At 70.4% G+C, this 41,419-nt stretch carries 37 protein-coding genes and 1 tRNA gene; 21 read left to right on the top strand and 17 right to left on the bottom strand.

All coding sequences use genetic code 11. The features are described from left to right. A partial coding sequence (locus D7W82_RS16460) for an ATP-binding protein (protein WP_120619264.1) occupies positions 1-1,971 on the top strand: 1,971 nt, incomplete at its 5' end. On the opposite strand, the gene D7W82_RS16455 is transcribed toward D7W82_RS16460, so the two are convergent. Then, positions 1,972-2,766 (bottom strand): radical SAM protein, encoded by a 795-nt coding sequence (locus tag D7W82_RS16455; protein WP_120619263.1) that lies wholly within the window; start codon positions 2,764-2,766, stop codon positions 1,972-1,974. An 82-nt stretch (positions 2,767-2,848) separates the two neighbouring features. On the opposite strand from D7W82_RS16455, the gene D7W82_RS16450 reads away from it, so the two are divergent. Then, the gene (locus D7W82_RS16450) at positions 2,849-4,435 is read left to right on the top strand and encodes a S8 family serine peptidase (RefSeq protein ID WP_120619262.1); all 1,587 of its coding nucleotides are present in this window, start codon (positions 2,849-2,851) and stop codon (positions 4,433-4,435) included. Here D7W82_RS16450 and D7W82_RS16445 read toward each other — a convergent pair. Then, positions 4,432-6,360: an ATP-dependent DNA helicase RecQ gene (locus tag D7W82_RS16445; RefSeq protein WP_120619261.1), complete on the bottom strand. Its 1,929-nt coding sequence runs from the start codon at positions 6,358-6,360 to the stop codon at positions 4,432-4,434. The two genes, D7W82_RS16450 and D7W82_RS16445, sit on opposite strands and share 4 nt — an antisense overlap. 94 nt (positions 6,361-6,454) lie before the next feature. Between D7W82_RS16445 and D7W82_RS16440 the strand changes: the two genes are divergently transcribed. The 6 genes from D7W82_RS16440 to D7W82_RS16415 all read left to right on the top strand — a co-directional run bounded on the left by D7W82_RS16440 (position 6,455) and on the right by D7W82_RS16415 (position 12,891). Continuing rightward, positions 6,455-7,954: an asparagine synthase C-terminal domain-containing protein gene (locus tag D7W82_RS16440; RefSeq protein WP_158617678.1), complete on the top strand. Its 1,500-nt coding sequence runs from the start codon at positions 6,455-6,457 to the stop codon at positions 7,952-7,954. After that, a complete protein-coding gene (locus D7W82_RS16435) occupies positions 7,955-9,148 on the top strand; it encodes a nucleotide disphospho-sugar-binding domain-containing protein (protein ID WP_120619259.1) in 1,194 nt (397 codons plus the stop codon). It abuts the gene before it with no gap. Between the two features lie 71 nt (positions 9,149-9,219). Continuing rightward, complete coding sequence (locus D7W82_RS16430) at positions 9,220-10,002, top strand: ROK family protein (RefSeq protein ID WP_233587649.1); 783 nt, start codon at positions 9,220-9,222, stop codon at positions 10,000-10,002. Positions 10,003-10,026: 24 nt separating this feature from the next. Beyond that, entirely contained in the window at positions 10,027-10,956 is a 930-nt protein-coding gene (locus D7W82_RS16425) for an HNH endonuclease (RefSeq protein WP_120619257.1), read from the top strand. A 117-nt stretch (positions 10,957-11,073) separates the two neighbouring features. After that, entirely contained in the window at positions 11,074-11,964 is an 891-nt protein-coding gene (locus D7W82_RS16420) for a S1C family serine protease (protein WP_120619256.1), read from the top strand. 12 nt (positions 11,965-11,976) lie between these two features. Further along, a complete protein-coding gene (locus tag D7W82_RS16415; RefSeq protein ID WP_120619255.1) occupies positions 11,977-12,891 on the top strand; it encodes a S1C family serine protease in 915 nt (304 codons plus the stop codon). A gap of 15 nt (positions 12,892-12,906) precedes the next feature. Here D7W82_RS16415 and D7W82_RS16410 read toward each other — a convergent pair whose 3' ends face one another. Then, the gene (locus D7W82_RS16410; protein WP_120619254.1) at positions 12,907-13,521 is read right to left on the bottom strand and encodes a hypothetical protein; all 615 of its coding nucleotides are present in this window, start codon (positions 13,519-13,521) and stop codon (positions 12,907-12,909) included. 126 nt (positions 13,522-13,647) lie between these two features. After that, positions 13,648-13,884, bottom strand: a complete 237-nt coding sequence (locus D7W82_RS16405; RefSeq protein ID WP_120558114.1) for a hypothetical protein — start codon at positions 13,882-13,884, stop codon at positions 13,648-13,650. A 165-nt stretch (positions 13,885-14,049) separates the two neighbouring features. Between D7W82_RS16405 and D7W82_RS16400 the strand changes: the two genes are divergently transcribed. Continuing rightward, complete coding sequence (locus tag D7W82_RS16400; RefSeq protein WP_120619253.1) at positions 14,050-15,018, top strand: oxygenase MpaB family protein; 969 nt, start codon at positions 14,050-14,052, stop codon at positions 15,016-15,018. Positions 15,019-15,076: 58 nt separating this feature from the next. Here the strand turns inward: D7W82_RS16400 and D7W82_RS16395 are convergent, their stop codons facing one another. The 4 genes from D7W82_RS16395 to D7W82_RS40540 all read right to left on the bottom strand — a co-directional run bounded on the left by D7W82_RS16395 (position 15,077) and on the right by D7W82_RS40540 (position 20,204). After that, positions 15,077-15,664, bottom strand: coding sequence for a redoxin domain-containing protein (locus tag D7W82_RS16395; RefSeq protein WP_120619252.1), 588 nt, complete (start codon positions 15,662-15,664; stop codon positions 15,077-15,079). A 64-nt stretch (positions 15,665-15,728) separates the two neighbouring features. Continuing rightward, positions 15,729-18,053 carry a protein-disulfide reductase DsbD gene (locus D7W82_RS16390; protein WP_120619251.1) on the bottom strand — a complete coding sequence of 775 codons (2,325 nt, stop codon included), beginning with the start codon at positions 18,051-18,053 and terminating at the stop codon, positions 15,729-15,731. Positions 18,054-18,218: 165 nt separating this feature from the next. Then, a complete protein-coding gene (locus tag D7W82_RS16385) occupies positions 18,219-19,565 on the bottom strand; it encodes a VWA domain-containing protein (protein WP_120619266.1) in 1,347 nt (448 codons plus the stop codon). Between the two features lie 477 nt (positions 19,566-20,042). Next, on the bottom strand, positions 20,043-20,204 hold the full coding sequence (locus tag D7W82_RS40540) for a hypothetical protein (protein WP_158617677.1): 162 nt from the start codon (positions 20,202-20,204) through the stop codon (positions 20,043-20,045). A 450-nt stretch (positions 20,205-20,654) separates the two neighbouring features. Between D7W82_RS40540 and D7W82_RS16380 the strand changes: the two genes are divergently transcribed. After that, complete coding sequence (locus D7W82_RS16380) at positions 20,655-22,865, top strand: (Fe-S)-binding protein (protein ID WP_120619250.1); 2,211 nt, start codon at positions 20,655-20,657, stop codon at positions 22,863-22,865. Positions 22,866-22,951: 86 nt separating this feature from the next. On the opposite strand, the gene D7W82_RS16375 is transcribed toward D7W82_RS16380, so the two are convergent. Beyond that, positions 22,952-23,452 (bottom strand): ankyrin repeat domain-containing protein, encoded by a 501-nt coding sequence (locus D7W82_RS16375; protein WP_120619249.1) that lies wholly within the window; start codon positions 23,450-23,452, stop codon positions 22,952-22,954. 155 nt (positions 23,453-23,607) lie between these two features. On the opposite strand from D7W82_RS16375, the gene D7W82_RS16370 reads away from it, so the two are divergent. The 3 genes from D7W82_RS16370 to D7W82_RS16360 are packed head-to-tail and all read left to right on the top strand — an operon-like array spanning position 23,608 to position 25,142. Beyond that, positions 23,608-24,066: a DUF3592 domain-containing protein gene (locus tag D7W82_RS16370; RefSeq protein WP_120619248.1), complete on the top strand. Its 459-nt coding sequence runs from the start codon at positions 23,608-23,610 to the stop codon at positions 24,064-24,066. 13 nt (positions 24,067-24,079) lie between these two features. Further along, a complete protein-coding gene (locus D7W82_RS16365) occupies positions 24,080-24,610 on the top strand; it encodes a DUF3592 domain-containing protein (RefSeq protein ID WP_158617676.1) in 531 nt (176 codons plus the stop codon). 31 nt (positions 24,611-24,641) lie between these two features. Further along, positions 24,642-25,142, top strand: coding sequence for a DUF3592 domain-containing protein (locus D7W82_RS16360; RefSeq protein WP_120619246.1), 501 nt, complete (start codon positions 24,642-24,644; stop codon positions 25,140-25,142). Here the strand turns inward: D7W82_RS16360 and D7W82_RS16355 are convergent. The 5 genes from D7W82_RS16355 to D7W82_RS16335 all read right to left on the bottom strand — a co-directional run bounded on the left by D7W82_RS16355 (position 25,139) and on the right by D7W82_RS16335 (position 28,611). Further along, positions 25,139-26,092, bottom strand: coding sequence for a TolB family protein (locus D7W82_RS16355; protein ID WP_370451010.1), 954 nt, complete (start codon positions 26,090-26,092; stop codon positions 25,139-25,141). The two genes, D7W82_RS16360 and D7W82_RS16355, sit on opposite strands and share 4 nt — an antisense overlap. A 140-nt stretch (positions 26,093-26,232) precedes the next feature. Continuing rightward, positions 26,233-26,763, bottom strand: coding sequence for a non-proteolytic archaemetzincin-like protein (locus tag D7W82_RS16350; RefSeq protein WP_120619244.1), 531 nt, complete (start codon positions 26,761-26,763; stop codon positions 26,233-26,235). A gap of 57 nt (positions 26,764-26,820) precedes the next feature. Then, positions 26,821-26,894 (bottom strand) — tRNA-Gln (locus D7W82_RS16345). A gap of 158 nt (positions 26,895-27,052) precedes the next feature. Continuing rightward, positions 27,053-28,210: an RtcB family protein gene (locus tag D7W82_RS16340; protein WP_120619243.1), complete on the bottom strand. Its 1,158-nt coding sequence runs from the start codon at positions 28,208-28,210 to the stop codon at positions 27,053-27,055. After that, positions 28,207-28,611 carry a ribosome-binding factor A gene (locus tag D7W82_RS16335; protein ID WP_120619242.1) on the bottom strand — a complete coding sequence of 135 codons (405 nt, stop codon included), beginning with the start codon at positions 28,609-28,611 and terminating at the stop codon, positions 28,207-28,209. Before D7W82_RS16335 ends, D7W82_RS16340 begins: the two co-directional genes overlap by 4 nt. A 436-nt stretch (positions 28,612-29,047) precedes the next feature. Between D7W82_RS16335 and D7W82_RS16330 the strand changes: the two genes are divergently transcribed. The 8 genes from D7W82_RS16330 to D7W82_RS16295 all read left to right on the top strand — a co-directional run bounded on the left by D7W82_RS16330 (position 29,048) and on the right by D7W82_RS16295 (position 38,745). Then, positions 29,048-30,439, top strand: coding sequence for an NAD(P)/FAD-dependent oxidoreductase (locus D7W82_RS16330; RefSeq protein WP_120619241.1), 1,392 nt, complete (start codon positions 29,048-29,050; stop codon positions 30,437-30,439). A gap of 58 nt (positions 30,440-30,497) precedes the next feature. After that, positions 30,498-31,715, top strand: a complete 1,218-nt coding sequence (locus D7W82_RS16325; protein WP_233587648.1) for a glycosyltransferase family 87 protein — start codon at positions 30,498-30,500, stop codon at positions 31,713-31,715. A gap of 82 nt (positions 31,716-31,797) precedes the next feature. Beyond that, positions 31,798-32,574, top strand: a complete 777-nt coding sequence (locus D7W82_RS16320) for an energy transducer TonB (protein WP_120619240.1) — start codon at positions 31,798-31,800, stop codon at positions 32,572-32,574. 31 nt (positions 32,575-32,605) lie between these two features. Then, on the top strand, positions 32,606-33,361 hold the full coding sequence (locus D7W82_RS16315; RefSeq protein ID WP_120565357.1) for a MotA/TolQ/ExbB proton channel family protein: 756 nt from the start codon (positions 32,606-32,608) through the stop codon (positions 33,359-33,361). Then, the gene (locus tag D7W82_RS16310; protein WP_120619239.1) at positions 33,345-33,755 is read left to right on the top strand and encodes a biopolymer transporter ExbD; all 411 of its coding nucleotides are present in this window, start codon (positions 33,345-33,347) and stop codon (positions 33,753-33,755) included. Before D7W82_RS16315 ends, D7W82_RS16310 begins: the two co-directional genes overlap by 17 nt. A 16-nt stretch (positions 33,756-33,771) precedes the next feature. Beyond that, the gene (locus D7W82_RS16305) at positions 33,772-34,203 is read left to right on the top strand and encodes a biopolymer transporter ExbD (protein ID WP_120565359.1); all 432 of its coding nucleotides are present in this window, start codon (positions 33,772-33,774) and stop codon (positions 34,201-34,203) included. Positions 34,204-34,348: 145 nt separating this feature from the next. Continuing rightward, a complete protein-coding gene (locus D7W82_RS16300; protein ID WP_120619238.1) occupies positions 34,349-37,333 on the top strand; it encodes a TonB-dependent receptor domain-containing protein in 2,985 nt (994 codons plus the stop codon). Between the two features lie 32 nt (positions 37,334-37,365). Further along, positions 37,366-38,745: a hypothetical protein gene (locus tag D7W82_RS16295; protein ID WP_120619237.1), complete on the top strand. Its 1,380-nt coding sequence runs from the start codon at positions 37,366-37,368 to the stop codon at positions 38,743-38,745. Positions 38,746-38,810: 65 nt separating this feature from the next. Here D7W82_RS16295 and D7W82_RS16290 read toward each other — a convergent pair whose 3' ends face one another. The 3 genes from D7W82_RS16290 to D7W82_RS16280 all read right to left on the bottom strand — a co-directional run bounded on the left by D7W82_RS16290 (position 38,811) and on the right by D7W82_RS16280 (position 41,250). After that, complete coding sequence (locus D7W82_RS16290; protein ID WP_120619236.1) at positions 38,811-39,383, bottom strand: hypothetical protein; 573 nt, start codon at positions 39,381-39,383, stop codon at positions 38,811-38,813. Continuing rightward, on the bottom strand, positions 39,380-39,994 hold the full coding sequence (locus D7W82_RS16285) for an AAA family ATPase (RefSeq protein WP_370451008.1): 615 nt from the start codon (positions 39,992-39,994) through the stop codon (positions 39,380-39,382). The genes D7W82_RS16290 and D7W82_RS16285 overlap by 4 nt, the downstream gene beginning before the upstream one ends. Positions 39,995-40,755: 761 nt before the next feature. Next, positions 40,756-41,250: a hypothetical protein gene (locus D7W82_RS16280; RefSeq protein WP_120619234.1), complete on the bottom strand. Its 495-nt coding sequence runs from the start codon at positions 41,248-41,250 to the stop codon at positions 40,756-40,758. Positions 41,251-41,419: the final 169 nt, after the last annotated feature.

Below are 41,419 nucleotides of genomic sequence, written 5' to 3'. Positions count from 1 at the left end.
GCCCCGTTCCTGGCCTTCTTCGCCGCCGTCGCGTTCGCGGGCTGGCGGGGAGGCTGGGGGCCGGGGCTGGTGGCGACGGCGCTCTCGCTGGTGACGGTGGACTACTTCTTCCTGTCACCGCTAGGAGACTGGGTCACCCACCCCGGCAACCTCATCGCGCTGGTCTTCTTCTTCGCCCTGTCGCTGTTCGTGACGTTGCTCAACGTGCGCCTGCGCCGGGCCAACGCGGAGCGCGCGGACCTGCTGGAGCGCGAGCGCGCCTCCCGCGCCGCCGCCGAGTACGAACGCGCGCGCCTGCATGAGCTGTTCATGCACGCGCCCGCGCACCTGGTCATCTTCCGCGGGCCCCAGCACGTCTTCGAGCTGTCCAACCCCCTCAACTCCGCGATGCTGGGCAACCCTCCTCATCTGCTGGGCCTGCCCGCGCGCGACGTGGGACCGAAGGAGGAGGCCGAACGCGTGGCACGCATCCTCGACCACGTCTACGCGACGGGAGAGCCCTTCGTGGGCCGGGAGGTGTCCCTCAAGCTGCCCCAGCTGGATGGCACCCTCCGGGAGTTCATCTTCGACGTCACGTACACGCCCACGCACGACACGCACGGGCAGGTGGACGGCATCGCGGGCTTCGGCTTCGACGTGACGGACGTGGTGCGCGCCCGCTCCCGGGCGGAGCGGCTGGCGCGCGAGCTGTCGCACAACGAGGAGCACCTGCGGCTGCTGGCGGGGGCCAGCTCCTTCCTGGCCACGTCGCTGGACGACAAGGCCACGCTGCGCAACGTGGTGCGCCTGGCGGTCCCCACGCTGGCGGACTGGTGCCTCATCGACAGCGCACTGGAGGACGGCACGTTCCAGCGCATGGAGGTGGAGCACGCGGCCACGGAGCCGGAGTCGCTCGCGGAGCCGCTGCGGTCCCGCACGACGTACGTGTCGGGCCTCCCCAAGCTGGCCGGCACCGAGCCGCGTCACTACGGGCAGCCCTTGTTCATCGAGGACTTCACCGACGACGTCCTCCCGCTGTTCACGGATGACCCGCAGCGCATCGCGCTGTTGAAAGAGCTGCGCGTCCGCTCGCTGGTGGTGGTGCCGCTGGTGGCCGGTGAGCGTTCGCTGGGGTTGCTCAGCTTCGTCACCACGCACCGCTCCGGGAGACGCTACACCTCCGCGGATCTGCCCTTCCTCCAGGAGCTGGCCAACCGCGCCGCGCTCTCCATGGAGAACGCGAGGCTGTACCGCGAGGCGCGCGAAGCGGTGCGCCTGCGCGACGAGTTCCTGTCCATCGCGAGCCACGAGATGAAGACGCCGCTCACGCCGCTCAACCTCAAGCTCCAGGCGCTGCGGCGCGACATGGAGCGCCACCCGGGCCCCGTGCCGCGCGAGCTGGTGGAGCGCTACCTGGACGTGGGCACGCGGCAGCTGAAGAAGCTGGCGGAGCTGGTGAACGACCTGCTGGACGTGTCGCGCATCGCGGCGGGACGGCTGTCGCTGGAGTGCGTGCCCATGGACCTGGCGGAGCTGGTGCGCGACGTGGTGACCGCCTACGAGGGCCCCGCCGCGCGCTCCGGCTCCGTGCTCCAGCTGGAGTGCGCGGACGCCACGATGATGGGCGTGTGGGACCGGCCGCGCCTGGAGCAGGTGGTGGTGAACCTGGTGGACAACGCCATCAAGTACGGCCAGGGGCGGCCCATCCAGGTCCGGCTGGAGACGCGCGACGGAAAGGCGGCGCTGACGGTGCGGGACCAGGGCATCGGCATCTCGGAAGAGTCCCTGCCGCGCCTCTTCGGCCGCTTCGAGCGGGCGGTGAGTGACCGCCACTACGGCGGCCTGGGCCTGGGCCTCTACATCACCCGCACGCTGGTGGAGGCCATGGGTGGCAAGGTGCGCGTGGAGAGCCGCCTGGGCCAGGGCTCCCTCTTCACGGTGGAGCTGCCGCTGCCCGCGCCGTCGGCGGACGTGGCAGCTCCGGCGCCCTGATCAGGGAGCGGCGCGAGCGCGCGGCAGCTGCGCGTGGGGTTCCCAGGGGCCGCTGGAGCCCAGGCAATGGCGGCAGGTGGCGAGCGGCGTGTCCCGCTCCAGGTAGCCCAGCAGGCGCGTGAGCAGGTCCGGGTCTTCGAGCGGCACGCCGTCGTGTTCGAGGAGCGCGGGCAGGTGCGGATGCTCCGCGGCGAAGACGGTGGCGACGTGGGGAGGCCGGGTGCAGGTGTAGAAGCGGCCCTGGTGGACCAGGTGGCAGCGCTGCTTGAGCCAGCACGTGTCGAAGACGTCCTGTATCTCCGCGTCGGACGTGAGGGGCGCGTCCGGGGTGATGCGCTGGAAGCGGTCGATGGCCTTCACCGTGAGGTGGACGCCGTGCCGGTCGCAGCGCTCGGTGATGCGGGCGATGGAGCGTTCGGGCAGGGGCGCGGACGTGTAGAACGACAGCGTCATCCGGTCGAGCCGTTCGTACACGGCGTCGGGGGCGCTCTGGGCGAGGAAGCCGTTGGTGGTGACGGACACCTGCTCGGTGAGCCCGGAGGCGCGCACCCCGTCCAGCACGGCGGGCAGGTCCGGATGGAGGAAGGGCTCACCGCCGGTGAGCTTGAAGACGTTGGGCTTGAGCACGCGCGAGAGCCGGCGCAGGTCCTCGGCCAGCGCCTGGGGGGACACGGCCCACGCGGGCAGGTGCGGCGACAGCGGGCAACACTGCGCACAGCGAAGGTTGCAGTGCGTGGTGACGTGCGTCTCCAGGGACCAGGTGAGGACGCGGCTGTCGTGAAGCTCGTAGCGCACGGCGCGGGAGTCTAACCGACACACCCACCGCCCCGGGGGCCCGTATCCCGCCACGAAGGCCCAGGGATACAGGTGCGCTACCATGGCGCCGCCCGAGCAATTCGAGTCCTCGAAGCTCCGCACCCTCGACGTGCTCCTCCGTGAGGGCTTCGACCGGACCTCCCTGGAGAAGACCGTGGCCGCGCTCGTCGGAGCGGAGCCGTGGATCATCCGCCCGGTGCCGTTCGAACCCACCGGGCGCTCGTTCGACCTCCTGCCTCCCGGCACCATCGAACCGGCACAGGCGTGGGAGCTGGCCCGCCGCCTCCAGGCGGACCCGAGCGTGGAGGATGCGGATCCGGCCTTCGAGGCGGTCTACGCGGAACAGAGCGAGGCCACGGACACGGCGCCCACGCGCCTCAAGGCGCAGCAGGCGGAGTCTGGACCTGAGACGTTCAACGACAGCGATTGCGACTGGAGCCCGCGCTTCGTGAAGGCGGATGAAGCGTGGCAGTTGGCCGGCGGCGCCAGCCAGGGCGAGGGCATCCTCATCGGTCATCCGGACAGCGGCTACCTGCCCCACCCCGAGCTGGGACCGAACTTCACGCCAAGGCTTGGCTGGGACTTCATCGACGATGACCCCACGACGGAGAATCCCGGCGGCGGCCACGGCCTGGGCACCGCGAGCGTCATGGCGAGCCCGTACAACGGCCCGAGCGTGGACGGACCGAAGCTGTTCGTGGATGGAGTCGCACCGAAGGCCGAGGTCGTCCCGCTGCGTGTCGCGAAGCCCACGCTCTTCGTCCCCTCGCCCGTGCTGTTCAACGTGGGCGTCGACCGGCTGCGTGATTCCATCGGGTTCGCCATCCAGCGGCGGGTCCATGTCATCAGCATCAGCCTCGGGTGGCTGCCCAACGCGGGGCTGCACCGGATCATCCAGCAGGCGGTGGCTGAGAACATCATCGTCATCGCCGCCGCGGGCAACTACACGGGCCCCATCGTCGTCTGGCCGGGCGCGTATGACGAGGTCGTCGCGATGGCCGCGTGCAACGCGAGCTCGCAGCCCTGGGCCTTCTCCGCCTGGGGCAAGGCTGTGGACGCCACCGGCCCGGGCGAGAACGTCTGGGTGGCGCAGCCCGCCGACAAGGTCGGGCAGAGCAGCGGCACTTCCTATGCGACCGCGACCGTCGCGGGGATCGCCGCGCTCTGGCTGGCGCACCATGGCCGGGACAACCTGCTCGCGAAGTACCAGGGAGGACCAACGCTCGCGCAGGTCTTCCGCCATGTGCTCCGCGCCACCTGTGACAGCTGGCCCCAGAGCCAGCTCGCGTGGGGTGCGGGCCTCGTCAACGCGAAGGCGTGCCTCAAGTCCCCGCTCCCGGACGCGACGGAGCTGGAGTCGTTCACCGCGAGGGCGCTCCTCCATGAATCCTCGGACACCGTGGCCTCCACCTTCAGCGGGCTCCCGGAAGCCGACGTCCTGAAAGGCCTCGCGACCACGCTCGGGGTCGATGAACAAAAGGCGGCGCGACTCGATTCGGAGTTCGGGCGCGAGCTGCGCTTCTGGGCGCTCACCTTTGCCCCCTTCCGCCGAGCGCTCCAGGAAGGAGCAGGCGGAGAGCGGCAGGCGCTCAAGGCCCAGGCCGTCCTTCCCCCCTTCTCACCGAGCCTGCGGGCCGCGATCGGTTAGCGCGCGTCACAGAACCCCAGCACCTGGGCGAATGGATATTCGGCCAGGACGCCGAAGAGCTTGTGCCCGGTGAGCTTCGCCTTGGAGAGCGCGGGACTGCTCAGGCCACAGAGGAACCGGGCCGCCTGCCTGGGGTGGCCCAGCGCTTCCGGGTGCTTCGCGACGAGCGACTGGAACGTGGCCACGTCCAGCTGTTCGCGCAGGTCCGGCCGTGGATGCGGCGGCGGCAGCACGCGCGCCACGCCCGTGCGGCAGAAGGTGCAGTGTCCGCACGGGGCTTCGCGCTGCTCGCCGAAGTGGGCCACCAGCGCGTTGCTCTGGCAGCCGTCATGCGTGACCAGCCGGAGCACGTCGCGCACGCGCGACACCTCCTGGACCTCCCGCTTCTGGAAGCGCTCCTGCAACAGGGCCACGAGCGCCTTCGCGTCCTCGCGCTCGCGCAGCCGCGTGTAGCGCTGACGCGGCTCCGCCACCTGCACCTCCGCGTAGCCCTGCTCCTGGAAGTAGTCGAGCGCCTTCACCACCCGCTCTCGCGGCTGGTCCAACGCCTTCGCGATCTCGGCGGGGTCGAACGTGTACCAGGTGCGTCCCTTCTTCGCGTGCGCGAACAGGTCCTTCACGAAGCGCGCACGCTCCCCTTGGAACCTGCCCACGAGCGCGTCCAACGAGCCCGCCGGCTGCACCTTGTAGCCCGCGTAGAACGGCGTGCCCTGGCGCAGCACGCCCTCCAGCTCCAGGTACGTCAGCGCCGTGCGCAGCACCAGGGGCCGCAGGTCGTGGCGGTTGCCCAGCGCGTACATGTCCAGGTGCAGCTCCGGCCCCGAGGACAACAGCTCCTTCACCAGCGCCGTCAGCGCCTCCGGCAGCGGCGTGTCTCCGAGCGCGAAGTTCTCCAGCGTGGGCACGTCGTCCGGGCACGCGAGCAGCTCCACGACGGACGGTCTTCCGTCACGGCCCGCGCGGCCGATCTCCTGGCTGTAGCTCTCCAGGCCCTTGGGCAGGTTGTAGTGATACACGGCGCGCACGTCCGCCTTGTCGATGCCCATCCCGAACGCGATGGTCGCCACGACGATGCCCTTCGCGGAGTGCGTCCACGCATCCTGCACCCGCTCGCGCTCCTCGGCTTCCAGGCCGGCGTGATAGGCGCTCGCGGGCAGGCCCTCCGCGCTCAAGAGCGCCGCCACGCGCTCCGCGGTCTTCTGCAGCGTGACGTAGACGATGGTGGTGCCGGGCGGGCGCGACTTGAGCCGCTCCACCAGCAGGGCGTCGCGCGCCTCCGGGCCCGTGGGCGTGGTCTCCAGCGCGAGGTTGTTCCGGTAGAAGCCGGTGACGACCGCGTGCGACTCCGGGATGCCGAAGCCCTGGCAGATGTCGTGCACCACCTGCGGCGTGGCCGTGGCGGTGAGAGCCAGGATGCGCTCGGCCTGGAGCGTGCGGGCCGCCTGCGCGAGCTTGAGGTAGTCCGGCCGGAAGTTGTGGCCCCACTCGGAGACGCAGTGCGCTTCGTCCACCGCGAAGAGGGAGATGGGGAGCTCGCTCAAGAGCCCCATGAAGCGCTCGTTGTTGAAGCGCTCGGGGGCCACGTAGAGGAGCTTCAGCGTCCCGTCGCGCAGGGACTCCGTCACTTCGCGCGACTCCTCCAGCGACAGCGAGGAGTCCAACCGCGCGGCGCGGATTCCCTTCCGCTCCAGCGCGTCGATCTGATCCTTCATCAACGCGATGAGCGGTGACACCACCACCGTGAGCCCTTCGAGCAGCAGCGCGGGCAACTGGTAGCACAGCGACTTGCCGCCGCCCGTGGGGAACACCGCGAGCGCGGAGCCGTGGGGCGCGAGCAGCTTCGTGAGCACCTCGCGCTGTCCGGGCCGGAAGGACTCCAGCCCGAAGCGCTCTCGCAACACGACGTCCACCGCATCGTCCCGCATGTCCCGCCCTTCCCTGTTCGCGTGGTCCAGGAGGGTTATCTCACCCTCCCTGACTTTCCGCTGGCGACTCCCAACTCCCTATGATGCGGACCGCATGCCGACCCGACCTCCCAAGGCGTCTCCCGCGCGTGGCCTGACTCCTCGGGCGGTGAGCGACCTGCTGTCCCATGCCCGCGCATCCAACGCGGACCTGCGGCCGGACGCGGAGCCCCTCGGCGTGACGCTGCCGCGAGTCACCCGGGAGGTGGAGGCACAGGATGAGGAAGGGCTCGCGGCGCGGCTGCTGGCCGTCTGGTCCGACACCGTGCGGGCGCATGTGGAAGCAGGCACGCACGAGGTGAGCCTGAGCGGCGGGGTGGACAGCGCGGCCCTGTGCGCGATGGCCGCGCGGCACGCACCGGGGGAGGCGCGCGCGTGGACGATGGACGTGCACTTCGCGGACGCGGGGGAGCGGAGCAACGCGCGGCGGATGGCGCAGGTGACGGGCGCGGAGCTGGTGGACGTGCACATCCCGGACTCCGTGCTCCCGGATCTGTTCGAGCACGCGGTCCTCGCCAACCAGACGGTCATCCTCAACGCCCGGGCCGTGGCCAGCTACGTGTTCTATCTGGAGGCCCGGCGGCAGGGCGCGGGCCCCGTCCTCCTGAGCGGCGCGGGGGCGGACGAGGTGCTCCAGGGCACCCCGGGCGCGCTCGCCTCCGCCAAGGCCCGCGTGGACGAGGACCGCGCGTTGGCCGTGCGGGCCCTGAGACTCGAAGCCATGGCGGCTGTGGACAACTTGCGGGCGCCGCTCCGAGCCGGCTCGCGCGATCATGAAGAGGCCCCCGGAGCGGCACGGGGGGCTGTGGACAACTCGGGGAGCGCTCTGGACGGGGCTCCGCACGGCGATCAGGAATCAAAGCCAGCCGCCGGGCATGCCCCCTCTGGAAACGGCGGTCGCGATCAATCCGTGGGACGCCGTGAAGACTCCACACCTGTGGACAACTTGAGGACTGTTTCCGGGCACAGGAACAGCGATCACGCCTCGCACGGCCCCCCTGTGGACAACCTGGGGACCGTGCTCGCCTCGCTGCCCGCGCCGTGGGAGCTGTCTCAGGAGGAGGCGCTCCCCTCCGAGGAGCTGCGGTACGCGAAGTGGGTGCTGACCGAGCTCATCCTCCCGCCCGAGCTGCGAGGCGCCCGGGCCCATGGGCTCACGGTCCGCACGCCGTACCTGGATGAAGGCTTCGCGCGGGTGGCGCTGGCCCTGCCAGAGTCCGTGCTGCTGCGGGACGGGTTCGGCAAGTGGCTGTTCCGGCACGCGGTGCGGTCGCTGGTGCCGGACGAGGTCCGCCTCGCGCGCAAGACGCCCCGGTATGGACACACCGCCCTCTCCAGCCCGGTGCGGTCGCGCTGGCTGGAGCTGTATCGCGCCTGGCTCTCCCCTTCGCGGCTGGACTCCCTCCAGGTCGTCAACACGCAAGGCGTGCTGGGATTGATGGAGCGCTACTTCCGCCTGCCGCCCGACGACGCGCAGGCCGGACCGATGGATCGGTTGTTGATGCGCCTCATGTCCCTGGCCATGCTCCAGGCCCACACCAAGGCGCCCCCCTGAATGTCCCGAGTCCTCATCGCCACGTCTCCCGAGAAGGGCCACCTCAACCCGATGGTCGGCGTGGCCCAATGGCTGCGCCGCCTGGGGCACACCGTCGGCTGGCTGTGCATCCCCGAACCCGCGCCACAGCTCGAGTCCCTGGGCGTGGAGGTGCTGCGCCTGCCGCACGTCGAAGCCGCGCCACCGGGCATCGAGACAGGAGGCGAAGCGCTGGCGAAGCTGGTGCTCGATGACGTGGCGCTGGGGAAGTGGATCCGGGGCCTGTTGCTGGATTCGGTCCCCACGATGCTGGAGCCCGTGCGCGAAGTGGTGCGCGCCTTCCGTCCCGACGTGATGGCGCTGGACGGGATGCAGTACGCGGCGGTGCTCGCGGCGCACGCGGAAGGCATTCCCTGGGCGGGTGTGTCCTCCGCGCTGACGCTGCTAAAGCCGCGGCCGGAGATTCCCCTGCTGCGCAACGTGCGGGCGCTGAAGGACGACCGTCAGGCCCTGTTCCGCCGTCACGGCTTCGACGCGCGCTTCCGCACCTGTGAGTGCCTGTCGCCCCGGCTCAACGTCATCTTCGCCACCGAGGCCTTCCTGGGCCCGGACGCGGGAGTGCCCCCGGACACGCTGCTGGTGGGGCCCTCCATTCCGCCGGAGGCCCGGGGTGACGAGGAGCCCTTCCCCTGGGAGCGGCTGGGCGACAAGCCGGTGCTGTACGTGTCCTTCGGCAGTCAGATTTCGTATCAGCCGGGGCTGTTCCGCCTCATCGCGGAGGCCGCGAAGCCCTTCGGCGTGACGCTGGTGTTGTGCGCGGGCGAGCTTGCGGACACGGACTTCCCGAGCACGCTGCCCGGTGACGTGGTGGCGGTGCGCTACACGCCGCAGCGGCAGGTGCTGGAGCGCGCGGCGGCGTTCATCTCCCACGGAGGGGCCAACTCCGTGACGGAGGCGATGACGGCGGGAGTGCCGATGCTGCTGCTGCCGGTGTGCAACGACCAGCCCGTGCAGGCGCACTTCCTGGAGAAGGCCGGAGCAGGGCTCGCGAGGGACCCGAGGACCCTCACGGTGGAGTCGTGCCGCGAAGCCATCGCACAATTGCTGGCACCGAAGACACCGATGCGCGACCGCGTGGCGGAGATCGCCCGATCCTACCGCGCGCACGATGGCGCGAGGACCGCCGCGGAACGCATCGCCGGGCTCGTGGCATGAGCGCCTCCAGGTGGAAACCTCGCCGGCATCGCCCTGAGGGGATCACACCGCTGGAGGTGTGGAACCTGCCCGTGTTCGGCCGTGAGCTGTGGGAGCTGTTGGGCTCCCCGTGGGTGGAGGACGACCGGCGCGCGGGAGTTCCCGGAGCCACGCTCGCGGCCCGCATGATGCTTCCGCTGGCGGAGGCGCTCGCGCTGCTGGTGAAGAAGCATGCGCCGGATGCGGCGTACCTGAGTGGAGGACTGGCGGAGCTGGACGGCTTTCCCGCAGCGTTGCGAGAGGCAACAGCGTCGCTGCGCCGCCCGGTGCACATCGCGCTGTCACCGCGCTTCGCTCCCGTGCGCGCGGGGCTGCGCATGCTGGAAGCAACGGGCGCGCGAAGTCCGCTCTGCGTGGACGTGGGCCAGACGAGCATCAAGCTCGCGCGTGCTGGAGCCACGCGCGTCGTGGAGCGGAACCTCACCACCCTGCCCCCGCTGTTCATCGGGCAGCCGCGTCCCGCGGACGGCCATCACATCCGGGACACGGTGGCGTTCATCTCGGGAGCGCTGCGGACGTTCCTCGCGGAGGACAGCCGCGAACCTCCGGACGCGCTGTGTCTGGCATTGCCGTGTCCACTGGATGAGGCCCTGATGCCCGGAGGCTGCACCTACGGCTTCGAGGGCACGGCCTCGCTGGTCCCGGACATCCTCGCCCACGCGGGCCTGCCGGACACGGGAGGCCCGGTGCTCGTGCTCAACGACGCGGAGCTGGCGGCCGAATCCGCGCGGCGGGCCCCCCAGGTGAAGGGACGCCACGTGCTGTGCCTGTCCCTGGGCTTCGGTCCGGGTGGAGCCCTGCTCGAACGCGGCTGAGCCTGGTAACCTGGTCGTGGACCCGTGCCCACGCCCTCCGACAACGACCAGGCCATCCGACTGGCGGCCTTCAATGCCTTGCAGGCGCTGGTGGAGCGGCACGGTGAAGTGCTGTCGTGGGAGCGCATCGCGGAGGGCTTCCAACTCCACGGCGAGCAGCACCTGTTCGCCAACCGGACGCGCGGCATCTTCTGGCCCCGGCAGATGCAGGAGACCGCGCTGTCCATCAAGACCACCGTGCCACGAGGAACCCGCGTCGCCCGATACGACGATGACAACATCGCCTCGGACGGAGCCTTCCTCTACAAGTTCCAGGGCACGGACGTGGAGGCGCGAGACAACCGCCGGCTCGTGCGCGCGCAGCAACTGGACGCGCCCCTCATCTACTTCTACGGCATCGAGCCCGGCTTCTATCGGCCCTTGTGGCCCGTCTACATCTCCGACGTGGACCTCGCCTCGCACTCCTTCCACGTCACGGTGTCCGAGCCCGAGACGGTGAAGCAGCGCTTCGTGGCGGACGCGAAGCTGCTGTCCCTGGAGCGGCGATACACGACAGTGCAGGCCAAGAAGCGGCTGCATCAGGCGGCCTTCCGTCAGCATGTCCTGAACGCCTACGAACACCGCTGCGCGGTCTGCGCATTTCCTCGCAAGGAGCTGCTGGACGGCGCCCACATCCTCCCGGACCGCGACGAACGCGGCCACGCGGAAGTCCCCAACGGGCTGGCGCTGTGCCGGCTCCACCACGGCGCCTTCGACACGAACCTGATGGGCATCCGTCCTGACGGCATCATCGAGCTGGCACCCAGCCTGCTTGCCACCCGGGACGGCCCCACGCTGGAGCACGCGCTGAAGGGCTTCGTGGGCAAGACGCTCCAACTGCCGCGCGCGAAGGAACTGCGTCCCAAGAAGCTCTACCTGGAAGAGCGCTACGAGCGCTTCCGCAAGGTGAGCTGAAGCACCCTGCCCGGAAGGAGAGGCGTCCTGCCTGAACGGGTAGGTCCCCGTCCTGCCCGGTCCGCCGATGTGGCGCGATTTCGAGCCCTTTAGTTTCAGGCTCGAAAGGAACACGCCATGTCCACCGACGCCCTCCAGTCCCTCTCGCAGTCCATCTCCACCGTCGTCGAGCGCATCGCTCCCTCCCTCGTCCGCGTCGAGGCCCGCCGTCGCCGGGGCGCCAGCGGCGTCATCTGGGATGCCGACGGTCACATCCTCACCACCAGCCACGCGGTCGAACACGAGGGTTCCATCCAGGTGGGCCTCGCGGACGGCCGCTCGGTGTCCGCCGAGCTCGTCGGCCGCGACCCGAGCACCGACCTCGCGCTCCTCAAGGCTGACGCCAGCGGGCTCACCGCGCTCGCGCCCGCGCCGCTCGATGACGTGAAGGTGGGCAACATCGTCCTGGCCCTCGGCCGGCCGGGGCGCACGGCGCGGGCCACGCTGGGCATCGTCAGCGCGTTCGGCGGCGACTGGCGCACGCACGCGGGCGGGCAGGTGGACCGCTACCTGGAGACCGACGCGGACCTGCCTCCGGGCTTCTCCGGCGGCGCGCTGGTGGACGCGCAGGGCCGCTTCCTGGGCATCCCCACGGCGGCCTTCTCCCGCACCGCCGCGGTCGTGATTCCCGGCGGCACGCTGACGCGCGTGGCGAACTCGCTGCGCGAGCACGGCGGCATCCGCCGCGGATACCTGGGCGTGGGCGCCTACCCGGTGCGCCTGCCGCGTGAAATCGAAGGCACGAAGGCGGGCCTCATCCTGCTCTCCGTGGATCCAGAGGGGCCCGCACAGAAGGCCGGGCTGCTGATGGGCGACGTGCTGGTGAGCCTGGGCGGCCAGTCACTGCACGGCGTGGAGGACCTGCTGGGCTACCTGGGCGACGAGAAGGTGGGCGCGTCCATCCAGGCGAAGGTGTTGCGCGCGGGCGAGCTGCGCGAGGTGCCCATCACCGTGGGCAAGCGTTCTTGAAAGGAGCCGGCGATGAAACTGTTGCAGCAACTCTCGGATGACCTGGAAGGGCTCGTGGCCGGCGCGGCTCCTGCCGTGGTGGGTGTGGAGCACGCGCGCGGCCACGGCACCGGCCTGTTCCTCACACCGGACGGCTACGTGCTCACCAACCGGCACGTGGTGATGCGCACGCCCAAGCGCCTCACCGTGCAGCTCCACAACGGCGAGGAGCGCCGGGCCACGCTGGTGGGCGCGGATGCCCCCACGGACCTCGCGGTGGTGCGCGCGGAAGGCGATGACTTCCCCACGCTGCCGCTCGCGGATCCGGAGACGGTGCGGGTGGGGCAGCTGGTGATGGCCATTGGCAATCCCTTCCGCCTGGAGCAGTCGGTGTCGCTGGGCGTGGTGAGCGCCATCAACCGCAGCATCACGCTGCCAGACGGCGTCATCCTGGAGGGGATGCTCCAGACGGACGCGGCCATCAACCCGGGCAACTCCGGCGGGCCGTTGCTCGACACGCGAGGGCGCGTGGTGGGGCTCAACACGCTGGTGCTGCCGTTCGCGCAGGGGATTGGTTTCGCGGTGAGCGCCACCACTGCGGCCTGGGTCGCGAGCCTGCTCATCCAGCGCGGCCGGGTGGACCGGAAGTTCCTGGGCATCGCCGCCACGGCGGTGAACCTGGAGCCCGCGCTCGCGAAGGACACCGGCCAGCCGCGAGCCGTGCGCGTGCTGAAGGTGCAGGAGGGAACGCCCGCGGACGACGCCGGTCTCCAGCCGGACGACCTGCTGCTCGGCATCAACAGCCGGCCGGTCAACAGCGTGGACGACCTGCAGCGGCTGATGGCGCTCGCCGCCGAGGAAGAGGTGCACCTGGACGTGCTGCGCAAGGGCCGCCGCAAGGACGTCTCCGCCCGGGCCCGCCACCGCCGCGAACCCGTGGCGGCCTGAGCTCAACGGGGCAGCTCACGGCCACGTCAGCATCAAGCCCACCCCGTCCGGCGCGGGCACCAGGCGCGCCGTGAGCTGTCCGTTCAGCTTCGCGTTGAGGAACGTCAGCACGCCGTCGAACACCAACAGGAACGCGCCCTGCATGAGCACGCTCTTGCCCCAGCCTCGCAGGCGCTCCGAGTCCTTGCGCATCCCGCGCTCCCACAGGAAACCGCCGAAGGCGATGTAGCCCACGTCCAGGCCCGCGTTGAGGAGCAGCACCTTCTCCATCCGCTGCCCTTCAGACAGGCTGCGCGCCAGGTCCCAGGAGGCCGGATCCGCTGTCGCCTGTCCGTGATAGCCGAGCCCCGCGATGACCAGGTTCACCACGTTCCAGGCCGCGTTCGCCTGGAAGAAGGCCCGCGTCTCGCCCTCGCTCGCGAAGTGCCCGGCGACGCCCGTGCCGATGTTCAGCACTGCCCAGCCGAACAGGATGCCCATCGCGGTCTGGTTCACGCGCACCGCTTCCGCGTTGTGCTGCGCGAGCCATGCCTTTGCGTCTGGAGCAGGCGTCTCCTGCGCCACCCCTGGCATCGCGAAGAACAACAGCACCAGGACGCAGCAGGAACGCACGAGGCGGGCGGAGGCCATGTCGGCACTCTAAGCCCCTCGGACTGCCAGGCGGTGAGCCCCCGCCCGGCGTGGTCTCAAAACCTGTCCGACTGTCGGACAGGTTTCCGCGGCTCGGCTCCCCGGCGCCCCCGCGCGAGGGCAACGCTACCGGTCGCCGTCGTCGCTGAGCGGCGGCGCTTCCCTCGCGGGCTCCGTGCCCTTCTGCGCGCCGTAGCCGCCAATGCCTTTCTGGAGGATGCGGTCCTCGCCCACGTCCTCGTCCGTCACGTCGCCGCGTTCGGTGCCCGGGCGCTGGTGCCTGGCTTCACGCTCCAGTTCCTCCGCGCTGTGGGTATCCGTGCGCTCGGGCCCCTTCACCGGCGGCCCCTTGTTGCTGGCCATGGTCGCGTCTCCTGTCTGGATGTCCTGCCCTCCAGGACAAGGTCCGGCGCGTCCCATCCCCCGACAAGGCCACCGCATGCGACACACGGGCCGGCGGGGGCACAGCGTGCCGTCACGAAGCGAGCTAGCATTGCCAGTCGCCTTGCTTCCCGGAGCCGTCCCGCCATGACCCACCCGGCCGACGCTGTCCCCTCCAGCTGTCCCTTCAGCGGCGCGGGAAAGCCCTCCGCCGCTCGCGTGCCCGGCCCCGTCTACCGGAAGCCGTTCTGGCGAGCGCGTCTGCCCGAAGTGAGCCAGGAGATCGCCTCCCTGGACGCACGGCGCGACTGCCAGCGCATCGTGCACCTGCTGACCAACTACGAATTCCCCTTCGACATCGTGCGGTCCACGGAGATCGCCCTCTTCCACACCTACGGCAGCCGCTCCGTCTCACGCCTCCTGGACCGCACGGGGGAGTTCAACAAGCGAGGCCAGAAGCGCTACGACGACACGCGGCTGCTCATCGCGCGGTTCATGGAGTGCGGCTGGGATGGAGCGGATGGGCACCGCTCGCTGGAGCAGATGAACCACATCCATTCCTTCTTCCGCATCCCGAACGAGGACTTCCTCTTCGTGCTGTGGACGTTCATCGACTTCCCCATCCAGTGGATGCAGGAGTTCGGCTGGCGTCCCTTCACCCGGCACGAGCAGGAGGCCTGGTTCCATTACTGGTGCGAAATCGGCCGCCGCATGGGCCTGAAGGACATCCCCGAGGACAAGCCCGCCTACGACGCCTTCATCCGCGACTACGAGGCGCGAGAGTTCGTCCCCAACGAGGCCAGCCACCGCGTGGCCCAGTCCACCGTGGACATCCTCGCCGGCTGGGTGCCTCGCCCGCTGCGTCCGCTGGTGGCCCCGATCAGCCTCAGCCTGGTGCCACCGCGCCTGCTGCCCGCCATCCAGTTCGACTCCCCACCCGCCTGGGTGGGCGGCCTGGTCCGAGGCGCCCTCAAGCTGCGCAAGCGCGTCAAACGCCACGTCTCCCTGGAGCGCTACCCGTCGACCCTGGAGACGACGCTCAACCGCACCTACCCCGGCAACACCTACCGAATCGAAGGCCTGGGCCCGGACTACGCCCACCGCGACGCGGAATGAAAAAACCCGCGTCCCTTCGCAGGGACACGGGCCTTCGAACCTCACGACGGACAGTCGCTCAGCTCTTGTACTTCACGGAGCAGCCGTACGGCTCGGAGGTGGGGGTCGCCACCTGCTTGCCGTTGAGGAGCGCGTCCACCGCCGTCTGCACGTAGTTCATCTTGGTGGCTTCCTTGCCGCGCGGGTCGTTGTCGATGGCGCCCGCGTAGCGGACCACGCCCTCACCGTCGATGACGTACATGTGCGGCGTCGTCTTCGCCGCGTAGCTCCTGCCCACCGTGCCGTCCGTGTCCAGCAGCACCGGCTGGCTGAAGCCCTCCTTCTTCTTCCAGTCCGCGGCGCTCTTCGCGGTGTGCGTGGAGGACGAGTCCACCGTCAGCCACACCACCTTCTTCGCGTCGAAGCCCTTCTGCGTGTTCTGCATCGTCTTGGCCTCGTAGTGCCGCTTCACGAACGGGCACTCCGGGTTCGTCCACTCGAGCACCACCACCTTGCCCTTGTACTCGGACAGCGAGTGGGCCTTGCCCGCCTCGTCCTTCAGCGTGAACGCCGGAGCGGGCTTGCCCACCTCCGCGGTGTCCGCCGCGAAGACGGGAGCGGACACGAAAGCCGCGGTGAGAGCGAGTGCCTTGAAGACCTGCTTCATGACGGAACCTCCAATGAGTTGAACGCCGCGCAACGAACAGCCCTGCCGCCACTTCACACCCGGCTCAAGGCCGGGCACACACCACCGAGCCACCCTTCAGCGGCGACCCACACTCCGCCGCGCGCTGCACCGCCTGGATGACGCTGTCCGCGGTGAGCAGCTCGTTGAGCACCTCCGGCTTGTCCGGCGCGCCCGGGCTCAGCACCAGGTACATGGGCACGCCCGCGCGGCCGTGCTCCGCCAGCTTCGTGGTGATGCGCGCGTCCCGCCGCGTCCAGTCCGCCACGAAGAACGCCACGTTGTGCTTCAGGAACGCCTGCCGCACGTCGTCGCGCGACAGCACGGTGCGCTCGTTGAACTTGCACGTGAGGCACCAGTCCGCCGTGAAGTCCACGAACACCGGCTGCCCCGCCGCCAGCGCCGCCGTCACCGCCGCCTCGTCCCACGCCTGCGCGCCACCGTGCGACGCCACCGCCGCGCCGCGCGTCTCCAGCGACGCCTGCGCCTCCTCGAAGCGCAGCGCCACCACGCCCGCGCCCACCAGCACCAGCGCCGCCAGCGCCACCGTCACGCCCCGGCGCCCGCCCTCCAGGCCCTGCGACTGGCCGTACAGCCACGTGACCAGGCCCACCGCGATGAGGAACGCCAAGAGCCGCGCCATGCCGTCCACGCCGGCCAGCCCGCCCATCACCCACACCAGCCACACCGTCGTGCCCAACAGCGCGAAGCCCAGGAACTGCTTGCCGCGCTCCATCCACATGCCCGGCTTGGGCAGCCGCTTCGCCAGCCCCGGCACCAGCACCAGCAGGCAGAAGGGCAGCGCCAGCCCCAACCCCAGCGCCATGAACACCGCCACCACCGTGGCCGGGCCCGCAGCGAACGCGAAGCCCACCGCCGTGCCCAACAGCGGCGCCGAACACGGCGTCGCCAGCACCACCGCGAGCACACCCTCTCCCGCGCTGCGCATCAGGCCGTGGCTCTGGTCCACCTTGCCCGCCAGCGCCGTTCCGTCCGCGCCCAGCGTGTAGACGCCGAAGAGGTTGAGCGCGAACGCCACCAGCACCGCGCTCACGCCCGCGACGAACAGCGGCTCCTGGAACTGGAAGCCCCAGCCCACGCTGGCTCCGCCCGCGCGCACCGCCAGCACCGCGCCCGCGAGCAGCAGCATCGTCGCCAGGATGCCGCCCGCGTACGCCGCCGCGTGCGGCGCCACCTTGCCCCTCTCCTCCTGCACCATCCGCGTGAAGCCGTACGCCTTGAGCGCCAGCACCGGGAACACGCACGGCATCAGGTTGAGCAGCGCGCCGCCCAGGAACGCGAACAGCAGCGCGACGCCCAGCCCCAGCGGTGACTCGCCCGCCGCCGCCGGCGCCGCGGCCACCGCGGGCTGCACCTTGCCCACCGCGTCCTTCACCGACGGGACCTTCAGGGGCGCGGGGCCCGCCGCCGCGCCGGCCGCCGCCACCATCGGCGCGAGCGCCGTGTCCACGTCCACCGCCGTGAAGCCCGTGGCCTTCGTGCCCAGGCGCAGCGCGCCCGTGAGCCGGGGCTCCCCCTTCGGCACCACCGACGACGCCTGGCCCTCCAGCGCGAACGTCCCCGGCGCCGTCTGCTTCAGCTTCACGGTGTCCACGCCCAGGATGCGGCCGGGCACGAAGAAGTCACCCTCCACGTCACCCGCGAACGGCTTGCCGTCCGCCGCCGTCACCGTGAGCTTGCCGGTGAACGGCTTGCCCGCCGTCAGCGTCGTGCCGTCCAGCGCCAGGGCCACGCGCGGCGCGCCTTGCGCCTCCACCGGCGCCGGCACCTGGGCCTGCGCGGCGTCGAACCGCGGCGCGAACTCCGGGTCCAACACCGTCTCCGGCCCCACCGGCACCGTGCGCGTCAGCACCAACTGCGCGGGGATGCAGTGCACCTTGCACGCGAGCGCGTCCACCGCCGCCGACACGTTCAGCGTGCCCGAGGCGTTCTGCGCCACATGCGCGGGCGCGAACAGCAGCACCTCGTCGTGGTAGCCGTGCGTGGTGATGAAGCCGTCCGGCGTGCGGAACGTGCTGGGGAAGGGCCAGCGCAGCTCGCCCACCGTGACGCCCGGGATGTCCCACGACACATCCGTGGCCAGGCCGGAGTCGCCCGGGTTCTTCCAGTAGACGTGCCACTCCGGGTCCATCTTGAGGCGCACGCCCACGCGGAAGTCGCCGCCCGCCTTCACCTGCGTGGCGTCCAGGAGCAGCGCACCCTCCAGGCGAGGGTCGCCCTCGTCCGGCGCGGTGCTGCCCACGGCGGTCGGCGGCAGCGAGGCCTGGGCCCACGTCGCCAACAGCAACGCGCCCACCACGCCCAGCCCACCGAGCCGGCTTCCAGACCTCTTGCTCCACGGATGCGTCATTCGACTCCCGTTAATCCACCTGGAAACGCCGTGCTACCTGGGATGCGTCCCCACAGGATGCACTCAACCTTCCGGGCAGCCGGGCATTCCGCATGCCCGCACGCCCGGCGTCAGGGGCCACCCGGGCCTCCGCGCCTTCCCTGTACGCTCAAGGACTCCGGGCGGTTACGGCTCGGTGTTGCCCGTCTTCCAGGGCAGCAGCGCCGCGCCGTCCAGCGTGCCCGCCGGGGGCGCACCACCGTTTGCCTTCGCGGGCAGGGCCGGCCTCGGAGGCGGACCCACATTCACCGCGGCCGGGAGCGCCGGCCCGATGCGGCTCATGGTGATGCGCGACACCTCCGACTGCGCCCGGCGCACTCCCAGGGCGGACGGCTGGGCCGCCCGGCGCTCCACCGCGCGGCGCAGGTCCGCCAGCCGGTCCACGTGCCGCTGCGCGGGGACCTCCGCGGAGCCCAGGCGGGCCAGCTTGTAGAGCCCCTTGTCCGCGCCCTCGAGCGCCCGCTCGGCCGCGTCCTGCTGACGGCGGGAGAGCGCCTTCCAGGCGGCGGCCTCGCAGGAGACCAGCTCCAGCTCCGCGGACACCGCGCGCACGAAGCGGCCCTCGTCGCTCTCCGGCAACAGGCGCGTCACCGGCACGGACAGCCGCCGGGTGTCGCCGTGCTCCGTGTACGAAGCGGTGACGGTGAGGTTCCAGTCACCCTTCTCCAGCCCGCCCGCGAAGAGGACGCGGCGCGGGAACGCGTGCGACACCGCCCCCAGCGCGGCGCTCATCGCGTCCCCCTCCACGCGCGACGGGTAGCGGTGACGGCAGCGCAGGTCCGCGAAGCCCGTGGGCAGCACGTACACGCGCGCGTCCGCCACCACCTCGCCGAACAGCTCCGCGCCCAGCGCGCCCACCGCCAGCGGCAGGCCCTCCGCGTCGTCCACGTGCGTGAAGCCCGTGCCGGACGGGCCGGTGAGGGCCTCCAGGATCTCTGGCAGGTAGTGCTTGCCCAGCCCCAGCGCGTGCAGCGCCACGCCGGAGTCATGCACCCGCTGGCCCAGCACCTTGAACTCGCCCAGCGCGGTGGGCCCCACGGAGGGCTCGCCGTCCGTGAGCATGAGCAGCTGCGGCCGGGCGCCCGGCACCAGCACGCGCCGCACGGCCTCCGCGCCGTTCTCCACGGCCTCGTGCAGCGCGGTGCCTTCACCGGAGTCCAGGCGGGACAGCGTCTTCAGGAAGGCCGACTTCGCGCCCGGCTCCATGGCGCGCACGGGCAGCACCTGCTCCGCGTCCGCGTCGAAGGTGAGCAGGCCCACGTAGTCCCTGGGCCCCGCCCGCTCCACCAGCGCGCGCGCCGCCTCCACCGCCGCCGCCAGCGGCGCGCCCCGCATGGACGCGCTGCGGTCGATGACCAGGTTCACCGCCACCGGGGCCCGAGGCGTCTCCGCTTCGGCCTCCAGGGTCACCAGCAGCAGCACTTCTCGGCCGCCCTCCCCGTCGCGCTCCACTGCCCAGGCCGTCTGCTTCATCCGCACTCCCGCATGGTGGGTGGGCCCCATCCCGCTCTTCGCGATTGCCGTCGCGACGGCCTCCTGGCCCCGGACGCCCCTGCACGGGCCCGCGTCCGCCCGGAAGTCCTGTCGCTGTACCCGGAGGATGTCGGGTTTCCGGTCGTGAAAGCAACGTGTCCGGCCCGACCAACCCCTGGCCTCCGGAGCACCGGCGCTCACCCACCCGGCGCACCTCGGGACGCCCTGCGTCACCCACAGACACGCGGATTCCGGCAGCTTCGTTCAGCGCTTTACGGATTTACTTTTTGATGGTCCGGCACCGGTCATTCCGGGGACCCCGCCGCGGGGCTCGACCCGGCCTTGGGCGGGGAGCGTCACGGCGTCCAGCGCACTGCATCAGCGTCCGGGAGTGCCAGTCCCGCGAACCTGTCCGACAGTCCGACAGGTTCGACAACGAAGGCCCCCGCGCAGGCCACGGGCCGCGGGGGCAGGGCGTCACTCCGCCACGTGCCAGCCGCCCCAGGCCTCTTCATCCAGATGGCCCCAGCGCCGGTCATCCGTGGAGTCCAGCGGAACCGAACGGCCGTGGTCACCCGTCGCGGACAGCTCCAGGTCGTCCAACCCCTCGTCCAGGTACGTGCTCTCGTCGTGGCTCATGTCCGGCTCCTCGGCGCTCCATTCACGGGGTGTACGGCCTGTGACGGCTCGCGTCCCCTTGGACGCCCTGCGTCGGTCACCGGGCCCGCCCCATGCGGGTCCCTTTACAAGCACTTCTTGACCGATTTACGAACATGTTGGGAGCATGCCCCGATTTTGTAAAGCCCTCGGGACAGCAAAGTTCTGGGATCGCCCGCCGGACCACGCCCGGCCGCCTGCCTTCCGGCACGCCAGGCGTAGTGATTTCGCGCGCGGCAGGTCCGGGCGGAGGGTGGGTAGGCACCACCCTGGAGGGCGGTCTGGAAGCGGTGGAGGGAACGCTGCGGGACACGGCCCCCGCACGGTGCTTGATTCGCGAATCACCCCTGCTAGGGTTGAAAATCACTCCAGAATTGCCGCGTCGCAGCAACCGGCGTTGCCGCCGTGCGGCCCAGAGGGTCCCGAGGTTCCATGAACCCCATCATCACCGGCCTGCTGCTGGCAGGCGCAGTCTCTATCTTCGTCATCACGATGTCCGGCCGCGTGGGCGTGCTGCTCGCGATGAAGAAGGAGAACCGGCTGGACCACATCCCCTACCGCGTGGCGCAGCTGGTGCGCTTCGGGTTGGGCCAGAAGCGCATGGTGGATCCGGAGGAGTTCACGCCGGGCCTGTTCCACATCTTCATCTACGCGGCGTTCATGGTGCTGGCGGTGCGCACCGTGATGCTGTTCGTGATGGGCTTCTCGTCCACCGCGCTGGACGTGCTCACCGACCTGTCCCACCCGGCGTGGGACGTGGCGCCGCCGCTCTTGGGCCTCTACAAGGTCTACCTGCTGGTGAAGGACATCGTGGCGGCGCTGGCGCTCGCGGGCGTGGCGTACTTCGTGTGGACGCGCTGGAAGGTGAAGCCGGACCGCATGTCCCAGTCCTGGGAGGCCTACCTCATCCTGGGCTTCATCGCGGGCCTGATGATCACCGAGTTCATGTTCGGCGGCAGCCACATGGTGGCCGCGCACGCCGCCGCGCAGCAGGTGCCCATGGGCGCCACGCAGGTGCCGGCGGCGCCGGCCGCGATGGTGTGGTGGGAGCCCGTCACCAGCCTGATGGGCCTGGCGATGATGCCCCTGGGCCACACGACCGCTCACGTGCTGGGCGTGGGCGGCTTCTTCATCCACCTGACCATCATCCTGGCGTTCCTGAACTTCCTGCCGCTGGGCAAGCACTTCCACATCATCACGGGCCTGCCCAACGTCTTCTTCCAGCGCACGCACTCCACCGGCAAGCTGCCCACGCCCAACCTGGAGAAGGAGGAGTTCGGCACCGCCACGGTGAAGGACCTCACCTGGAAGAACGGCCTGGACCTGTACTCGTGTACGGAGTGCGGCCGGTGCCAGACGCACTGCCCCACGTACATCACGGGCAAGCCGCTCACGCACAAGGCCGTGAACCAGGACCTGAAGCACTGGCTCTGGGACAACGAGCGCTGGGTGGAGGAGGGCTACGGCCCCAACGGCGTGAAGGAGCCCCTGCCTGAGATTGTCGGCAGCGCGCTGAAGGCGGAGACGGTGTGGGCGTGCACGAGCTGCGGCTGGTGCGAGCAGGCCTGCCCGGTGTTCATCGAGAACGTCCCGCGCCTCATCGACATGCGCCGCTACCAGGTGCAGGTGAAGGCGGAGTTCCCGCCGGAGATCCAGCGCGTGTTCGAGGGCATGGAGCGCCAGGGCAACCCCTGGGGCCTGGGCCAGGACCGGCGCGACGAGTGGGCGGAGGACCTGGCGCTGCCCACCTGGGGCGACGGCGGCGAGTACGAGTACCTCTTCTTCGTGGGCTGCGCGGGCAGCTACGACGACAAGCAGAAGAAGGTGAGCCGCGCGCTGGTGAAGATCATGCGCGAGGCGGGCGTGTCCTTCGCGACGCTGTCCAAGCAGGAGATGTGCAACGGCGACTCCGCGCGCCGCATGGGCAACGAGTACCTGTACCAGACGCTGGCCAAGACGAACGTCGAGTCCTGGAACGCGATGGGCGTGAAGGCGGTCATCACGCAGTGCCCGCACTGCTTCAACACCATCAAGAACGAGTACCCGGAGTTCGGCGGCGAGTACCGCGTCATCAACCACACGCAGCTCATCAACGAGCTGCTCAAGGACAAGCGCATCAAGCTGTCCTCGGTGATGAACGCCGGAACGAAGCTGACCTACCACGACCCCTGCTACCTGGGCCGGCACAACGGCGTGTACGACGCGCCCCGTGAAGTGCTCAAGAGCATCCCGGGCCTGGAAGTGGTGGAGATGCAGCGCAGCCAGCGCGAGGGCTTCTGCTGCGGCGCCGGTGGCGGCCGGATGTGGATGGAAGAGCACATCGGCACGCGCATCAACCACAACCGCATGAACGAGGCGGCCCTCACGCTCAAGCACGCGGAGGACCCGAACACGCCCTACCCCGACGCCGCGGACAAGAAGAAGCCGGGCATGGTGGGCGACTACAAGGAGCCGGGCGGCAAGGGCATCGTCGCGGTGGCCTGCCCGTTCTGCTCCACGATGCTCAACGACGCGAAGAACGACACCGGCCGTGAGCAGATCCAAATCAAGGACATCACCGAGCTGGTCGCGGACTCCATGGAGGTCAGCAACAAGGGCGGCACCGTGAGCCCCAGCCCCGTGGTGAGCGCCAAGCCGGAGTAGCGGTTCCCGGCCACTGATGTGACGAGGGCCCGGTGGCTCCCCGAAACGGGAGCGGCCGGGCCCTTCGCCTTTCCGGGCTTCGGAGACTACTTGCGGCCCTTGGACGGCTCCTTCGTTGCGTGGCCCTCCGAGCGCAGCACGCGCTCCAGGCGCTTCGTGGCGCCGTCGTCGCCCAGCTTGCCCGCGACGTAGGCGCCCGCGGAGGCGAGCTTGCGGCGGAAGCCGCCGGGCGGGACCTCGGACGGGCGCGAGGGGCGAGCGGGAATCTCCTCGACGCCCTGCTGCTTGAGCAGCGTGCGCGCCATGTCCTTCTCGTCGGAGGAGGCGTGCGGGAACAGCAGCGCGCAGACCCGGAGGTGGCCATAGGCGGCGGCGGCGACGAAGGCCGTCTCCCCCACGGCGTCCGGCAGCGTGGGGTCCGCGCCGGCCTCCAGGAGCGTCTGCACCAGGTCATCCTGGCCCGAGCGCGCGGCCATCATCAGCGGCGTACGGCCCTCGGCGTCGAAGGGGTTGGGGTCCGCGCCCGCGTCGAGCTGGGCGCTCAGGGCGGCGCGGTCACCCGCGGCGACGGCATCGAACAGGGACACGGTGCGTACCTCCGGACAGGACGCGCGGGAGCATGGCGGTTCGGCGGACGCGACGCCAGGGAGGGGCCCGCGCGCTGGCTCTACGGCGGGGCGTGGAGGGCATTGCCGTTTCGCGTCGCCGGGTGCCCGCTTAAAGGGCGGGCAGGAGGCACGGCGTGGCTCTCTTCGCGGCGCGGATCCTGGGTGCGACGTTCGTGGTGCTGGGCGTGTCCATGCTGGTGCTGACCTGGGGGTCGTACCGGCGGGACCTGGGCATCCTGCGCGAGGGGCTGCACGCGGAAGGCACGGTGGTGAAGAAGGAGTTCCTGGCGGCCTCCGACGACAGCGACTTCGTCCTCGTCTATGCGTTCACGCCCCAGGGCGGTGAGCGCCAGGAGCACCGGAGGAACATCTCCAAGGAGCTGTGGAAGCGGCTGCGCCCCGGAGACCGCATCCAGGTGCAATACGGCAGGACCGACCCGCGCCGCAGCTTTCCGGAGGGCCATGGGGTGACGTCGCTGGGGCTCGCGCTCTTCCTCAGCGTCGTGCTGGTGTTCCTCACCCTCATCGGAGGCGTGGCGCTCCTGGGGAGGGCGGCGCCGGTTGCTCCCGAGCCCCCTCCCCCGTCATCCTGAGGTGGCCATGCCCATGAACGCGGTCCTGCTCGTGGTGTTCCTCATCGGAGCGCCCCTGGTGACGATGGTGCGGCTGCTGCTCCAGCATCAGCTCACCCTGGCGTTGCGAGAGCAGGGGCTGCACGCCCGGGGAGAGGTGGTCCGCGTCCGCACGAGCTGGATGACCGGGAAGTACCGCATCGTGGAGTACGTCTTCCACCTGCCGGACGGCTCGGAAGTCCGCGGCGAGTACAAGGAGCACCGGCGCGGGCTCCTGTCACAGCCCTCCTCCGAGGGCGATCCCATTGAAGTCCACTACCTTCCGGACAACCCCCACCGGCATCAGCGCGTGGGCGCGGAGGTCGGGCTGTTGGCCGTCCTGAGCATGGTGTTCGGCCTGGTGGTCTTCATGTCCCTGGCCCTCATCGTGATGATGAACGCGCCCTTGAAGAAGGCCCCGTCACCGCACGGGGCCACGCCCTCAGGAAGGCTGCGGACCTATGACGAGCCGCCTCCTCGCACGAAGCGGGTCACCGGGCCGCTGAACCGGAACGAGGCGTACTAGCCAGGCTGTCCCCCGTCACATCGAGGCCGCCATGCTCCTGATTGATCCGATGATGGTGGTGATATTCGTGGTGGGTCTCTTTGGGGTGCTGGTGTGGCTGCTGCTCCAGCGCGACCTCACCCTGAAGCTCCAGGAGGAGGGACTGCACGCCCATGGCGAGGTGGTCCACGTGGGCTGGGACTCCGACCGCGAGAACCTCATCGTGAAGTACGTCCTCCACCTGCAGGACGGCTCGGACCTCCACGACCAGTACACCCTGCAGAACGCGAGGCAGAAGGTCCCCCCTGCCGTGGGAGACGCAGTGGAGGCCCTCTACCTTCCGCACAAGCCCCGCCGTCACCAGCGCGTGGGAGAGGAGATAGGGACAGGCAGGTTGCTGTTCAGGCTGGGGGCACTGGTGCTGCTCATGGTCGTCCTCGTTGCCCTGGCGCTCATCAGCGCCAGGCCGCGAGGCGCCTCGCCCCCAGCAAAACTCCGGACCTACGAAGCGCCGCTTCCCACCGGGGAGAAGCGGCAGCAGAGCGAGTACTAGTTGGGCCCGTAGAAGGGCTCGTTCGCGGCGGGCACCGCGAGCGTCACGGAGCTGGCCGTGGAGGACACCGGGGCGCGGTAGATGCTGGGGTCACCGCCGGAGTCGTTGAAGAGGAAGCCCAGCTCCGTGCTGCTCGTCCAGCTGGGGAAGCTCTCCTCCACGGTGCTCGCCGTGTAGTCCGTCAGCCGCCGCAGGGCGCCGCCGAGGCCCGTGGCCGTCACGCCGCCCACGAAGATGCGCGTGCTGCCGTTGGACAGCCGCCCGTCCAGCGCCACCTGCCGCCCGTCCGGAGACACCACCGCGCGGTTCGCGACGGCCAGCACCTCGTTGCCCAGCGTCACGAAGCTGGCACTGCCGCCACCGGCCGGCACGAACGCGAGCTGGTTGTAGAAGGAGGCACTGCTGCCCGCGGGCGCCACCACCGTGTTGCCGCTGGGGAAGAAGGACGGCGACCCGAAGCCGATGCCCGCGTTGGGCGTCAGCTCCACGAAGCCGCTGCCATCCGCCGCGATGCGCGCCAGCGAGCTCAGCGCACCCGATGTCCGGTCGAACGCGAAGACGATGAAGCGCCCATCCGGGCTGAACGTGGGGCCGCGGAAGTTGGTGCAGCTGCCGCACGCCGCGTCGTTGGTGCTCAGCAGCGTGGCCACCGGCCCGCCCGTGGTGGGCACCGTCTGGATGGACGACGTGCTGCCCGAGCGCTGCACGAACACGATGCTGTTGCCGTTCTTGGAGATGGACGGAGTGTACGCACCGCCGGCCGTCGTCAGCCGCTGCGGGCTGTTGGGGTCGCCGTCGTCGTCCACCACGTAGATGTTCCGGTCGTCGCGCACGAAGGCGAAGCCCCGGTCGAAGAGGACGTCACCCGTGGTGCCGCCACCGCCAAAGTCCGTGGGCTCGCACGCCCCCAACATCCCCACCGCCACCACTCCGCCGAGCCATCGCCGCATGCCCATCATCGCTGTCTCTCCCGCCGTGCCGGCCCTGTCACACGCGCTTCGCGCCCGAACACTACAGGGCGCGCCGGACAAGACGTCAACGCACACGGCGGCATTCACGCGCGCCCGTGTCCGGGAGCGCGCACGCGCCTTCAGCGGTTGAGGCGGTTCAGTTCGTTGCGGCAGACGTTGCAGGGGCCCAGCGACTTGCGGTCGATGTCCTGCGGGGACTGCGGGAAGAACATCACGCAGCGCGAGTCCTCGCAGTACGACAGGCCGATGAGGTGCCCGGCCTGGTGCACCGCCTCCACCTGCACGCGGCGGCGGAGCGTTTCGCCCTCCGCGCCCTGGCGCAGCCGGTACAGGCTCATCACCGCGACCTTGGACTCCCGGTCCGCCTGCCCGAAGACGAAGGGCGAGTCCGGTTCGAAGAGGTCCGCGTCCGTCACGCCCATCACCAGGGCCTGCGGCGACTCATCCAGCACCGTGCCCAGCCGGCGCATGATGGCGTTGCAGTGGTACTGGCCGCGGTCCTTGTTGAAGGCGTAGGCCGGCGACGACAGCGCCATCCGGCTCACGACCGCGCTGACGCCCAGATGGGTCGCCAGCGGATCCTGCAAGGCGTTCACGAGCGCGGACGGTGGACTGCCCACGGTGACCAGCAGGAGCGTCTTCTGCGGCATCAGCCCACCGCCTTTGCTTCCGGACGGACGACGTTACCGCGTCCCCCCGGAGCGGAGTGGCTGGGGCGCAAGGATTCGAACCTTGATAATCAGAGTCAAAGTCTGACGTCCTGCCATTAGACGACGCCCCAGCAGGTTCGCACGCGTACTCGTGGGCCGATACTACGGCACTTTGACGGGCGCGGGAACCCACTCTGACGCTGTCCCCTTCAGTCCGTGGAGTACGGGGGGTGGATCACCCGGACGGGCTGTCATCCACCCGACAGGCGCCCCCTCCCCTTCCAGGCCGTCAGCCCTTCAGCACGGCCAGGGGCGTGAGCCGGACGCGGGGCGTCACGAGGTCCGCCTCGTCCTCCAGCACCTCGGTGAGGTCCCGGTAGGCGGCCGGAGCCTCCTCCACCAGGGCGTGCGTCCGGCCCGGGTCGAACACCACGCGGCGCAGGGCGTGGACCAGCGCGTCCGGGCGGATGCGGGCGCGGGCCTCCGTGCGGGTGAGCACGCGGCCCGCGCCGTGCGAGCAGGAGCGGAAGGCGCGGGGCTCCCCCCGCCCCTCGACGACGTAGGAGGCCGTGCCCATGGAGCCGGGGATGAGCCCCCGGGCCCCAGCGTCCAGCCCCACCGCGCCCTTGCGGTGGACCCAGAGCGCGCGGCCGAAGTGCGTCTCGGAGGCGACGTGGTTGTGGTGCACGTCCACGGTGCGGTCCGGGTCCGGGGCCACGCCCAGCACGTCCGCCAGCACCGCCAGGGCCCGGGCGGCGAGCTGGTCCCGGTTCGCGCGGGCGAAGCGGCACGCCAGGTCCAGGTCATTCACACAGGCCCGGCCCGCTTCGGTGCCGGTGTCGAGCGCGGGCGGCGTGCCCTGTCCCAGCACCTGGGCCACGCGCTGGTGGTGTTCCCCCACGGCGCCCCCCACACCCCGCGAGCCGGAGTGGATGAGCAGCCAGAGGTCCCCTGCCCCGTCTCGGTCCAGCTCCAGGAAGTGGTTGCCCCCGCCAAGCGTGCCCAGGTGACGTGGCGCCAGCCGCTCCCAGGCATGCGCGAGCTTCTGGGTGGAGAGCGGGGGAGCTTCGAGCCCCGGCGGCAGGGGCAGCCCCCGTCCCCGGTGCACCGCGTCTCCCACCGGGATGACCCGGGCGAGCTGGGACAGGAGCCGCTCCAGGTCCGCGCGCGAGAGTGAAGCGGCGGGGAAGGCGAAGCGGTGCGCGCTCACGCCGCAGCCCAGGTCGTTGCCCAGCGCGCCGGGGACGACGTGGGCTTCCGTGGCGAAGACGGTGCCCACCGCCACGCCCGACGCGAGGTGCACGTCCGGCATCACCGCCACGTGCTCCGTGACGTAGGGCTGCGCGGCCAGCCGCTGGAGCTGCTTCAGGGCCGCAGGGGGCACCGTGCGAGCCCAGGCGAGGAGGGGCACCGCGCCCGGTGGAACTTCGAGGATGCGGGGCATCATGCGTCACCCCCTTCGCCGTCCTCGGCCTCCGTGCGTGGGGCGGTGCCCACGAGGACGAAGCGCAGGTGCGGGGTGCGCTTGAGGTTCAGGTGCTGCGCGAGCCGAGAGCGCAGGAAGCCCTCCGCCCGGGCGAGGGCCTCCTTCACGGCTGCGGGGTCCGCGTCGTGCGGCAGCGAGTAGCCGATGCGCACGGTGCGACCTTCGGGGGACAGCTCGCACGACGTCAGCGTGATGTCTTCGAGCCTGGGGTCGGACAGCTCGCTCCGGAAGAGCAGCGAGACGTCCTCGGAGAGGGTGGACTGGACGCGCAGGTGACGCGCGGACGGAGCTTCGGAATGGAACAGCGAGGAGCCCGAGCGCCGGACGGACGCGCGGGTACGGCGATGCTTGGAAGAGGACATGAGCGAAGACGGATTCCTGCGGGCCGTGCCGGAGCACGGCCGGGGTGTGCACGCGAACGACACCGCGCGGACACGCCGTCTGGACCTCACGTCGGAGGCGTCCTCCACGGCCGCGACAGCGCTCGCACGGGCGCTGCCTTCGGACGGGCGCTGGACACCGCCGGTGACGCTAGAAGCGCGACCCCGCGGAGCGGACCGAGACCACCTTGGCGACACGTCCCATGGCACACCTCCCGCCGCGCAAGCCGAAGCGCGGACCCTCCACCGGACGCGGGGAACACACGCATCCGTCCGCGCCCTGACGCGGGGGCCTTCCGGGTCCTGACAAGGCGGTGCTGTCCTCTGGTGACCAGCCGTTCCATCCACCATCCGACTCGCGGCGCCAGTCGGATTGGCGGGACGGCCGTCCCCGGGCAAGCAGGGGGCGGGAGGGGTCATGGCCGAGACTTTCGACGTGGTGGTGATTGGAGCGGGTCCCGCGGGTGAGAACGCGGGCGCGCGCGCGGCGGCGGGGGGGTTGAAGGTCGCGCTGGTGGAGCACGAGCTGCTGGGCGGCGAGTGCTCCTACTGGGCCTGCATGCCCAGCAAGGCGCTCTTGCACCCCGGTGAGACGCTGTGGCTCGCGAAGCACACGCCCGGCGTGCGCGAGCTCATCCAGGGGCCGCTCAAGGCGGACGCCGTGCTCAAGCACCGCGACCAGATGGTGTCCGGCTACGACGACAGGTCCCAGGTGAAGTGGGCGGAGGGCGCGAAGCTCACCGTCATGCGCGGCCACGGCCGGCTCACCGGCCCGCGCAAGGTGGCCGTCACGGGCAAGGACGGCAAGGTGCGTGAGCTGGAGGCGAAGCAGGCCGTCGTCATCTCCACGGGCAGCAAGCCGCGCCTGCCGGACATCCCGGGCCTCAAGGACTCCAGGCCGTGGGACAACCGCGAGGGCACCGGCGCCAAGGCCGTGCCGGGCCGGCTGGTGGTGCTGGGCGGCGGCGTGGAGGCGGTGGAGCTGGCGCAGGCGTGGCGCGAGCTGGGCTCGGAGGTGACGCTGGTGCAGCGCGGGCCCCGCGTGCTCAAGCGCTTCGAACCCTTCGTGGGCGAGCAGGTGGCCGAGGCGCTGCGCGACTCCGGCGTGCGCGTGCTGCTGGAGACGCAGGCCACCAAGGTGCAGCGCTCCGGCGCCCAGGGCGAATACACCATCACGCTGACCGGCGGGGACACGCTGCGCGCGGACGCGCTGCTCGTCGCCATGGGCCGCACCGCGCGCACGGACGACCTGGGCCTGGACACGGTGGGGCTCAAGCCCGGCGCGTCCATCGAAGTGGATGATCAGCTCCGCGCCACGGGCGTGGACGGCGGCTGGCTGTACGCGTGCGGCGACGCGAACGGCCGCAACCTGCTCACGCACATGGGCAAGTACCAGGCGCGGCTGTTGGGCGACGTCCTCTTGGGCAAGCCCGCGAAGGCGTGGGCGGACGCGAAGGCCACGCCGCAGGTCATCTTCACGCACCCGCAGGTGGGCAGCGTGGGCCTCACCGAGGACAAGGCGCGCAAGGCGGGCGTGCCGGTGAAGACGGTGCAGTACGAGCTGGGCGACGTGGCCGGCGCGTCCGTCATGGGCAAGGACCTCAAGGGCACGGCCAAGCTGGTGGTGGACGAGCAGCGCCGGGTCATCGTGGGCGCCACGTTCACCGGGCCGGGCGTGGGCGAGATGATCCACGCGGCCACCATCGCCGTCGCGGGCGAGGTGCCGCTGGACACGCTCTGGCACGCGGTGCCGTCGTACCCCACCGTGAGCGAGGTGTGGCTGCGGCTGCTGGAAGCCTACGGGCTGTGATTGCGGCGGGGCGCTCCCGCGTGGAATGGTGCGCGCCCTACCGTGTCCCCGTCCGTGAATGAGCACCGCTGAGCCCGCCCGCCACCGCGCGTCCCTGAAGGTGGAGTGGACGTTGTTGCTGGTGCTCGCCGTGGCGGCCGTGGCGGTGGGGCAGCATCCCCGGCGCGGCGCGGACTTCCGCGTCTACCTCACCGCCGCGGAGCGCTTCCGCGAAGGCACGGACCTCTACCGCGCCGAGGACGGCACCATGCCGTTCAAGTACGCGCCCGTCACCGCGCCCCTGTTCCTGCCCTTCACCGCCCTGCCGCCGCGCGCGGCCGTGGCGCTGTGGAACCTGGGCTCCGTGCTCGCGCTCGGCGCCGTGTCCGTGCTCACGCGCCGCGCGGTGCCCAGGGACGCGGAGGCCACGCCGTGGCCGTGGGCTCCGGTGCTCGCCACCGCCGCGCTCCTGCCCGCGTTCTCCTTCGAAATCTTCTACGGCCAGGTGGACGTCGTGCTGCTGTGGCTGCTGGTGCTCGCGGCCGTGGGTGCCGAGCGGGGCCGCGCGTGGGGCCCCGGCGCGGCCTTCGCCGTGGCGTGCCTGCTCAAGCCTCCAGCCGCGCTCCTGGGACTGTTCTTCCTGGCGCGCCGGCACTGGCGCGTGGTGGGGACCACCGCCCTCTTCGGCGTCCTGCTGGTGCTGCCCACGCTGGGCCGCTACGGCTGGACGGGCACGCTGTCCCAGCTGCGTGACTGGACGGAGATCCTGGCGCGCACCACGCCGCCGTGGGCGCTGGGCCACAACCCGCAGGGCCTGCCCACGCTGCTCTTGTCGCTGGTGCTGCCCGCGGAGTCGCTGCCTCCTCCGGGTGCGATGACCGGGGCGCAGGTCGTGGCGCTGGCGCTCTTCATCGGAGCGCTCGTGTGGGCGCGGCCCGGTCCGGTGGAGCTGCTCGCGTTCTGCTGCCTGGGCGTCACCCTTCTGTCACCGTTGGCGTGGCGCGCGAACTACCTGCTCGCGTGGCCGGTGATCCGCGCGGCGCTGGAGGGACGCTCGCGTCTGGGGCAGGCGTGCGTGGCCTTCGTTGCCCTCATTGGCATGGCCGTGTCCGACACCGTATTGGGCGCGGACCAGGCCCGGCACGTGCTGCTATTGCGGCCGTTCGCGGTGGTGTACTCCGCGCTGCTGATCGCGCTGTTGTGGCAGACGCGGCGTCACGGAACGCCCACGGCGGTGATTTCCGACAAGACCGTGACTCACCTGCCGCGCGGATTTTTGAACGCTCGCGGTTCGTGACCCAATCGAAACAAGGCCGGGGGCAAAGTGTCACGGAGCCTGAACCTTCGTGACACACGGTGTCGCTATATGCGTCCCCGTCATGTTCGAAACGTTCGACAGCGCCTCCAGCGCCCCCGCCGCCCGGCGGTTCGCGCTCTCCACCACCGCGTCGGTCGCCGTCTTCGGACTCATCGCCGTGGCGGCGATGACCGCGGCCAACACGGTGAAGGAGGTCATCAAGGAGAAGAAGGTGGACGTCGTCTTCCGTCCGCCTCCGCCTCCGCCGCCTCCCGTCGTGGAGGTGAAGCCTCCGCCCCCGCCTCCTCCGCCCGTCGCGAAGCCTCCGCCCCGCGCCGCGCCGCCTGTCGCCAAGGCGGCGCCTCCGCCCGCGGCGGTGCCCACCGTTGCTCCCGCGCCGCTGAAGGCCCCGGACGCGGTGCCGCTCGACAAGCCGCCCGAGGCTGAGAAGGAGGTCGTCGCCGCGGCGCCCATGGCCGTCGGTGGCACGGGCACGCTCGTCCCTGGTGGTGTGGTGGGTGGCACCGGCAGCGGCGAGGGCATGGCCATCGGTGGTGGCCGCGCGCAGCCCATCAACCTCCCGGAGGCGGGGACGCCGCCGGAGCCGCTGGCCTCGAACCTCATCCCCGAGTACCCCGCCGACGCCCGCTCCAAGGGGCTGGAGGGGATGGTCATCCTCAAGGGCGTCGTCGAGGTCGACGGCCGCGTCACCGGCCTCAAGGTGATGCGCGGCGATGAGCCCTTCGCCAGCGCCGCGCTGGCCGCCGCGCGCACGTGGCGCTTCAAGCCCGCCGTCGTGTCCGGTCAGCCGACCGCCGTCTTCCGCATCTTCAAGGTCCCGTTCCGCCTCAAGTCCTGACGCCTTCCTCCCCCTTCGGAGAGCCACAGCCATGAACTTCAATCTCAAGGAAATCTACGCGCACATGGGCGTCTTCGCCCTGGGCATCGCCTGGACGCTGATCGCCTTCGCGGTCGCGTCGCTGGCGGTGTTCTTCGAGCGCCTGTTCGTCTACTTCCGCTCGCGCGCCGCGTCCCGCCAGTTCGCGGGCCGCGCCGGTCCGCTGCTCGCGCAGCAGCAGCACGACGCGCTGGTGAAGGAGGCGGACGGCAACAAGAGCAGCCACCTGGCGATGATGCTGGGCGGCGGCATGAAGACGTTCCTCGCGAAGTCCCGCGCTCCCGCCGGGAAGCTGGGCGCGGTGGAGCTCACGCGGCGCGACCTGGTGCGCATCAACGAGCGCATCACCGCGGACGTGCGCCGAGGCATGTCCGTGCTGGCCACGGTGGGTTCGGTGGCGCCGTTCGTCGGTCTGCTCGGCACGGTGGTGGGCATCATCGAGGCCTTCGCCGGCATCGCGAAGGAGGGCTCCGGCGGCCTGGGCGCGGTGTCCGCCGGTATCGCGGAGGCGCTCGTCGTCACGGCGCTGGGTCTGCTGGTCGCGATTCCCGCGGTGCTGATGTTCAACTTCCTGTCCACCCGCGCGGACGCGCTGCTGCTCTCCCTGGAGCAGGCCCGCAGCGAGTTCATGGACCACCTGGAGGACATGGCCGGCGACAAGCGCGCGGCGGCGGCCCACGGCGGCTCGCACGGCGCCACGGACGTCGTCTCCACGCGGACCGAGGCGGGCGATGTCGGCCACGCGTAGGAGCAGCCTCACGCCGGAGATGAACGTGACGCCGCTGGTGGACGTGGTGCTCGTCCTCCTGATCATCTTCATGGTCGTCACGCCGCAGCTGGAGGCCGGCGCCGCGGTGGACCTGCCTGCGGCGATGAACCCGGACGCGGAGAACAAGAACCTGGAGCCCACCACGGTGAGCCTGGCGGCCAACGGGGCGTTCTACCTGGACCGCAAGCAGCTCAACCGGGACGCGCTGGTGGTGGAGCTGAAGGCGCTGCACCAGGCGAAGCCGGACGCGCCCGTGGTGCTCAAGGCGGACCGGGGCGTGGCGTACGCGCAGGTGCGCGGCGTGTTCAAGGCGATGCAGGACATCGGGTTCCCGGGCATCAGTCTCCAGGTCATCGACCGGAAGAAGCACTGAAGGGGAGGCACGCGCCATGGCTTTCGACGTCGGTGGCAACAAGGGCGGCGGCGTCCGCCCCACGATGAACGTGACGCCCCTGGTGGACGTGGTGCTCGTCCTCCTCATCATCTTCATGGTCGTCACGCCGCTGATGACCAAGAACCTGTGGATGAACGTGCCCGCGAAGCCGGACAAGAAGGAGGACACCACGCCTCCGCCTCCGGACGCGAAGCCGCCCGTGGTGCTCACGGTGGACAAGGCCGGCACGCTGCGCATCAACCACGAGGAAGTGCCCCGTGACCAGGTGGTGGTCCGCCTGCAACGGATGCTCAACGCGCGCGCGGACAAGATCGTCTTCTTCGACGCGAGCGACGCGGTGCCGTACGGAAGTGCCATGGAAGTGCTGGACCTGGCGCGGGGCGGGAACATCACCGTCGCCGTGCTGCCGGAACGACTGGCGGACTGACTCCAGGCGCCCCGCGCGCGGCTCGTGAAGCCGCGCGCGGTTCGTGACGCCGAGTTTTCCCGCCACCGCCACAGACGTCACAAACCCTTCATCCCAATGCCACGGGCGTCGCGTTGAGTGCGCGTCGCTGTCGGCAAGGAGAGCCGTGTTGTCTCGTTCAAGCTTCGTGCGCGCCTGCGTGGCGTCACTCGTGCTCATCACCCTGCCTGCCTTCGCGCAGGCGCCCGGCGCGGACTCCACCGCGCCCGCCGCGCCTTCGCCCTCCGCCACCCCGGGCCAGCAGCCGGCCGGGGAGCTTCCGCCCCCGCCGGGCACGATGCCCGCGGATCCGTCGCAGGCCGCGCAGCCGGCTCCGGCCGACGGTGCCACGCCTTCTGACGAGGCCACGGATTCCGACGAAGCCGCCATGGGGGATGAAGCCCTGGCCGAATCCTCCACGCCGCCCCCGGGCTTCACCGGCATCTACGGCCGGCTGACGGACGAGGCCAACGGTGAAGGCCTCATCGAGGCCACCGTGAAGGTCGTCACGGGCGCCGACAAGCAAGCCCTCACCGACCTGGACGGCAACTACCGGCTGGCGCTGCCGCCGGGCAAGTACGACCTGCGCGCCTTCTACGACGTGTACCAGGGCCGCCGCATCACGGGCGTCGTCGTCACGCAGGGCAAGGCCACGAAGCTGGACGTCGCGCTCAGCGCGGACGTGGGCGCGGTGCAGGAGGTCGTCGTCGAGGCCCGCTCCGACCGCCGCGCGGAAGGCGCCCTGCTCCAGGACCGCAAGAAGGCCGCCGCCGTCTCCGACGCCATCAGCGCGCAGGAAATCGCCCGCACGCCGGACTCCAGCGCCGGTGACGCCGTGAAGCGCGTGGTCAGCGCCACGGTGGTGGATGGCCGCTACGTGCTGCTGCGCGGCCTGGGTGGCCGCTACGCCACCACGCTCCTCAACGGCGCGCTCCTGCCCAGCCCGGAGCCGGACGAGCCCAGCGTGCCGCTGGACCTGTTCCCCACCAGCCTGCTCGCCAACCTCAACGTGGTGAAGAGCTACACGCCGGACCTGCCGGGCACCTTCGGCGGCGGCACGCTGCTCATCGAGACCAACACCTACCCCTCCCAGTTCGAGTTCAAGCCGCGCCTCACCCTGGGCGGCGACACCGTCACCACCTTCCGCGAGCGCAACGCGCAGGCGCAGGGCGGCTTTGGCGAGACGCTGGGCTTCGCCTCCTCCGACCGCGCCCTGCCGGACGCGCTCCCTCGCGACCACCGCCTGGGCGCGGGCGGCGAGTCCGCGCAGCAGCTGGAGGGCCAGTGGGAGAGCTTCACCAACGTCTGGGAGAAGCGCACCACGCGCGCCGCCCCCAACCTGGGCCTGGGCGCGTCCCTGGGTGACACGCTGCGCTTCGGCAACCAGCGCCTGGGCTACCTGGCCACCGTCAACTACGGCCACCGCGACGGCGTGCAGACGGGCGACTTCGCCCGCGCGGCCCGCGACGAGTCCGGCAGCCTCATCCCCCAGGACGTCGCGCGCACCACGCAGGGCTTCTCCACCGCGAACCTCAGCGGCCTGGCCAGCGTGGGCTACCAGTTCGACCGCGACAACGAGCTGACCCTCTTCAGCCTCTACACGCGCGGCACCGACACGCGCACGTACACCGCCAACGGCAACAACAACGTGCGCGGCGACACCTACGCCAGCACCCGCCTCCAGTTCATCACCCGCGCCCTGTCCTTCACGCAGCTGCGCGGCTTCCACCGCCTGGGGCTCCTGGGCGATTCGGAAGTGGACTGGCAGGCCAACGTCTCCCGCGTGGACCGCGACGAGCCGGACACGCGCGACACGCTCTACAGCGCCGCCCTCAACAACCCGGACGCGCAGCTGTCCTTCCCCAACCAGCCCAACAGCGGCGAGCGCTTCTTCGCGGAGCTGGGCGAGACGTCCACCGGCGGCAGCCTCAACCTCACCCTGCCCTTCAGCTCCGACTTCCGCCTGAAGGTGGGCGGCCTCACGCAGGTGTCCTTCCGCGACTTCAACGCGCGCCGCTTCCGCTACCTGCTCACCGAGGAGCCGGTGGACCGCACCCAGTCCCCCGAGCAGCTCTTCTCCCCGGACAACGTGGGCACCTCCATCACGGTGCGTGAGACGACGCGCGCGGATGACGCCTACAACGCCTTCCTGGGCATCTACGCCGGCTACGTGTCCGCGGACTACAAGCCCGTGGAGCCGCTGCGCCTGGTGGGCGGCGTGCGCCTGGAGGCGTCCAACCAGCAGCTGACGCTCAAGGATCCGTTCACCGGCGTGGAGAGCGCCTCCGGTGGCGCGGACCAGAACTACCTGGACGTGCTGCCGTCGCTCAACGCGACCTACGCGCTTTCTCCCGAGGTGAACCTGCGCGCGGGCTACAGCTACACGCTGGCGCGCCCCACCTTCCGCGAGCTGGCGCCCTTCATCTTCTTCGACTTCGTGCGCCGCCGGAACGTGTCCGGCAACCCGGACCTGCTGGAGACGCGCATCCACAACGTGGACGTGCGCGCCGAGTGGTTCGTGGGCGAGAACGACGTGCTGGCCGCGAGCGCCTTCTACAAGCGCTTCCAGAACCCCATCGAGCGCGTCATCCGCAACCCGGACTCGGGCGACCTGGGCTTCGAGAACGCCGCGGGCGCGGACAGCTACGGCGTGGAATTGGAGGCGCGCACGTCGCTGGCGCGCATCAGCCCCGCGCTGCGTCCGGTGCGCGTGGGCGCGAACCTGACGCTCATCCAGTCACAGGTGGACCTGGGTGACTCCGCGCTGGGCGCGCAGACGAACAAGGACCGTCCGCTCCAGGGCCAGTCCCCCTACGTGGTCAACGTGAACGTGGGCTACGAGCGGCCGGAGAGCGGCACGGAAGTGGCCGTGCTCTACAACGTGTACGGCCAGCGCATCAGCGAGGTCGGCGTGCAGGGCCTGCCGGACGTGTACGAGCGGCCCTTCCACCGCGTGGACATCAGCCTCACCCAGAAGCTCGGCGCGACGCAGCTGAAGCTGACCGCCGCGAACCTCCTCAACGCGTCCGTCACCCTGCGCCAGGGAGACGTGACGGTGCAGACGTACAAGCCCGGCGTGGCGTTCACCGCGTCGCTCGGCTGGGCCCTGTAGCTCCTCCCATTCCCCTGAAAGGACGCACCGACATGAAGAGCCTCTTTGCCTCCGTCCTCACTCTCTCCAGCCTCGCGCTGCTCTCCGGCTGCGGCGACGACGAGCCCAACAAGACCCCGGACGGCGGTGATCCGCAGGCCACCGAGCAGGACGTGTCCGGCAGCATCCAGGGCGACACGACCTGGAAGGCCGGCACGACGTACACCCTGAAGGACTACGTGTTCGTGGAGAGCGGCACGCTCACCATCGAGCCGGGCGTCACCATCCTGGGCGAGACGGGCAGCGCGTTGGTCATCACCCGTGAAGCGAAGCTGAACGCGGTGGGCACGGCGGAGAAGCCCATCGTCTTCACCAGCGCGCAGCCCGCGGGCACGCGCGCGGCCGGTGACTGGGGCGGCGTGGTGCTGCTGGGCAAGGCGAGCATCAACGTGGCCGGCGGTGAGAACACCATCGAGGGCTTCTTCGCCACCAGCGGTGACACGCGCACGAAGTACGGCGGCGGCGCCAACTCCGACGACGCGCACGACTGCGGGAAGCTGAAGTACGCGCGCATCGAGTTCGCGGGCTACGAGCTGGCCGAGGACAACGAGCTCAACGGCCTGACGACGGGCGCGTGCGGCACCGCGACGGACATCGACTACGTGCAGGTGCACAAGGGCGCGGACGACGGCGTGGAGATGTTCGGCGGCACGGCGGGCCTGAAGCACATCGTCATCAGCCAGCCGGACGACGACGGCCTGGACTACGACCTGGGCTGGCGCGGCAAGGTGCAGTTCCTGGTGGTGCAGCAGAACGCCGTCGTGGGCAACCGCGCCATCGAGGCGTCCGGCAACAAGAACGACAACGTCGCGCAGCCGCACTCGGTGCCGGAGATCTGGAACGCGACGTTCATCGGCTCCGGCCGCGCGCCCGGCACGGCCCCGGCGCAGGAGGGCCTGGTGTTCAACACGGGCGCGGGCGGCCTCTTGCGCAACGTCATCGTGGCGAACTTCGCGGACAAGGCGGTCGACGTGGACGGCACGGCCTCCGCGGCCCTGTGGAACGCGGCCACCCCGGAGCTCTCCATCCAGAACGCGCTCTTCTGGAACAACAAGGGTGACTCCGTCTCCATCCCGAACGCGCCGAACCCGAAGAAGGACGCTGCGGGCAACGTGACGGATCCGGACGTGAGCAAGTTCGCGGAGGCGGAGAAGGTGCTGGCCACGGGCCTGAACAACAAGGTCCTGGACGCGCAGTTGACGGCGGCGACGAACCTGGACGCCCCGGACTTCACCCCGGCGGCGGGCTCCCCGGCGCTGAACCCGGACAACGCGGCCACGCCGGGCGCGGGCTTCGACACCAGCGCGCGCTTCGTCGGCGCGGTGGGCGCCACCAACTGGCTGGCCGGCTGGACCGCGTTCCCGAAGAACTAGCCCTTCGGTGAACACATGACCGCGTGCTCCCGGCGACGCCGTCCGGGGGCACGCGGTCTTCTTCTTTACGGCTGGACCAGTCCCTGGCGGAGGAGCTCCATGGCAAGGAAGGGGAAGTGCTTCCGCAGGTGCCGGAAGGTCAGGTCCCCGTCCCGATAGCTGTCGTAGTACGCCGTCCTCGCGGTGATGAACTCATCGTCGTTGAGGTCGAGGCGATCGATGGTGTCCTGGACGCGCTGCTGGACCGTCGCCGGCAACCCCGCGCAGGGAGTGACCTGCAACGTGGACAGGTCGAGCGCGAACCAGCCGTCCTGCACTTCGAACGGGTCGAGCACGTCCTCGAAGGCGTTCTTGCGCGCGTTCATCCGGCTGCATGCGAGCCGGTAGTTGCTCCACTCGTAGGCCAGCGCACGCTGCTTCGACTTGGGCAGCAGGTGGTCGACAGACATGGCTCCCGTCCCACGCGGAATGTGGAGACAGGAGTAGGCGCAGATGCCCCGGTACGCCTGCCAGAGCTGGGGGATGCAGTCCCGCCAGTGGGGACGCAGCTCGTCCGTGCCCTGGAGGTCTTCCTGTCCCTTCTGTCGAACCCGGGCATCGAAGTCCGCGGGCTCTGGCTGCGGAGCGACGTGGATCATGGGTCGATGCCCGCGGCCTCCGCGCGCGCAAGCCACCGTGGCCAGAAGGGGTCCGTGTCGCGGAGCACCCGGTAGAGCGCGTTGTGGATGCGGCGGACCTCTTCGATGGGGAGGTTCGGGTCCTTGAGCGCGGCCTTCGCCGCCGTGATGGCCTGCTCGGCCTCCACGGAGCGGGGTTCCTTCAAATCGAAGACTTCGGAGGTGAGCCACGCGTTGGCGTCTCCGCGTGGGCGCCACTCCGCCTTGGTGGCCTGCACTTCCTGGCCCACTAGGTCGAACATGAAGAGCGCGTCCTGCGCTTCATCGAACAGGGGTTCGGCGGAGGCCAGAACCAGGGGTGAATGCGTCACGGCAATCACCTGGACCTTCACGTCCTCACGAAGTGCACGGACGACTTCGAGCAGCGAGGGAAGGATGAGCCGCTGCCAGCGCGGATGGAGATGGGATTCCAACTCGTCGACGAGCAGCACGATGCTGTCCGTCACGGGTTCCTTGCGGAACTCCGCTGCGCGGACGTGCTCTTCCCAGGCCCAGACGAGCAGATACGCGAGTCCGACAATGCGCTTTACCGCTGCGGAGGCGTGCGTGAGCGGCACAACTCCGTAGGGCATTTGAAGGGTGGGAATGTCCCTAACGTCATCAATACCGATGCGCGTGGGGTCCCCCGGAATCAAGGGCTCATGCGCTCCTGGGGAAAGCGCAGCCAGGACTTTTTTCAACCTGTGAAAGGGTTCCGAGCCCCTGATCTGCCATGCAACCCAATCCTGGATCAGACCATTGCAAATAGTCCGTCCGTCCTTCTCCAAGCGGTTCCAAAGCTCTTCAGGCGTAAAGTCGTAAGCAGTCAGCCACGGGGTAGTTGCCATTGGCAGCCACTGTCTGTTTCGAAGCCGATCCCACAGCGAGAAACTGCCATCGACCCGTGCATAGAGAGTCAACGCATTGCCGGGAGTGGCACCTGGAAAACCTTGAGGCAGGGGTCCCAGCCTAGGACCAAGGTCAATAGGACCATCGGGTCCACCAAGAACGGCTGTAACTCCCGGTGAGCCACTCCGCTCCGACCGCAGCAAAGCAGGTACGGCATCCCAGTTCCGAGTTAGAGCCCACCACGCCAACTCCAGCACGAACGTCTTGCCCAGACCGTTGTCACCAGTCAGCAAGTTGAGGCGCGGAGCGAACTCGAACGCGAGGCGCGGACTGGGGCCCACGCCCTCCATCTCCAACCGCTCAAGCATCCTGGGCCTCCGCCTTCGGCATCATGCCTGCCTCCTTACTTCAACTTCGAGGCTCGGCCCCAGTTCCGCACCCCGCCGAAAACAACACGGCCCGACACTCCCTCGCAGGAGCGCCGGGCCGGAGGCCAGGGAACCAACTACGACTGGAGGCTCGCCGGGGCGTCGTCCTGCGCGGAGTCCGGACCGCCGCCGTCCGTGAAGAGGTTGGCCACCGGGCGCAGCTTGGGGGGACGGCCGCGGCGGCGCGGGGCGTTGTCGTCGTTGCCCGTCGCCGCGCCCACCGGCTCCGCCTGGGCCTGGCCGCCCTTGCGCACCGGACGCGGCAGGTGGATGGCCTCCAGCTTCGCTCCCAGCTCCGCGTCGTCCTCCGCGAACACCCTCGCGTACGCCAGCGCGCGCTGGCCCTTCTGGAGCAGCGACTCCTGGCTCTCGTTCAGCTCCTGCCTCGCCGCGTCCAGCGCCGCCTGCGCGCGGGCCACCGCCTCCGCCTTCTCACGCACGTGCGCCGCGGACTCGCCCAGCACCGCCGTGTCCACGTCCGGGAACTTCACGTCCGCCAGGTCCGTGGCGAACAGCTCGAGCAGCGCGCGCAGCGCGGGGGAGATGGAATCGTTCTCGGGGGTTTCGAACATGGACAGGCCTCCTCACAAGGCGTCGTTGGACGGCGCCTATCTGCCCAGATGTTCAGTGTCCTTTCAAGGGGGTCTTCTAACCGGCCGGAAAGTCAGCCCTGATCAATCCACCCGCACCAGCCCCACCTCTCGCACCCCCGCCGACGGATCCACGTCCACCGCCAGGAAG

The sequence above is a fragment of the Corallococcus sp. CA049B genome (assembly GCF_003611685.1).
GTDB classification, from domain to species: Bacteria; Myxococcota; Myxococcia; order Myxococcales; family Myxococcaceae; genus Corallococcus; species Corallococcus coralloides.
Note: the sequence above shows the minus strand (reverse complement) of the source record. Positions and strands in the feature narration are given on the sequence as shown.

Excerpts from the sequence above, each read along its gene's own strand:
- D7W82_RS16450 (WP_120619262.1), top strand. The coding sequence starts at position 2,849 with ATGGCGCCGCCCGAGCAATTCGAGTCCTCGAAGCTCCGCACCCTCGAC.
- D7W82_RS16445 (WP_120619261.1), bottom strand. The coding sequence starts at position 6,360 with ATGCGGGACGATGCGGTGGACGTCGTGTTGCGAGAGCGCTTCGGGCTG.
- D7W82_RS16440 (WP_158617678.1), top strand. The coding sequence starts at position 6,455 with ATGCCGACCCGACCTCCCAAGGCGTCTCCCGCGCGTGGCCTGACTCCT.
- D7W82_RS16435 (WP_120619259.1), top strand. The coding sequence starts at position 7,955 with ATGTCCCGAGTCCTCATCGCCACGTCTCCCGAGAAGGGCCACCTCAAC.
- D7W82_RS16420 (WP_120619256.1), top strand. The coding sequence starts at position 11,074 with ATGTCCACCGACGCCCTCCAGTCCCTCTCGCAGTCCATCTCCACCGTC.
- D7W82_RS16415 (WP_120619255.1), top strand. The coding sequence starts at position 11,977 with ATGAAACTGTTGCAGCAACTCTCGGATGACCTGGAAGGGCTCGTGGCC.
- D7W82_RS16410 (WP_120619254.1), bottom strand. The coding sequence starts at position 13,521 with ATGGCCTCCGCCCGCCTCGTGCGTTCCTGCTGCGTCCTGGTGCTGTTG.
- D7W82_RS16405 (WP_120558114.1), bottom strand. The coding sequence starts at position 13,884 with ATGGCCAGCAACAAGGGGCCGCCGGTGAAGGGGCCCGAGCGCACGGAT.
- D7W82_RS16400 (WP_120619253.1), top strand. The coding sequence starts at position 14,050 with ATGACCCACCCGGCCGACGCTGTCCCCTCCAGCTGTCCCTTCAGCGGC.
- D7W82_RS16395 (WP_120619252.1), bottom strand. The coding sequence starts at position 15,664 with ATGAAGCAGGTCTTCAAGGCACTCGCTCTCACCGCGGCTTTCGTGTCC.
- D7W82_RS16390 (WP_120619251.1), bottom strand. The coding sequence starts at position 18,053 with ATGACGCATCCGTGGAGCAAGAGGTCTGGAAGCCGGCTCGGTGGGCTG.
- D7W82_RS16385 (WP_120619266.1), bottom strand. The coding sequence starts at position 19,565 with ATGAAGCAGACGGCCTGGGCAGTGGAGCGCGACGGGGAGGGCGGCCGA.
- D7W82_RS40540 (WP_158617677.1), bottom strand. The coding sequence starts at position 20,204 with ATGAGCCACGACGAGAGCACGTACCTGGACGAGGGGTTGGACGACCTG.
- D7W82_RS16380 (WP_120619250.1), top strand. The coding sequence starts at position 20,655 with ATGAACCCCATCATCACCGGCCTGCTGCTGGCAGGCGCAGTCTCTATC.
- D7W82_RS16365 (WP_158617676.1), top strand. The coding sequence starts at position 24,080 with ATGAACGCGGTCCTGCTCGTGGTGTTCCTCATCGGAGCGCCCCTGGTG.
- D7W82_RS16360 (WP_120619246.1), top strand. The coding sequence starts at position 24,642 with ATGCTCCTGATTGATCCGATGATGGTGGTGATATTCGTGGTGGGTCTC.
- D7W82_RS16355 (WP_370451010.1), bottom strand. The coding sequence starts at position 26,092 with ATGCGGCGATGGCTCGGCGGAGTGGTGGCGGTGGGGATGTTGGGGGCG.
- D7W82_RS16350 (WP_120619244.1), bottom strand. The coding sequence starts at position 26,763 with ATGCCGCAGAAGACGCTCCTGCTGGTCACCGTGGGCAGTCCACCGTCC.
- D7W82_RS16340 (WP_120619243.1), bottom strand. The coding sequence starts at position 28,210 with ATGATGCCCCGCATCCTCGAAGTTCCACCGGGCGCGGTGCCCCTCCTC.
- D7W82_RS16335 (WP_120619242.1), bottom strand. The coding sequence starts at position 28,611 with ATGTCCTCTTCCAAGCATCGCCGTACCCGCGCGTCCGTCCGGCGCTCG.
- D7W82_RS16330 (WP_120619241.1), top strand. The coding sequence starts at position 29,048 with ATGGCCGAGACTTTCGACGTGGTGGTGATTGGAGCGGGTCCCGCGGGT.
- D7W82_RS16325 (WP_233587648.1), top strand. The coding sequence starts at position 30,498 with ATGAGCACCGCTGAGCCCGCCCGCCACCGCGCGTCCCTGAAGGTGGAG.
- D7W82_RS16320 (WP_120619240.1), top strand. The coding sequence starts at position 31,798 with ATGTTCGAAACGTTCGACAGCGCCTCCAGCGCCCCCGCCGCCCGGCGG.
- D7W82_RS16315 (WP_120565357.1), top strand. The coding sequence starts at position 32,606 with ATGAACTTCAATCTCAAGGAAATCTACGCGCACATGGGCGTCTTCGCC.
- D7W82_RS16310 (WP_120619239.1), top strand. The coding sequence starts at position 33,345 with ATGTCGGCCACGCGTAGGAGCAGCCTCACGCCGGAGATGAACGTGACG.
- D7W82_RS16305 (WP_120565359.1), top strand. The coding sequence starts at position 33,772 with ATGGCTTTCGACGTCGGTGGCAACAAGGGCGGCGGCGTCCGCCCCACG.
- D7W82_RS16295 (WP_120619237.1), top strand. The coding sequence starts at position 37,366 with ATGAAGAGCCTCTTTGCCTCCGTCCTCACTCTCTCCAGCCTCGCGCTG.
- D7W82_RS16290 (WP_120619236.1), bottom strand. The coding sequence starts at position 39,383 with ATGATCCACGTCGCTCCGCAGCCAGAGCCCGCGGACTTCGATGCCCGG.
- D7W82_RS16285 (WP_370451008.1), bottom strand. The coding sequence starts at position 39,994 with ATGCCCTACGGAGTTGTGCCGCTCACGCACGCCTCCGCAGCGGTAAAG.
- D7W82_RS16280 (WP_120619234.1), bottom strand. The coding sequence starts at position 41,250 with ATGTTCGAAACCCCCGAGAACGATTCCATCTCCCCCGCGCTGCGCGCG.